54 protein-coding genes and 1 other RNA gene (2 of these 55 cut by a window edge) are annotated in these 55,541 nt (G+C 69.7%); 26 read left to right on the top strand and 29 right to left on the bottom strand.

What is annotated here, in order from left to right; translation table 11 throughout:
* Positions 1-659, bottom strand: the 5' portion of a protein-coding gene (gene dusA / locus MFF06_RS07645; RefSeq protein WP_283207253.1) for a tRNA dihydrouridine(20/20a) synthase DusA. 373 nt of this gene lie to the left of the window's left edge; 659 of the gene's 1,032 nt are visible here — the first part of the coding sequence; the start codon lies at positions 657-659; its stop codon lies off the left edge, out of view.
* A gap of 165 nt (positions 660-824) precedes the next feature.
* The gene (miaA, locus tag MFF06_RS07640; protein WP_238202584.1) at positions 825-1,745 is read right to left on the bottom strand and encodes a tRNA (adenosine(37)-N6)-dimethylallyltransferase MiaA; all 921 of its coding nucleotides are present in this window, start codon (positions 1,743-1,745) and stop codon (positions 825-827) included.
* Positions 1,746-1,752: 7 nt separating this feature from the next.
* Here miaA and serB point away from each other — a divergent pair, with 7 nt between their 5' ends.
* Positions 1,753-2,646 carry a phosphoserine phosphatase SerB gene (serB, locus tag MFF06_RS07635; RefSeq protein ID WP_238202582.1) on the top strand — a complete coding sequence of 298 codons (894 nt, stop codon included), beginning with the start codon at positions 1,753-1,755 and terminating at the stop codon, positions 2,644-2,646.
* Positions 2,647-2,829: 183 nt separating this feature from the next.
* Here the strand turns inward: serB and MFF06_RS07630 are convergent, their stop codons facing one another.
* The 6 genes from MFF06_RS07630 to MFF06_RS07605 form a co-directional block, all read right to left on the bottom strand.
* Positions 2,830-4,347, bottom strand: coding sequence for a DegQ family serine endoprotease (locus MFF06_RS07630; RefSeq protein WP_238202580.1), 1,518 nt, complete (start codon positions 4,345-4,347; stop codon positions 2,830-2,832).
* A 163-nt stretch (positions 4,348-4,510) separates the two neighbouring features.
* Positions 4,511-5,467 (bottom strand): protease modulator HflC, encoded by a 957-nt coding sequence (hflC, locus tag MFF06_RS07625; protein ID WP_238202578.1) that lies wholly within the window; start codon positions 5,465-5,467, stop codon positions 4,511-4,513.
* On the bottom strand, positions 5,464-6,639 hold the full coding sequence (hflK, locus tag MFF06_RS07620; RefSeq protein ID WP_238202576.1) for an FtsH protease activity modulator HflK: 1,176 nt from the start codon (positions 6,637-6,639) through the stop codon (positions 5,464-5,466). Before hflK ends, hflC begins: the two co-directional genes overlap by 4 nt.
* A 235-nt stretch (positions 6,640-6,874) precedes the next feature.
* The gene (locus tag MFF06_RS07615) at positions 6,875-7,369 is read right to left on the bottom strand and encodes a dihydrofolate reductase (RefSeq protein WP_238202574.1); all 495 of its coding nucleotides are present in this window, start codon (positions 7,367-7,369) and stop codon (positions 6,875-6,877) included.
* 4 nt (positions 7,370-7,373) lie between these two features.
* The gene (locus tag MFF06_RS07610; RefSeq protein WP_238202572.1) at positions 7,374-8,168 is read right to left on the bottom strand and encodes a thymidylate synthase; all 795 of its coding nucleotides are present in this window, start codon (positions 8,166-8,168) and stop codon (positions 7,374-7,376) included.
* A gap of 67 nt (positions 8,169-8,235) precedes the next feature.
* On the bottom strand, positions 8,236-9,066 hold the full coding sequence (locus MFF06_RS07605) for a CPBP family intramembrane glutamic endopeptidase (protein ID WP_238202570.1): 831 nt from the start codon (positions 9,064-9,066) through the stop codon (positions 8,236-8,238).
* Between MFF06_RS07605 and ssrA the strand changes: the two genes are divergently transcribed.
* Together ssrA and MFF06_RS07595 are read left to right on the top strand one after the other, a co-directional pair.
* Positions 9,058-9,440, top strand: a transfer-messenger RNA (tmRNA) gene (gene ssrA, locus MFF06_RS07600). The genes MFF06_RS07605 and ssrA overlap by 9 nt on opposite strands.
* Positions 9,441-9,503: 63 nt before the next feature.
* Complete coding sequence (locus MFF06_RS07595; protein ID WP_238202568.1) at positions 9,504-10,133, top strand: SspB family protein; 630 nt, start codon at positions 9,504-9,506, stop codon at positions 10,131-10,133.
* 162 nt (positions 10,134-10,295) lie between these two features.
* Here the strand turns inward: MFF06_RS07595 and MFF06_RS07590 are convergent, their stop codons facing one another.
* The gene (locus MFF06_RS07590; protein WP_283207256.1) at positions 10,296-11,621 is read right to left on the bottom strand and encodes a cytochrome P450; all 1,326 of its coding nucleotides are present in this window, start codon (positions 11,619-11,621) and stop codon (positions 10,296-10,298) included.
* A 281-nt stretch (positions 11,622-11,902) separates the two neighbouring features.
* On the opposite strand from MFF06_RS07590, the gene fumC reads away from it, so the two are divergent.
* From fumC to MFF06_RS07560, 6 genes are all read left to right on the top strand, one after another.
* Positions 11,903-13,312: a class II fumarate hydratase gene (gene fumC, locus MFF06_RS07585; protein ID WP_238202565.1), complete on the top strand. Its 1,410-nt coding sequence runs from the start codon at positions 11,903-11,905 to the stop codon at positions 13,310-13,312.
* Between the two features lie 131 nt (positions 13,313-13,443).
* The gene (locus MFF06_RS07580; RefSeq protein WP_238202564.1) at positions 13,444-13,641 is read left to right on the top strand and encodes a DUF4169 family protein; all 198 of its coding nucleotides are present in this window, start codon (positions 13,444-13,446) and stop codon (positions 13,639-13,641) included.
* Positions 13,642-13,653: 12 nt separating this feature from the next.
* The gene (locus MFF06_RS07575; RefSeq protein ID WP_283207252.1) at positions 13,654-13,881 is read left to right on the top strand and encodes a ribbon-helix-helix domain-containing protein; all 228 of its coding nucleotides are present in this window, start codon (positions 13,654-13,656) and stop codon (positions 13,879-13,881) included.
* 95 nt (positions 13,882-13,976) lie between these two features.
* Entirely contained in the window at positions 13,977-14,594 is a 618-nt protein-coding gene (locus MFF06_RS07570; protein ID WP_238202562.1) for a ParB-like protein, read from the top strand.
* Positions 14,595-14,688: 94 nt separating this feature from the next.
* Complete coding sequence (gene mepA / locus MFF06_RS07565; protein ID WP_238202560.1) at positions 14,689-15,612, top strand: penicillin-insensitive murein endopeptidase; 924 nt, start codon at positions 14,689-14,691, stop codon at positions 15,610-15,612.
* A 118-nt stretch (positions 15,613-15,730) separates the two neighbouring features.
* Entirely contained in the window at positions 15,731-16,603 is an 873-nt protein-coding gene (locus tag MFF06_RS07560; protein WP_238202558.1) for an SDR family oxidoreductase, read from the top strand.
* Between the two features lie 75 nt (positions 16,604-16,678).
* Here MFF06_RS07560 and MFF06_RS07555 read toward each other — a convergent pair whose 3' ends face one another.
* A complete protein-coding gene (locus MFF06_RS07555) occupies positions 16,679-17,458 on the bottom strand; it encodes a Crp/Fnr family transcriptional regulator (protein WP_238202555.1) in 780 nt (259 codons plus the stop codon).
* Between the two features lie 270 nt (positions 17,459-17,728).
* On the opposite strand from MFF06_RS07555, the gene dgcN reads away from it, so the two are divergent.
* The 3 genes from dgcN to MFF06_RS07540 are packed head-to-tail and all read left to right on the top strand — an operon-like array spanning position 17,729 to position 20,351.
* The gene (gene dgcN / locus MFF06_RS07550) at positions 17,729-18,742 is read left to right on the top strand and encodes an N-acetyltransferase DgcN (protein WP_238202553.1); all 1,014 of its coding nucleotides are present in this window, start codon (positions 17,729-17,731) and stop codon (positions 18,740-18,742) included.
* 14 nt (positions 18,743-18,756) lie between these two features.
* On the top strand, positions 18,757-19,740 hold the full coding sequence (gene dgcA / locus MFF06_RS07545) for an N-acetyl-D-Glu racemase DgcA (protein ID WP_238202551.1): 984 nt from the start codon (positions 18,757-18,759) through the stop codon (positions 19,738-19,740).
* Positions 19,731-20,351 (top strand): outer membrane protein, encoded by a 621-nt coding sequence (locus tag MFF06_RS07540; protein WP_238202550.1) that lies wholly within the window; start codon positions 19,731-19,733, stop codon positions 20,349-20,351. The genes dgcA and MFF06_RS07540 overlap by 10 nt, the downstream gene beginning before the upstream one ends.
* Before the next feature lie 60 nt (positions 20,352-20,411).
* Here the strand turns inward: MFF06_RS07540 and MFF06_RS07535 are convergent, their stop codons facing one another.
* Genes MFF06_RS07535 through MFF06_RS07525 form a run of 3 tightly spaced genes read right to left on the bottom strand, consistent with a single transcriptional unit; the run spans position 20,412 to position 23,441 of the window.
* Positions 20,412-20,759: a DUF1491 family protein gene (locus MFF06_RS07535; RefSeq protein WP_238202548.1), complete on the bottom strand. Its 348-nt coding sequence runs from the start codon at positions 20,757-20,759 to the stop codon at positions 20,412-20,414.
* Positions 20,760-20,811: 52 nt separating this feature from the next.
* A complete protein-coding gene (locus tag MFF06_RS07530) occupies positions 20,812-21,516 on the bottom strand; it encodes a peptidoglycan-binding domain-containing protein (RefSeq protein ID WP_238202547.1) in 705 nt (234 codons plus the stop codon).
* A gap of 23 nt (positions 21,517-21,539) precedes the next feature.
* On the bottom strand, positions 21,540-23,441 hold the full coding sequence (locus tag MFF06_RS07525; protein WP_238202545.1) for a sensor histidine kinase: 1,902 nt from the start codon (positions 23,439-23,441) through the stop codon (positions 21,540-21,542).
* A 293-nt stretch (positions 23,442-23,734) separates the two neighbouring features.
* Between MFF06_RS07525 and MFF06_RS07520 the strand changes: the two genes are divergently transcribed.
* Positions 23,735-24,055 (top strand): hypothetical protein, encoded by a 321-nt coding sequence (locus MFF06_RS07520; RefSeq protein WP_238202544.1) that lies wholly within the window; start codon positions 23,735-23,737, stop codon positions 24,053-24,055.
* Positions 24,056-24,084: 29 nt separating this feature from the next.
* On the opposite strand, the gene MFF06_RS07515 is transcribed toward MFF06_RS07520, so the two are convergent.
* Together MFF06_RS07515 and MFF06_RS07510 are read right to left on the bottom strand one after the other, a co-directional pair.
* Entirely contained in the window at positions 24,085-25,182 is a 1,098-nt protein-coding gene (locus MFF06_RS07515) for a hypothetical protein (protein ID WP_306421654.1), read from the bottom strand.
* A 170-nt stretch (positions 25,183-25,352) separates the two neighbouring features.
* Positions 25,353-25,817 carry a GNAT family N-acetyltransferase gene (locus tag MFF06_RS07510; RefSeq protein WP_238202540.1) on the bottom strand — a complete coding sequence of 155 codons (465 nt, stop codon included), beginning with the start codon at positions 25,815-25,817 and terminating at the stop codon, positions 25,353-25,355.
* Positions 25,818-25,920: 103 nt separating this feature from the next.
* Between MFF06_RS07510 and MFF06_RS07505 the strand changes: the two genes are divergently transcribed.
* Together MFF06_RS07505 and MFF06_RS07500 are read left to right on the top strand one after the other, a co-directional pair.
* Entirely contained in the window at positions 25,921-26,088 is a 168-nt protein-coding gene (locus tag MFF06_RS07505) for a hypothetical protein (RefSeq protein WP_238202538.1), read from the top strand.
* A gap of 63 nt (positions 26,089-26,151) precedes the next feature.
* Positions 26,152-26,445 carry a hypothetical protein gene (locus tag MFF06_RS07500; RefSeq protein WP_238202537.1) on the top strand — a complete coding sequence of 98 codons (294 nt, stop codon included), beginning with the start codon at positions 26,152-26,154 and terminating at the stop codon, positions 26,443-26,445.
* Positions 26,446-27,188: 743 nt separating this feature from the next.
* Here the strand turns inward: MFF06_RS07500 and MFF06_RS07495 are convergent.
* Positions 27,189-27,704, bottom strand: coding sequence for a Ros/MucR family transcriptional regulator (locus MFF06_RS07495; protein ID WP_238202535.1), 516 nt, complete (start codon positions 27,702-27,704; stop codon positions 27,189-27,191).
* A gap of 247 nt (positions 27,705-27,951) precedes the next feature.
* Between MFF06_RS07495 and MFF06_RS07490 the strand changes: the two genes are divergently transcribed.
* Together MFF06_RS07490 and MFF06_RS07485 are read left to right on the top strand one after the other, a co-directional pair.
* Entirely contained in the window at positions 27,952-28,494 is a 543-nt protein-coding gene (locus tag MFF06_RS07490) for a PaaI family thioesterase (protein ID WP_370876622.1), read from the top strand.
* Positions 28,495-28,687: 193 nt separating this feature from the next.
* On the top strand, positions 28,688-29,176 hold the full coding sequence (locus MFF06_RS07485) for a PAS domain-containing protein (RefSeq protein WP_283207251.1): 489 nt from the start codon (positions 28,688-28,690) through the stop codon (positions 29,174-29,176).
* Positions 29,177-29,183: 7 nt separating this feature from the next.
* On the opposite strand, the gene MFF06_RS07480 is transcribed toward MFF06_RS07485, so the two are convergent.
* Entirely contained in the window at positions 29,184-29,504 is a 321-nt protein-coding gene (locus tag MFF06_RS07480) for a PetM family of cytochrome b6f complex subunit 7 (RefSeq protein WP_238202530.1), read from the bottom strand.
* Positions 29,505-29,672: 168 nt separating this feature from the next.
* On the opposite strand from MFF06_RS07480, the gene MFF06_RS07475 reads away from it, so the two are divergent.
* Both MFF06_RS07475 and MFF06_RS07470 read left to right on the top strand, forming a co-directional pair.
* Entirely contained in the window at positions 29,673-30,341 is a 669-nt protein-coding gene (locus tag MFF06_RS07475) for an HAD family hydrolase (RefSeq protein ID WP_238202528.1), read from the top strand.
* A 631-nt stretch (positions 30,342-30,972) separates the two neighbouring features.
* Positions 30,973-31,269, top strand: coding sequence for a hypothetical protein (locus MFF06_RS07470; protein ID WP_238202526.1), 297 nt, complete (start codon positions 30,973-30,975; stop codon positions 31,267-31,269).
* Between the two features lie 372 nt (positions 31,270-31,641).
* On the opposite strand, the gene MFF06_RS07465 is transcribed toward MFF06_RS07470, so the two are convergent.
* The 3 genes from MFF06_RS07465 to argH form a co-directional block, all read right to left on the bottom strand.
* Positions 31,642-32,343 (bottom strand): invasion associated locus b family protein, encoded by a 702-nt coding sequence (locus tag MFF06_RS07465; RefSeq protein ID WP_238202524.1) that lies wholly within the window; start codon positions 32,341-32,343, stop codon positions 31,642-31,644.
* 153 nt (positions 32,344-32,496) lie between these two features.
* On the bottom strand, positions 32,497-32,769 hold the full coding sequence (locus tag MFF06_RS07460) for a hypothetical protein (RefSeq protein ID WP_238202522.1): 273 nt from the start codon (positions 32,767-32,769) through the stop codon (positions 32,497-32,499).
* A 113-nt stretch (positions 32,770-32,882) separates the two neighbouring features.
* Entirely contained in the window at positions 32,883-34,274 is a 1,392-nt protein-coding gene (gene argH, locus MFF06_RS07455; RefSeq protein WP_238202520.1) for an argininosuccinate lyase, read from the bottom strand.
* A 42-nt stretch (positions 34,275-34,316) separates the two neighbouring features.
* On the opposite strand from argH, the gene MFF06_RS07450 reads away from it, so the two are divergent.
* On the top strand, positions 34,317-34,958 hold the full coding sequence (locus tag MFF06_RS07450; RefSeq protein ID WP_238202518.1) for a TlpA family protein disulfide reductase: 642 nt from the start codon (positions 34,317-34,319) through the stop codon (positions 34,956-34,958).
* Positions 34,959-35,051: 93 nt separating this feature from the next.
* Here the strand turns inward: MFF06_RS07450 and MFF06_RS07445 are convergent, their stop codons facing one another.
* On the bottom strand, positions 35,052-35,750 hold the full coding sequence (locus MFF06_RS07445) for an invasion associated locus B family protein (RefSeq protein WP_238202517.1): 699 nt from the start codon (positions 35,748-35,750) through the stop codon (positions 35,052-35,054).
* A gap of 9 nt (positions 35,751-35,759) precedes the next feature.
* A complete protein-coding gene (locus tag MFF06_RS22870) occupies positions 35,760-41,198 on the bottom strand; it encodes a beta strand repeat-containing protein (protein WP_505744191.1) in 5,439 nt (1,812 codons plus the stop codon).
* 1,603 nt (positions 41,199-42,801) lie between these two features.
* Here MFF06_RS22870 and MFF06_RS07420 point away from each other — a divergent pair.
* Positions 42,802-44,559 (top strand): carbamoyltransferase family protein, encoded by a 1,758-nt coding sequence (locus MFF06_RS07420; protein WP_238203058.1) that lies wholly within the window; start codon positions 42,802-42,804, stop codon positions 44,557-44,559.
* 120 nt (positions 44,560-44,679) lie between these two features.
* On the opposite strand, the gene MFF06_RS07415 is transcribed toward MFF06_RS07420, so the two are convergent.
* The 4 genes from MFF06_RS07415 to MFF06_RS07400 form a co-directional block, all read right to left on the bottom strand.
* Complete coding sequence (locus MFF06_RS07415) at positions 44,680-45,021, bottom strand: hypothetical protein (protein WP_238202512.1); 342 nt, start codon at positions 45,019-45,021, stop codon at positions 44,680-44,682.
* Positions 45,022-45,248: 227 nt separating this feature from the next.
* Positions 45,249-45,932 carry a haloacid dehalogenase type II gene (locus MFF06_RS07410; protein ID WP_238202511.1) on the bottom strand — a complete coding sequence of 228 codons (684 nt, stop codon included), beginning with the start codon at positions 45,930-45,932 and terminating at the stop codon, positions 45,249-45,251.
* A gap of 73 nt (positions 45,933-46,005) precedes the next feature.
* Positions 46,006-47,532, bottom strand: coding sequence for a murein biosynthesis integral membrane protein MurJ (gene murJ / locus MFF06_RS07405; protein ID WP_238202509.1), 1,527 nt, complete (start codon positions 47,530-47,532; stop codon positions 46,006-46,008).
* Positions 47,533-47,848: 316 nt separating this feature from the next.
* The gene (locus MFF06_RS07400; protein WP_238202506.1) at positions 47,849-48,448 is read right to left on the bottom strand and encodes a superoxide dismutase; all 600 of its coding nucleotides are present in this window, start codon (positions 48,446-48,448) and stop codon (positions 47,849-47,851) included.
* A gap of 200 nt (positions 48,449-48,648) precedes the next feature.
* Between MFF06_RS07400 and MFF06_RS07395 the strand changes: the two genes are divergently transcribed.
* The 3 genes from MFF06_RS07395 (at position 48,649) to MFF06_RS07385 (ending at position 52,389) form a co-directional block, all read left to right on the top strand.
* A complete protein-coding gene (locus tag MFF06_RS07395) occupies positions 48,649-49,446 on the top strand; it encodes a hypothetical protein (protein ID WP_238202504.1) in 798 nt (265 codons plus the stop codon).
* Between the two features lie 298 nt (positions 49,447-49,744).
* Positions 49,745-51,160, top strand: a complete 1,416-nt coding sequence (locus MFF06_RS07390; protein WP_238202502.1) for a lipopolysaccharide biosynthesis protein — start codon at positions 49,745-49,747, stop codon at positions 51,158-51,160.
* Positions 51,157-52,389, top strand: a complete 1,233-nt coding sequence (locus MFF06_RS07385; protein ID WP_238202500.1) for a GNAT family N-acetyltransferase — start codon at positions 51,157-51,159, stop codon at positions 52,387-52,389. Before MFF06_RS07390 ends, MFF06_RS07385 begins: the two co-directional genes overlap by 4 nt.
* Positions 52,390-52,551: 162 nt before the next feature.
* Here the strand turns inward: MFF06_RS07385 and MFF06_RS07380 are convergent, their stop codons facing one another.
* On the bottom strand, positions 52,552-52,779 hold the full coding sequence (locus tag MFF06_RS07380; protein ID WP_238202499.1) for a hypothetical protein: 228 nt from the start codon (positions 52,777-52,779) through the stop codon (positions 52,552-52,554).
* Between the two features lie 87 nt (positions 52,780-52,866).
* Between MFF06_RS07380 and MFF06_RS07375 the strand changes: the two genes are divergently transcribed.
* Positions 52,867-53,085, top strand: a complete 219-nt coding sequence (locus MFF06_RS07375) for a hypothetical protein (RefSeq protein WP_238202498.1) — start codon at positions 52,867-52,869, stop codon at positions 53,083-53,085.
* On the opposite strand, the gene MFF06_RS07370 is transcribed toward MFF06_RS07375, so the two are convergent.
* Together MFF06_RS07370 and MFF06_RS07365 are read right to left on the bottom strand one after the other, a co-directional pair.
* Positions 53,061-54,488, bottom strand: a complete 1,428-nt coding sequence (locus MFF06_RS07370; protein ID WP_238202497.1) for a protein adenylyltransferase SelO — start codon at positions 54,486-54,488, stop codon at positions 53,061-53,063. The genes MFF06_RS07375 and MFF06_RS07370 overlap by 25 nt on opposite strands.
* 57 nt (positions 54,489-54,545) lie before the next feature.
* Positions 54,546-55,022, bottom strand: a complete 477-nt coding sequence (locus tag MFF06_RS07365) for a tRNA (cytidine(34)-2'-O)-methyltransferase (protein ID WP_238202496.1) — start codon at positions 55,020-55,022, stop codon at positions 54,546-54,548.
* Between the two features lie 198 nt (positions 55,023-55,220).
* Between MFF06_RS07365 and MFF06_RS07360 the strand changes: the two genes are divergently transcribed.
* A protein-coding gene (locus MFF06_RS07360) for a PRC-barrel domain-containing protein (RefSeq protein ID WP_238202495.1) crosses the window boundary here: on the top strand, positions 55,221-55,541 show its 5' portion. It continues 207 nt past the right edge of the window; 321 of the gene's 528 nt are visible here — the first part of the coding sequence; the start codon lies at positions 55,221-55,223; its stop codon lies off the right edge, out of view.

Genomic DNA, 55,541 nt, shown 5'->3' with positions numbered 1-55,541 from the left:
AATCCGCCGTTGACGGCCAGGGGCAGGGAGGGGCGGGCCGCCTTGAGCCGGGCCGCGCGGGCGTAATCGAGGGGCGGGATGTCCCGGTTCTCCTTCGGGGACAGGCCTTGGAGCCACGCCTTCCGGGCATGGACGACGAGGCCATCGACGCCCGCCGCCACGACCGCCTCCGCCAGGGCATCCAGCGCCGCCTCGGGATCCTGATCGTCCACGCCGATCCGGCATTTCACCGTCACCGGCACGCGCACCGCCGCCTTCATCGCCGCAACGCAGTCGCCCACGAGGGCGGGCTCGCGCATCAGGCAGGCGCCGAAGCGGCCCTCCTGCACCCGGTCGGACGGGCAGCCGACATTGAGGTTGATCTCGTCGTAGCCGAACTCCGCCGCGATCCGTGCGGCTTGCGCGAGGTCCGCCGGGTTCGACCCGCCGAGTTGTACCGCCACGGGATGCTCGACCGGCGAGAACCCGAGCAGCCGTTCCCGGTCGCCATGGATCACCGCGCCGGTCGTCACCATCTCGGTGTAGAGCCGCGCCCGTGCCGACAGGGCCCGGTGGAAGGCCCGGCAATGGCGGTCGGTCCAATCCATCATCGGCGCGACGGAGAAGCGCCACCCCGGGAGGGCGGCGGGTTCGGCCGGGAAGGGCGTAGAAGGGGTCACAGCGGTTCGCTTGGGGCGTCGTTGAGGGCTGAGCGGGTTGCATGCCCCGTATCAGAAAAGCAGCCAGGACGGCACCCAGGGATCGCGCGGTCATCGCGCGAGGGCGAAGAGCCCTCACGGGATCGGGACGCCCCCTGCGAAGCGCTTCCCTCCCTCAGCTCCGTTTCAGTCCGACAGCGCCGGATCGCCCGGATCGAGCCACCGCCACCCGTCCCCCATCTGGTGGCGGAACCACGTGACTTGCCGCTTGGCGTAGGCCCGCGTGTCGGCCTGCCCCTTGGCGACGGCCTCGTCGAGGCGCGACGCCCCGTCGAGATGGGCGATGAGGCCGGGCACGCCGTGGGCGCGCATCACCGGCAGCATCGGGTCGAGACGCCGCGCGCGGAGCGCCGCCACCTCCTCCAGCGCGCCGTCCGCGACCATCGCGCGGAAGCGCGCATCGATCCGCTCGCGCAGGAGCGCCCGGTCGGGGGCGAGAAACAGCTTCACGAGTCTCCGGCCCGCCAGCGGCCCCGGCACGGGGTCGCCGTAGAAGCTCGCGATGGGGCGGCCCGTGGCGGCGAAGATCTCCAGCGCCCGCATCACCCGCATCCGGTCGCTTGGGCGAAGCCGCGCGGCGCCCTCCGGGTCGAGGCGGGCGAGGTCCGCGTGGAGCGCCTCCGTCGGGCGGCCCTCGGCCTGACGGCGGACCTCCGCGCGGATCGGCTCGGGCACCGGGGGCAGTTCCGAAAAGCCCTGTTCCAGCGCCCGGAAGTAGAGGCCGGTGCCCCCGACGAAGACCGGCAGACGGCCGTCCAATTCGGCAAGCAGCGCCGTCGCGTCGCGGGTGAAATGGCCGAGGGAGTAGTTGGTCGCCCCGTCCACATGGCCGTAGAGCCGATGGGGTACGGCGGCCTCCTCGGCGGGCTCGGGCCGGGCGGTGAGCACCCGCAGGTCGGCGTAGACCTGCATCGAATCGGTGTTGACCACGACACCGTCATGCCCGCGGGCGATCCGGCTCGCCAGCGCCGACTTGCCCGAGGCGGTCGGGCCTGCGATGAGAACCGCCGCCGGGCGCTCCCCGGCTTCCCACAACGGCAAGGTCATCCTCCGCATGCTCGTCGCGGTCCTGATAGCAAACCCGGACCGCCCGGCCATCACCGATGCCGTCCTGGCCGAGGCCCGCCGGGTCCTCTCCAGCGAGCATCCCGCGCGCATCCTGCACCGGGAGGTGGCAGCCGAGGTTCTCGTGGAGGGCGGGGCCGCGCAGGAACGAGAGCTCGCGGAGCGTCTGAGGGCCGCCCTCGGCCCGGAACCCATCGACGTCGCCGTGCTTCCCGCCGACGCCCACCGACGCAAGCGCCTGTTTCTCGCCGACATGGATTCCACCATGATCGAGCAGGAATGCATCGACGAGCTGGCCGGCACCCTCGGCCTGAAGGACCACGTCGCGGCCATCACCGAGCGGGCGATGCGGGGCGAGATCGCCTTCGAGCCCGCCTTGCGCGAGCGGGTCGCGCTCCTCAAGGACATTCCGGTCGGTGTGGTGGACGGGCTGATCGCCGACACGCTGAGCCTCACCCCCGGTGGGCGAACCCTGGTGGGGACCATGGCCGCCCACGGCGCCCATACCTGTCTCGTCTCTGGCGGCTTCACCCTGTTCACCGGGCCGATCGCCGCGATGCTGGGCTTCGCCGAGCACCGCTCGAATCGCCTCGGCATTGCCGGGAACAAGCTCGACGGCACGGTCGAGGACCCGATCGTCGGCAAGGCCGAGAAGCGGGCGACGCTGATCGAGTTGCGGACGAAACTCGGGCTTCAGCCCGCCGAGACCCTGGCGGTCGGAGACGGCGCGAACGATCTCGACATGCTCGGCGAGGCCGGGCTCGGCGTCGCCTTCCGCGCGAAGCCCGCCGTCGCCGCCGCCGCCCGCGCACGGGTGGAGCACGGCGACCTCACCGCGCTCTTGTACCTGCAGGGCTTCTCGGCCGCGGAATTCGTGGGCTGAGGCATCCGCCTACCGGGCGGCCCGGTGGGCGTTTCGCAGTCACATCGTCCCTGCGAGCGAAGCGCGGCAATCCGGTGATTCGCTTGCCCGCGGATCACGTCCCGCAGCCCTCGATTGCTTCGCTGCCCTCGCAAGGACGGTCGAGGGCGGGAAGGGGCCGCAGCCCCTCCCCGCTCGGGGCTCTTAATCCAAACCCACCGCGACGAAGCGCACTTCGCCGTTGGCGTTCGCCACGAGCAGCAGGACCGACTTCCGCCCGTCCTTCTTGAGGGCATCGACGCGCTTCGACACCTCGGCAGGAGTCGAGACCGCCTCCTGGCCGACCTCGACGATGAACTCGCCCGGCTGGATGCGCTTGTCGGCCGCCGCGGAGTTCGGATCGACCTTCGTCACCACGACGCCCTTCTGGCCGTCCTTGATGTTGTAGCGCTTGCGCAGATCGTCGGTGACGCTCGACAGGTTGAGACCCAGCACCTGCCGGACGGCGGGCTCCGCGTCGGGCTGGCGCAGATTGGCCTGCTGCGGCTTGTCCGTGTCCTCCAGGCGGCCCAGCGTCACCGCCTTCGTGACCTCGGCGCCCTTGCGCACCACCACGACATCGACCTTCTGCCCGACCGGGGTGGAGGCCACGATGCGCGGCAGGTCGCTCGACGCCTTCACGGCCGAGCCGTTGAACTTGACGATGACGTCGCCGACCTCGATCCCGGCGGACTTGGCGGGGCCCTTCTCGTCCACGCCCGCCACCAGGGCGCCCTGAGCGCCGCCCTTCAGGCCGAGGGCCTCGGCAGTGGTGTCGTCCACGTTCTGGATGCGGACGCCGAGCCAGCCGCGGCGGACCTCGCCGAACTCGCGGAGCTGGTCGATCACCTGCTTGCTGGTGTTCGAGGGCACGGCGAAGCCGATGCCGACCGAACCGCCGGTGGGCGAGAGGATCGCCGTGTTGATGCCGATGACCTCGCCGTCCATGTTGAACAGCGGACCGCCGGAATTGCCCTTGTTGATGGCCGCGTCGGTCTGGATGTAGTTGTCGTAGGGCCCGGACTCGATGTTGCGGCCGCGGGCCGAGACGATTCCGGCCGAGACTGAGCCGCCGAGGCCGAACGGGTTGCCGATGGCGATCACCCAGTCGCCGGGGCGCATCTTGTCCGAATCGCCGAAGGGGACGGCCTTGAGCGGCCGCTCCGCCGTGGGCTTCACCCGCAGGACGGCGAGGTCGATTTTCGAATCCTTGCCGACGATCTCGGCCTTCAGCTTCGTCCCGTCATGCAGGATGACCTGGATGTCGTTCGCGTCGCCGATGACGTGGTTGTTCGTCACCACGATGCCCGACGCATCGATGATGAAGCCGGAGCCAAGAGAGTTCGACTTGCGCGAGCGCGGCGCTTCCTCGTTGCCGCCACCGCCACCGCCGCCGCGCCCACCGCGCTTGTTGAAGAACTCCTCGAACAGATCCTCGAAGGGCGTGCCCGGCGGGAGTTGCGGCATGGTGCGGCTGGAGCGCGCCTCGACGGTGGTCGAAGCGGAGATGTTCACGACCGCGTCGGTGACCTGCTCCGCGAGGTCTGCCAGCGAGGCCGGCCCCTTGGCGAAGGCCGGCGCGGGGACGGCGGAGCCAAGGACGGACAGGCCGAGGAAGGCGGCGGCGACGACCGGGCGCAGGCGCGCGAGCGGCCCCACGCGGGTGGCCTCGACGGGGTGCATGGACGACCTCTTCAAAAGCGTTTCCCTGGACCGGCCCATCGTTGGAGGGCGACCGGCGGTTGCCGTCAAAGGTAGCCCGCGAAAGCGAGCCGTCCACCGGGGAGGTTTTGCCGCAACCCGGAATACGGGCCGGCCTCCCCCCGGTGGCGTAGGGAGGGGCGCGCTAGCGCGCCCCTCCGGTGGTGGAGCCCGTCGTCGAAGCAGGATCCTGTTTCGCGCGGGCCGAGGACGGAGTGCCGCGCCCCTGGGGATCGCTGAAGAACCGGAAGAAGTCCGTATTCGGGCTGATCACCAGGCGGGTATCCGGCCCCTTCAGGCCGGTGTCGTAAGCCTGCATTGAGCGGTAGAAGGCGAAGAAGTCCGGATCCTTGGCGAAGGCTTCCGCCAGGATGCGGTTCTTGTCGGCGTCGCCCTGGCCGCGCAGCTGCTCGGACTTCTGCGTCGCCTCCGCGACGATCACGGTGACGTCGCGGTCCGCTCGGGCGCGGATAGACGCGGCGATCTGGTCGCCGTTGGCCCGGATGTCGGCGGCCTCGCGCTCGCGCTCGGTCTTCATCCGGCGGTAGACGGCGGCCGAGTTCTGGGCCGGCAGATCGACGCGGGTCATGCGCAGGTCGACGATCTCGATGCCGAGCGCCTTGGCCTGCCGGTTCACGTCCTCCTGGATGTTGTGCATCAGCTGGCCGCGCTCGGTCTTCACGATGGCGTCGCGGGTCGAGCGGGCGAGCACGCTGCGCAGGCTTGAATTGGTGAAGCTCTGCAAGCGTTGGTTGGCGAGATCCTTGTTGCCGACGGCCTGATAGAACCGGAGGGGATCGATGATCCGGTAACGGGCGAAGGCATCCACTTCCAGATTCTGCCGGTCGGCGGTGAGGATCGTCTGCACCGGCAGGTCGAGATCGAGCACGCGCTTGTCGAAGACGACGACCGTCTCCGCGAAGGGAATCTTGAAGTAGAGACCGGGCCTGTCCTCGGCCGTGGAGTTGAGGACCGCGCGGACGCGGCCGAATTGCAGGACCAGCGCCTGCTGCATCTGCCCGACGACGAAAACGGATGCGTAGAGGCCGATAGCGACGATCGCCGCGACGACGATCAGACCGGTGCGGAGAGCCTGCTTCATCGCGCGGCTCCCGTCTGGCTCTGGGCGCGGGCGCCGAACTCCGAGAGGGGCAGAACGGGCAACACGCCGGCGGCGGAGGAGCCCGCGCCGGGAGTCCCGTTCTGATCGATGATCACCTTGTTCACGGAGCCCAGAACCTTCTCCATCGTCTCCAGGAAGATCCGCTCGCGGCTGATGGCCGGCGCGACCTTGTAGGAGGCGTAGACCTCATCGAACCGCGCCGCCTGGCCGGTGGCGTCCGCCGTCGCCTTCGTCTTGTAGGCCTCGGCGGCCTGCACGATCTGCGAGGCCTTGCCCCGGGCCTGCGGCACTTCGCGGCTGGCGTAGGTCTTGGCCTCGTTCTGCACGGTGTCAGCGTCCTGCTGCGCGGCGTTCACGTCCACGAAGGCGGGGCGTACCTCCGGCGGCGGGTTCACGGAGACGAGCTGCACCACCTCGATGCGCACGCCCGCGCCGTACTCGTCCAGCGCCTTCTGGACCATCTCCTTCACCTCCTGGGCGATGCTCGCCTGCTCGTTGGTGAGGATCGCCTGGATGTTGCGGCGGCCGACCACCTCGCGCATCGCGCTCTCGGCGATGGCCTTGATGGTGCCCTCCGGGTTCTGGATGTTGAACACGAAGTCGGACGCCTTCAGCGGGTTCACCCGCCACTGCACCTCGAAGTCGAGATCGACGATATTCTCGTCGCCCGTGAGCATCAGGCTCTCGTCCGGCACGTCGCGGTTGCGCTGCTGGCCCGGCCCGGTGCGATAGCCGACCTGGATCGAGTTGACCTGGCCGACATTCGGCTTGACCACGCCGCCGATCGGGAAGGGAAAGTTGTAGCGCAGGCCCTCGCCCTTCGAGCCGACGTAGCGGCCGAAGATGGTCTCGATGCCCACTTGGTTCGGTGCGACGGTGTAGAAGCCCGTGGCGAGCCAGATCGCCACGGCGAGGCCCGCGATCACGACGGCGCCGCGTCCTCCGCCGAAGCCCGAGCCCGAGCCGCCCGATCCACCCGGACCACCGCCGCCGGGGATCAGGCCCCGCAGCTTGTCCTGTCCGCGTCGCAGCAGATCCTCCAGGTTCGGGGGGGTGTTGCCACCGCCGCCATTCCCCCAGGGCCCGCCCCCGTTGCCGTTGGGACGGCCCCAGGGACCCCCGCCACCGCCATTCTGATTGCTCCAAGGCATTCTGGCCGTCGTCTCCTGACCTGCCGTCCGGGCGTGCCCGAACGGGCGTCCCGGTTCCCCTGCCGAACGGTCGCGCGCGCCGGTTCAATCCCACCGCTCGCCGAAACCGCCATCGAATTCCGCGTGTGCGACGTCCTTCGCCGGTCCAGCCTCGGCACCTGCGGGCCGACCCCCCTCGCTGTCAAGGCTGGGAGGTGGGGCCGGGAGCCCCCGAGCGCAACCGCGACGGGCCGCCTCAGCGTAGGCGCTCCAAGTCAACGAATGCGTAGGGATAATCGTCGCGCGGGCCGGCCGGATGGGCCTCGCGCAGGACCTCGCGGAAGGCGCCCCGATCGAAGGAGGGGAAGCGCACGTCCCCCTCCGGCTCGGCCTCGACCTCGGTGAGATGGATGCGGTCGGCGAGCGGCAGCGCGAGGGCATAGATCTCGGCCCCACCGACCACCATCAGGCGGTCGCCCGTGGCGAGGGCGCGGGCGGCATCGAGATCGTGGACGGTCTCCGCCCCCTCGGCGCGGAAGGCGCGGTCGCGGGTGAGGACGAGGCTGCGCCTACCCGGCAGCGGGCGCCCGATGGAGTCCCAGGTCTTGCGGCCCATCAGAAGGGTGGTGCCCATGGTGAGCGCCTTGAAGCGCTTCAGGTCCCCGGAGATGTGCCACGCGAGCCCGTTGTCCCGGCCGATGACGCCGTTGCGCGCGACCGCGACGACGAGGGCGATGTCCGGCGCCGCCATGCGCTCAGACCGCCACGGGAGCGGAGATGGCCGGGTGCGGATCGTACCCCTCCACCGCGATGTCGTCGTACCGGAAGGCGAAGAGGTCGCGCACCGCCGGGTTTAGCCGCAGGTGCGGCAGCGGCCGGGGTGTGCGCTCCAGCAGGGTCCGGGTCTGGGCGAGGTGGTTGCGGTAGAGGTGCACGTCCCCGAAGCTGTGCACGAAGTCCCCCGGGGCGAGGCCGGAGACCTGCGCGACCATTTGCGTCAGCAGGGCGTAGCTGGCGATGTTGAACGGGACGCCGAGGAAGGCGTCGGCCGAGCGCTGGTACAGCTGGCAGGAGAGCCGCCCCTCCGCCACATAGAACTGGAAGAGGCAGTGGCAGGGCGCGAGCGCCATCCTGTCCAGATCGGCCGGGTTCCAGGCGGACACCACGAGCCGGCGCGAATCGGGGTTGCGGGCGATCTCGTCGAGCACCCACCGGATCTGATCGACGGTGCCGCCGCCGGGCTTCTCCCAGGAGCGCCACTGGCGCCCGTAGACGGGGCCGAGTTCTCCGTCCGCATCCGCCCATTCGTCCCAGATCGTCACGCCGTTCTCGCGCAGGTATCCGACGTTGGTGTCTCCCGCGAGAAACCACAGCAGTTCGTGGACGATGGAGCGCAGGTGCAGCCGCTTCGTCGTCACGAGGGGGAACCCCTCGCTCAGGTCGAACCGCATCTGGTGGCCGAAGACCGACAGGGTCCCGGTGCCGGTGCGATCCTCCTTGGCCACCCCCTCATCGAGGATCCGGCGGAGCAGGTTTTGGTATGCGTCCATTCCCTGAGCCTGCGGGAACGGGCTGCCGGGGGCAACCCCGCGCGGCGCCTGTCCACCGCCGGGGGCGTCAATGCGGCCAGAGGAGGTAAACGACCAGCGCGAGGTTGGACCACCCGTGGAGGGCGATGCACGGCCAAAGCCGCCCGGTCTTCCACCGCAGCAGGCCGAGGGCGACGGCGAGCGGGAGGAGGGAGACCGGCCGCGCGAGGCCGAAGGACGAGACGTGGGCCGCCGCGAAGACGACGGCCGTCACCGCCACCGCCCAGGCCGGGCCGAGGGCGCCCCTCGCCCGGTGATACATCTCGCCGCGCACGAGGAGTTCCTCGGCCAGCGGTGCCATCACGGTGAGGTAGATGAGCCACGCGATCACCGCCGTCCGGTCCATGAAGGGGGACAGCCTCATGCCCTTCCCGAAGCTCGCCCCGAACAGGTCCGCCGTGCCCGTGACCCAGGCGATGTGCAGGATCGGCCAGAACAGTAGGATCGTCAGAAGCAGGACGGGCCGCAGTCCGTTCGGCTTCTCCCGGTCGAGGGCGAGGCGGCGTCGCCAGCCCTTCGGCTCACGCCGTCGCGCCCACGCGATGACGAAGGCGGCGAGCAGGATCTGGCGCAGGGCATCGACCGCGAAGGCCCGGTGCGCCAGCTGAACCGGGCCCACGAAGGGCCGCCGGGCGGTCGGCAGGAACGGATCGATCCCGTACCAGAGGTCGAAACCCACCCGGACCACGACGATCGAGGCGACGCTCGCCGCCCCCAGGCAGGCCAGGCCGACCCACAGCATCCCGGCCAGTTGCAGCCACGCCCGGCCGCCCGCTCGAGGGCGCGATGGTGCGTCCGGCGCCACACTCTCCGGCTCACCCGAAAGCTCGGGCACGGTTAGCGCGTGATCGGGCTTCAAAACCGGGGCGATCCCCTCTATATTCCCCTTGCCGGTCGCAAGACCGGCTATGGCGATAAACGTTCTTCGAAATAAACCTATCGGACCCGGGGGCGGTACCCGGCGCCTCCACCCAAGCCCAGGACCGATGGCCGCAAGGCCGCGGACCACCCGACTGGGCTTCGGCGGGGGCGAAATAGGATCGACGAGGGCGTAAAGGTAGAGCTTTCGCTCGGCATGGTTCCGCCGTTATCGGGCCTTTGCAATAGTTGCCAACGACAACTTTGCTCCGGTGGCGGTGGCCGCGTAAGCGGTCCCCAATACCGACCTAAAGTCCTAGCGGGTAGCACCGCATAGGCGGGGTTCGGAGGCACCTGGCAACAGAAGCCTCCACTTTTGAATTTCATGGTCCCCGGCCCAACCCGGGTGGCGGACGGGTCGGGCAAAGCGAACGCAGAATGGCAGACGATCTGATTCGCTACGACCTCCTCGTGCAGGACGCCCTGCGCGGCGTTGTCCGCAAGGTGCTCACGGACGCCGCCCAGAACGGCTTGATGGGCGAGCACCACTTCTATGTCTCGTTCCGCACCGAGGCGCCGGGCGTGCGAATCTCGCAGGCGCTGCGCGAAAAGTACCCGCAGGACATGACCATCGTCCTGCAGCACCAATTCTGGGACCTGAACGTTACCGAGCACGCCTTCGAGGTCGGCCTCTCCTTCTCCGGTGTGCCGGAGCGGTTGCTGGTGCCCTTCGATGCTCTCTCCGGCTTCTTCGACCCCTCCGTGCAGTTCGGCCTGAAGTTCGACCTGGGTGACGGGGCGAACGAGGTTGGCGAACCGGATTTGGCGGCCGCCAAGAACGGCCCCCGCGGCGCGGGCTCCGAACCGGGCGAGGTCAAGCCGAAGACCGGCACCGGTCTCGCGACGATCGGCGGCAACACCGTCCCGACCGTGCTGCCGGCGCCCGCCGCCCAGGGCAAGGCGGACGGGAAGGGCGACGACAAGGCCGCCCGCCCCGCCGCCAAGAAGGATGGCGAAGAGGGCAGCGCCGAGGTCGTCAGCCTGGACGCGTTCCGCAAGAAGAGCTGACGGGACCGGCGGCGCGGACACCCCGTCGTCCGCGCGCATGCGGGGACGCGGTCCCGGAGAGCGGTCTACCGAAGGGCGTTGCGCCGGCCTCGGATTGCGTCCCGTCGCCCGCGGTGACGGGCAGGCGTCTTCCCGCCCGCATCAACCGCACGACGGCCGCACTCACCCCCTCGCCGTCGCATCCATGCGCAGCCCGTGTTCGGGCCGCAGGGTCACGCGGTGGAGCGGCATCACCGGCGGATGGTCCTCCGGCAGACGGAGGCGCACGGCGCGGACGATGTGGGCGAGGAGAATGGTCGCCTCCTGCACCGAGAAGCTCAGCCCGATGCACACCCGCGGACCGGCGCCGAAGGGCAGGTAGGTGAAGCGGGCGATGCGGTCGCGGTTCTCCGGCAGGAAGCGCTCGGGCATGAAGGCGTCGGGCTCGTCCCAGAGCAGGCGGTGCCGGTGCAGCACCCACGGGGCGATCAGCACCAGGGAGTTCCGGGGCACCTTGATCCGGCCGAATCGGTCCTCCCGGATCGCCTGGCGGCTGAGGAACGGGACCGGCGGGAACAGCCTCATCCCCTCCTCGACCACCGCGCGGGTGTAGGGCAGCGCGTCGGGTGTGAAATCCCCATCCCCGGCCGCATCGACCTCGGCCTCCACACGGCTCTGCGCGGCCCCGTCGCCGGAGAGGCAGTACAGCGCCCAGGTCAGGGCGTTCGCCGTGGTCTCGTGACCGGCGGCGATGAAGGTGACGATGTTGGCCCGCACCGCGAGATCCGAGAGGCCGTTGCCGGTCTCGGGATCCTGGGCCGCGATGAGGAGGGTCAGGAGATCCTGCGGGGCCTCGCCTTCCTGCATCAGCGCCCGGCGCCGGGTAATCAGGTCGTCCACCATCTCCGCGAAGAACCGGCCGGCGGGGCGGGCGCGCAACCGTCCGATGCGCGGCACGAAATCGGGCAGGCCGAACACGTCGAGGGGATCGATCGGTCCGACAGCCTCCAGGAAGCGGGTGATCGCGCGCCCGAGGGCGTCGGGATCGCCGGGCAACCCTTGCGTGAAGATCGTCCGCTCCAGCACGTCGAGGGTGGCCCGCGTCATCTCCAACGCCACATCGACCCGCACCCCGTCCCGCCGCCTCAGCCGCCGGGCGAGGCGCGCGCCGGCGGCATTCATCGCCGCCTCGAAGCTGCGGACGGTGCGCACGGAGAAGATCGGCGCGAGGGTGCGCCGCTGCAGGCGCCACTCGTCGCCCTCGGCGCTGAGGAGTCCGTTGCCGAGGCCCGGGGCGAGCACCCGGCGCTGGAGGTCGTCCTTGCGATAGGCGTCGGCCTTGTCGATCAGCACCTGGCGGATCAGGGAGGGCTCGCTCACCACGGTGATCCGCCCCATCGCCCCCTCTGCCGCCACGACGGGGAGGCGGAAATGGGCATCGGTCCAGGTGGTGATCGGGTTGCGGCGGGCGGCGCGCAGGAATTCGAACAGGCCGAGGGGCTGCGTCAGGGGCGGCGGAACAGGCGGCCGGAAGCGCTCCGCGACCGCGCCATCCTCCGGCTCCGGTGCAGCGTTCCCGGGTGCGCGAGTGCCCGATGATCGTGTCTGGGGGGCCGTCTGGGAGAGGGTCAGGCTCGTCGCTCCACAAGTCCGGTGGGTTTCGGCCCCGAGGGGCCATGAATGCCGTGGACAGAGCGGCCCGGATGTCGGGCGGCGCGGACCATGCGGCATCGCGCTCGCGCCGCATCCCCGTTAAGTAGGCACCGCACCGCACCAACGTAGAGGCCACGATGTCGCCCACCGAAACCGCGACCCGCACCGAATCGGACACCTTCGGCCCGATCGAGGTCCCGGCCCATCGCTACTGGGGTGCGCAGACGCAGCGCTCGATCCAGAACTTCAAGATCGGCACCGAGCACATGCCGGCGCCGCTGGTCCATGCGCTCGGCCTCGTGAAGCAGGCGGCGGCCCTCGTGAACAAGGATCTCGGCGTCCTCGAGCCGCAACTCGCCGATGCCATTGCCGCCGCCGCGTCCACCGTGGTGAAAGGCGAGCACGACGACGAGTTTCCCCTGGTGGTCTGGCAGACCGGTTCGGGCACCCAGTCCAACATGAACGCCAACGAGGTGATCGCGAGCCTCGCCAACGAGTCGCTCGGCGGCCAGCGGGGCGGCAAGAGCCCGATCCACCCCAACGACCACTGCAACCGGGGCCAGTCCTCCAACGACACCTTCCCCACCGCGATGCACATCGCCGTGGCGCGGGAGATCGACGGGCGGCTGATGCCGGCGCTGACGCACCTGCACTCGGCGCTGGATGCGAAGGCGAAGTCCTTCGAGGGCATCGTGAAGATCGGCCGCACCCACCTGCAGGACGCGACGCCGGTCTCCCTCGGCCAGGAATTTTCGGGCTACGCCGCCCAGGTGGCGCTCGGCGGCGCCCGCGTCGCCGCGACCCTGCCGGGCGTTCTCGCCCTGGCGCAGGGCGGCACGGCGGTGGGCACCGGTCTCAACGCCCACCCCGAATTCGCCGATCGCTTTGCCGCGAAGGTCGCGGAGCTGACCGGCCTGCCCTTCACCTCGGCGCAGAACAAATTCGAGGCGCTGGCCACCCACGACGCCCTGGTGTTCACGCAAGGCGCGCTCTCGGCGCTCGCCGCCGGCCTGTTCAAGATCGCCCAGGACATCCGGCTCCTCGGCTCGGGCCCGCGCTCGGGCCTCGGGGAGCTGTCCCTGCCGGAGAACGAGCCGGGCTCGTCGATCATGCCGGGCAAGGTCAACCCGACCCAGTGCGAGGCGCTGACCATGGTCTGCGCCCAAGTGATCGGCAACGGCACCACGGTGAGCTTCGCCGGCAGCCAAGGCAACTTCGAGCTCAACGTGTTCAAGCCGGTGATCGCCAACGCGGTGCTGCAATCGGTGCGGCTCCTCGCCGACGCGGCGGTGAGCTTCACCGACAACTGCGTCGTCGGCATCAAGGCCAACGAGGACAAGATCGCCGACCTGATGAGCCGCTCGCTCATGCTGGTGACGGCGCTGGCGCCCTCCATCGGCTACGACAAGGCGGCCACCATCGCCAAGACGGCGCACAAGAACGGCACGACCCTGAAGGAGGAGGCCCTTCGCCTCGGCTACGTCACCGAGGAGGAGTTCGAGCGCGTGGTGCGGCCGGAGACGATGCTGGCGCCGAGCGCGGAGTGACCGTCACCATCGTCGCGCGCGTGGGCGAAGCAAGCCGGGGATGCGCTCGGGTCGGACGCGGCCCGCTACCCTGGATTGCTTCGCTCCGCTCGCGATGGCGGGTAAGACACGCAGGAATGGAGGCGTGAGCGATGGGCGAGATCGTCAACCTGCGGCAGGTTCGCAAGGCCCGCGCCCGTGCGGAGGCCGAGACGAAGGCGGAGGAGAACCGCATCGCCTTCGGCCGCCCCAAGAAGGCGAAGACCCTCCAGCAGAAGCGCAAGGCGCTGGAGGAGACCCGCCATGAGGGCCATCGCCTGGAGCGGCCGGAGGACGGGGCCGGGGACTGAGGCGGCCGTCCCGTGGGCGGCATCGTCAAGCGCTCGGTGATGATCGCCGGGCATCGGACCAGCGTGTCGCTGGAGGATGCGTTCTGGCGGGCGCTCACCGATCTCGCCACGGCGGAGGGCCGCTCGGTGCAAGCGGTGGTGGGCGCCATCGACGCCGGACGGGGCGAGAGCAACCTGTCTTCCGCGATCCGCCTCTTCGTCCTCGACGCCGCGCGGCGGGGCCACCTCGGCAAATCGTGATCGTACAATCACAGGGGCTTTCCGGGCCGTGCGTGGCCTCCGATGGTGTCATGACCTAAGTCGCGGTCTCTCGACGCACCCGGAGAGGACGACCGATGGCCAACCGCGAACCGTTGCTGAAGTCGGTCCCGATCGCGGAGCTGCGCCCGACACAGATGACGGTAGGCCTGCGGGAGGTGCAGGAGAAGCGCCGCCGCTGGCGGGACTACGATCCCGAGAAGAAGCGCGCTTTCCTCGGCGCCCACATGATCCCGACCCTGCTCGGGCCGAAGAAGCACCACTACCTCATCGACCACCACCACCTGTCCCGCGCCCTGTTGGAAGAGGGAGTGGAGACCGTGCTGGTGACGGTGGTCGCGGACCTGCACAAGCTCGACAAGGACGCCTTCTGGACGGTGTGCGACCACAAGTCCTGGGTTCACCCCTACGACCACGACGGGGAGCGGCAGGATTTCGACGACATTCCGAAGGCGATCGCGGACCTGAAGGACGATCCGTTCCGCAGCCTCGCGGGCGAGCTGCGCCGGGCGGGCGGCTTCGCCAAGGACACGACGCCGTTCAGCGAGTTCCTCTGGGCCGACTTCCTGCGCCGGAACATCAAGGGGAAGCGCATTGAGGACGATTTCTCCGCCGCGATGGAGAAGGCGCTGGCGCTCGCGAAATCCAAGGATGCGGGATACCTGCCGGGCTGGTGCGGCCCCTCGAAGGGGTGAGGCCGGGTCCCGGAGCCGTCGTGCGGGGCCCGCCTGAAAATCGCCGCTCTCACCGGCCACGCTCCGGGCCCTGCCCTTTCGGACCCACGCCCGCATGACGCTCTCGCGCCTCGCCTGCCTCACGGCCCTCGCCGCGCTCGCCCTGCCGGGTGCGGCGTCAGCCCAGGACAGGGGAAGCGTCAACCCGAAACCGCTGCCGCCGCTCGAGAATCCCGACGCGCCCTCGACGCCGGCCAAGGCCCTCTTCGGCCGCGTGACCCGCGCCTCGTCCGGCCCGGCGCACATCTACGGCTTCTATGCCAAGGGCTGTTTCTCCGGCGGCGAGGCCCTGCCCCTCGACGGCCCGCATTGGCAGGTGATGCGGCCCTCACGCAACCGGATGTGGGGCACGCCCCAGCTCGTCGATTTCATCGAGCGCCTGTCCGAGAATGCGACGCGGGTGGGATGGCCCGGCCTGCTCGTCGGCGACATGGCCCAGCCCCGGGGCGGGCCGATGATCACGGGCCATGCCTCCCACCAGATCGGCATCGACGCCGACGTCTGGCTCACCCCGATGCCGGATCACCGGATGAGCCGGGCCGAGCGCGAGGAGACCTCCGCCACCGATATGGTCCGCCCGGACCGCCTCGACATCGACCCCGGCGTCTGGACACCCCAGCACCTTCAGCTCATCAAGCTCACCGCCGAGCAGCCCGAGGTGGAGCGCATCTTCGTCAACGCGGCGATCAAGAAGGCCCTGTGCCGGGAATCCGGCGGCGGTGGCCGCTGGCTGTCGAAGGTGCGCCCGATGTACGGGCACAACTATCACTACCATATCCGCCTAAGCTGCCCCGCCGGGCAGTCGGAGTGCCAATCGCAGGACCCGCCGCCCACCGGCGACGGTTGCGACGACCTGAGCTACTGGTTCTCGGACAAGGTGCTCCATCCGAAGCCCCCGAAGGTCGCGCCCAAGCCCAAGCCGCCGATGACCATGGCGGCCCTTCCCTCCGCCTGCCGGGCGGTGCTGAAGGCCCCGTAGCGGCGAGGCCGCGCGCGCTCCGCCGCCCTCGCGTCGGATCGCCACGGCGTGGCGGGCACCCGGGAACGCTCGATCCGAACACAGGTTGTGCGGGCATTCCCGTCAGCACGGACCTCCGATGACCGATCCGCTCCACAAGTATCCGCGCCCGCCCTTCGACGCCCAGCCGCAGAGCTTCCCCGGAAAGACCGGCAAGATGAGCCCCGATCCCGACCACGGGGAGGAGAGCTACAAGGGCTCCGGCAAGCTGAGCGGACAGGCGGCGCTGATCACCGGCGGCGATTCGGGCATCGGCCGGGCCGTGGCCATCGCCTATGCCCGCGAGGGCGCGGACGTCGCCATCTCGTACCTGCCCGATGAGCAGGCGGATGCGGAGGCCGTGGCCCAGTGGGTCGAGAAGGCGGGCCGCCGCGCCCTCCTTCTCCCCGGCGACCTGAAGCAATCTGCCTATGCCCGCGATAGCGTCGCCAAGACCGTCGAGACCTTCGGCCGCCTCGACGTCGTTGTGAACAACGGCGCGTTCCAGCAGCCGGCCAAAACCCTGGAGGAAATCGAGGACCAGATCTTCGAGGACCATTTCCGCACGAACGTGTTCGGATCGTTCTACGTGACGAAGGCGGCGTTGCCGCACCTGAAGCCCGGCGCCTCGGTGATCTTCACCTCCTCGGTGAACTCGAAGCACCCGATGCCGACGCTGCTCTCCTACAGCGCCACGAAGGGAGCACTGAGCAACATGGTGCTTAGCCTCTCCCAGTTGCTGGCCGAGAAGGGCATCCGGGTGAACGGCGTCCTGCCGGGACCGATCTGGACGCCGTTCATCCCCGCCGGCATGAGCGATGAGGCCGTGAAGACCTTCGGCAGCCAAGTGCCCTTCGGGCGCCCCGGCCAGCCGGCGGAACTCGCCTCGGCCTACGTGATGCTGGCCTCCGAGGAGAGCAGCTACACCTCCGGTGCGCTCATCACCGTCGCGGGCGCGATGCCGGTGTTCTGAGCAGACCCTGAACGGGTCCGGCGCGCGGACCGGCCCCCTCGCCGAACCGGCGACGGGGGCCTCGGCCCGTCGGCATCAGGGCAGACGGTCGGCCACGCCCGGTCGGTCGGGCCCCGAGGGCAGCGCGTGGCGGGAGGCCATGCGGCTCGCTCCCAGGTGAAGGTAGAGCGGATCGAACTTCGCGAGCTGGCACAGGCTCGCGGAGTCGAGGACCGTGAGGCGGCGGCCCTTCAGGGTCAGCAGGCTGGCCCCGCGGAGATCCTGCAGGGTCCGGTTGATGTGAACCGTCGTCTGCCCGAGGGCGTCGGCGAGGTCGGGTTGCGTCAGGGGCATCGGGCAACTGGTCTCGTCCGCAAGGGACACCGCCCTTAGCCGGGCATGCAACTCGCAGAACAGGTGGGCGAGGCGCTCCGCGCCGGAGCGTCGCCCGAGGCTCACCGTCCATTCCCGCTGGATCGCCGCGCCGGCGAGCGCCTCCCGGTGGAAGGCCAGGGAGAGGGTGGGGCTGCGCGCCATGATCTCGGCCATCGCCGAGCCGCCGATCCGCGCGACGCTCACCTGCGTGAGCGCGCCGATGGCATGATCCCGCCGGTCGAGGAGCGGAATGTGCGGATCGCAGCAATCGCCGGGGAGCAGCAGCGAGATGATCTGGCGGCGGCCGTCCTCGAACTGCCGGTACCGGCAGGCCCACCCGCTGAGGATGACGTTCACCGTCCGGGGGATCTCGCCCTCCTCGACGATATCGACCCGGGCCTCGACAAGCCGCGGCGGCTCAAGGACGTCGGCGATCAGACCTTCGTCCATTGCCGAGAGCCGGACGAAGTTGTTCAATTTCCGCGTGAGGGGGGTATCCATTCGGGTCCGCAGACAAGCCGGGGGGATCTTCATCGCCTATCCTCGGCCCCCATCCCCACCACTACACAGGTTAGGTTTTACTGGTACGCAGGCCATGTCTTGCCGATTTTGCCCGCCCTGCGCTCGGCGAACGACCGCCCCCCTCCGACGCCGCCCGGGAATGCGGTGGGCAACGGTTCCCGGGCGGTTCGGTGACCGGGACCGGGCCGGCCCGTGCCTTGCGAAGCGTGGCCTGCCGCGCGTAGATCGGCGAGAACGAGAGACCCGCCGATGCAGATCGCCACGCCCTATCTGATGTTCCTCGGCGACGTGCCGGATGCGCTGGCGGCCAAGACGGCCTACGGCATCAAGGACTGGCGGCCCGACTGGTGCATCGGCCAGATGCGCTTGCCGGGCTGCAATGCCGACCTCGGCATCCCCGACATGACCCTCGAAGAGGGTTTGGCCAAGGGCTGCCGCACCCTCGTCGTGGGCGTGGTCAACGCGGGCGGCGTCCTGCCGGACCATTGGATCGCGGAGATCGTGGCGGCGTTGGAGGCGGGCTACGACGTGGCGAGCGGCCTCCACGTGCGCCTCGGCGCCGTCCCCGCCATCGCCGAGGCCGCCGAGCGGCGCGGCCGCCAGCTTCACGACGTCCGGCACACCACCGAGACCTTCCCGACCGGCAAGGGCACGCGCCGTCCCGGCCGTCGCCTGCTGACGGTGGGGACCGACTGCTCGGTGGGCAAGAAGTACACGGTGCTGGCGCTGGAGAAGGGGATGCGCGAGCGCGGCCTCGACGCGGACTTCCGCGCCACCGGGCAGACCGGCGTGTTCATCTCGGGCCGCGGCGTCGCCATCGACGCGGTGGTGGCCGACTTCATCTCCGGCGCCGTCGAGACGGTGTCGCCCGCCGCCGCGCCGGACCACTGGGACCTGATCGAGGGACAGGGCTCGCTCTACCACCCGTCCTTCGCGGGCGTGAGCCTCGGGCTCCTGCACGGCGCCCAGGCCGACGCCTTCGTTGTCTGCCATGAGCCGACCCGCACCACCATGCGCGGCGTGCAACACCCGCTCCCGACCATCCGGCAGGTCATCGACCTCACGGTCCAGCTCGGGCGCCTGACGAACCCCGACATCCGCCCCGTCGGCATCGCCGTGAACACGCAGGCCCTCGGCGAGGACGAGGCGCGACGCCTCCTCGAAGGGCTTGCCGCCGAGTACGGCCTGCCCGCCACGGACCCGGTGCGCTTCGGCGTGGCGAGCCTCGTGGACCGGATCGTCGCCGACTTCCCGGCCACCTGAGATCGGGTCCCGCCATGCCCCGCGCCCTTTCCCTCACCGTGGAGCGCTTCCCGATCGCGGGTGCCTTCACGATCTCCCGGGGCAGCCGCACCGAGATCGCCGTCGTCGTCGCGACGATCCGGGACGGCGACGTGGTGGGCCGGGGCGAGTGCGTGCCCTACGCGCGCTACGGCGAGAGCATCGAGAGCGTCAGCGACCTCATCGAGGCCCAGTCCTGGGCCGTGGCGGCGGGGACCACCCGCGCCGAGTTGCGGGAGCGGATGCCGGCCGGCGCCGCGCGCAACGCCCTCGATTGCGCCCTGTTCGACCTCGAAGCCAAGGCGCAGGGGCGCCGCGCCTGGGAGGTCGCCGGGCTCCCCGCCCCCCGGCCCGCCACGACGGCCTACACGCTGAGCCTCGGCACGCCGGAGAGCATGGGCGAGGCGGCCCGCGCCGCCGCCGCGCGCCCGCTCCTGAAGGTGAAGCTCGGCGGCGACGGCGACCCCGAGCGGATCGCGGCGGTGCGCCAGGGCGCGCCGGACGCGCGGCTCATCGTCGATGCCAACGAGGCGTGGCGGCCCGACAACCTCGAAGCCAACCTCGCCGCCTGCCTCGCGGCGGGGGTGGCGCTCATCGAGCAGCCGCTCCCGGCGGGGGAGGATTCCCTCCTCGGGCAGATCACCCATCCCGTGCCGATCTGCGCCGACGAAAGCCTCCATGACCGGGCGGGCCTCGACAGGCTCGCCGGGCTCTACGAGGCGATCAACATCAAGCTCGACAAGACGGGCGGCCTCACCGAGGCGGTGATGCTCGCCCACGAGGCGCGGGCCAGGGGCCTGACGGTGATGATCGGCTGCATGCTCGGCACGTCGCTGGGCATGGCACCCGCCACCCTGCTGATGCACCATGCCGAGTTCGTGGACCTCGACGGTCCGCTTCTGCTCGCCCGCGACCGGGAGCCGCCGCTCCGCTACGAGGGCAGCACGATCTTTCCACCGGAGCCGGAGCTATGGGGTTGATCGTCTTCGCCCCGCGCGTCGTTCGCGCGGCCATCCTCGGCGTGCCCCTGCTGGCGGCGGCACCCGCCGCGGCGCAGGTCTTCCCCTTTTCCGTGGGGTTCGGCCCCCTGCCCTCCTTCGCATGGCCCCGCGAGGTCGAGGATGGCCAGGGCCGCTGGGCCGGATCCTACGCCCGGCTCTCGACCGGGTTCGAGGCGGTCTCCTCGAAGCGGTTCGGCGGCTATGCGGGGCCGACCATCGGATTCGAGGGCGGCCGCCTGTGGCAGGACGGCAATCTCGTCTACGGGTTCTCGGGTGCGATCGACGCGCTGATCCCCGCCTCGGGCGGGGGGATCCCCGGCTACAACCGGCTCTCCTATTCCCGCGACGTGGCCGCCGCCTTCGACGCAAAGGTCGGAACCCTGCTGACGCCCAACGTGCTGCTCTACGGCAAGGTCGGCGCCTACGCGGTCCACGAGACCCTGCGGGCCGGCCCGACGGCCACCTCGCTGCCCTTCTCGCAGGATCAGGTGGCGCTGCGCCCCGATGCCCGCGTCGGCGTCGAATGGGCCCTCACCGACCGGACGACCCTGTCTCTGGAGGCGGGCGTCGTCGGGAACCGGTTGCGGTAGCCCGGTCGCATCCCAAAGCGTCATTGCGGACGCAGCGAGGACGCCCCCCGCCGCTCCAGATCATTCCTTGGCCACATCCAGGCCGTGGCGCCCCTCGCGGTCGTCGATCTCGACGATCCAGAGGTCGGAATCGAAGCGGATTTCGCGGGCGAGCTTCTCCTCCACGTCGAGGGGCGTGGCGCCCGTGAGAAGGGCGGTGAAGCGCCGCTCGCCGAGATCCTCCGCCTCCGCCATGAGGGATTGCGGTGCCGGACCGTAGAGGTCGGCGGAGCCGTCGAGGCGGTCGATCTTCACGAAGATCGCCCCCGCCTCGGCCGCGCCCCGCCGCCGCAGGACGGCCGGGATGGCGCCGTCGTTCAGGCGGCGTAGATGGGCGGAAACCCAGAAATCGGAGCGCAGGCGCGGCATGTCCGTCACCTCGGTGATGGTCCCGCGCCCCGGAGGGAGGGCGCGGCCCTTGCTACCCCTTGGCCGCCCCGCTTTCCAGCGCCCGCAGGGTCCGCCCCGACGCCTCGCCGGTGACCGGCAGCTTGTGGTCGCGCTCGAACTTCTCGATGGCCGCCTTGGTCGCGGGCCCCATGGCGCCGTCGGCCTTCACCTTGCTGTAGCCGAGCTTGGCTAGGGCGCGCTGGGCGCGCAGGACGGCGGCATCCCCCGCGGGCGCGGCCTCGGCCTTTGCGGGGGCGGCGGGCTTCGCCTTCGGGTTGACCGAGGCGGTGGTGTCCTCGGCGCGGATCAACTCGGCGATCGGGTCGCGGGGCGTGGGCTTCGGCGCGGGAGCGGGCTTTGCCGCCTCCGCCTGGACGTCGCGCGGCGCCTCGGCCGACGCGGGGTTCTCGGCGGCGACGGGTGCGGCCGGAATGGCCTTGGCGGGCGCCCGGGCGGCCACTTTCGGCAGGATCGGCGCGGGATGGCGGCCCTGCTGGTACCCCAGGGCGTTCACGCAGATGAAACCGGCCGTGCCGAGGGCCACCACCGCCCCGAAGATCGCGCCCGGCCGCTCGCGGCACAGGCTCAGACCCCGGGACGCGCCGTGCGCCAGCAGCGGCATCACCACCGCCTTCCATCCTCCGCCCGAGATCGGCGCGGGACGCCGTCCCTTCACCGCCGGACGCCGGACGCGGCCATCGCCCCCGCCCACCGTGATCTCGCGATACCCTGCCATTGATCCTCCTTCCGGGACTGTGATCACCCGGCGCGCCGATACGGCGCGGATGCCGTGAGATCGGATGCGGCGACCGTGCCGGCCAGGGGCTCGGGGTCGAAGAGGCCGAGCGGCAGGCTCACCACCTTCGGCCGCTTCGGCGCGGCGCCGCGGATTGCCGTCGAGATCGGCGCCGGGCCGCCCGGCGCGTCTTCGGTACGGCCGGCGTAGGGCAGCGTCACGGTGACGACGGTGCCGAGGCCGGGGGCGCTCTCGATCCGGATCGCTCCGCCGTGCAGGCCGACGAGGCCCTGCACCACCGACAGGCCGAGGCCGGTGCCCTCGTGGCTGCGGGCGTAGCCGCCGCCACCCGCCTGGAAGAACGGGGTGCCGAGGCGCGGGAGATCCTCCGCGGAGATGCCCATGCCGGTATCGGTGACGGCGATGTCGAGCCCGTCCACCTCTTGCGAGAGGGCGACCGTCACGGTCCCCCCGGCGGCGGTGTACTTCAGGGCGTTCGAGATGAGGTTGATGAGCACTTGGCGGCAGGCACGGGGATCGGCCAGGATCTCCGCCGGCGCGGCAGCCTTCGCCCGCAGGGAGACCTGCCCCTGGCTCGCCTTGAGCGCCATGAGGTGGCAGCAGGACTGCACCAGCTCGGCGGCGTCCATCGCCTCCGGCTTGTAGTCGAAGTTGCCGCTCTGGATGCGGCTGATGTCGAGGAGCGTGTTCACCACGTCGAGGAGGTGGTGGCCCGACTGGTGGATCAGCCCGGCATATTCCCGCTGCTGGATGGCGCCGAGATGCACGCCGCCCTCCCCTGCCAGCACCTCGGAGAACCCAATGATGGCGTTGAGCGGCGTGCGCAGTTCGTGCGTGACGTTGGCGAGGAAGCGCCCCTTCACCGCGTCGGCGCGCTCGGCCACCAGCCGCGCCTCCTCCAACTCCTGCTTGTGGAGGTGGTGCTCGGTCATGTCGCGGGTCACGGCAACCACGCTCATGCCGTCGGTGGCGCCCTCGTCGCCGATCCGGTGGGCGCGCATCTCCACATGGATCAGGTGCGCCCCGTCGCTGCGGCGGGCGGCCGGATCGACGTGGAGGCGCAGGGCAACGGTGGCGGCACGCCCCGTGACCGCCACGGTGCTGATGGTGCTGAGGTAGGCGGGCCGGTCGGCCACGTGCACCCGCTGCAGCAGGCCGTGGGCCCTGAGGCTCGTGGCCTCGACGCCGACCAGCTTGGTCGAGGCGGCCGACGCCTCCACGACCCGGCCGTTGCTGTCGTGCCAGGTCACGAGGTCGTCGATGGCCGAGAGCAGCATCCGATCCCGCGCCTCGTTGCTGCGCAGGCGATCCCGCCATGCGCCCTCGTTGCGCAGGTGTTCCAGAGCCTGGGCGGCGACGTGGCCCAAGGCGGTGAGGGCGAAGACGGGCAAGGCGAGGTTGATCGGCAGGGCGATCACCGGGTCGGCGCCGAACCACAGGCTCGACAGCATCACGGTTCCGACACCCAGCGCCGCGAGGAAGGTCGCGGCCACGGTGGCGCGCCACGACCCCGAGACCAGGGCCTCCAGGGGGACGACGGCGAGCCAGACGGCGGCGGGCGAGGCCGGGCCACCGGTCATCGTCGCGAGGCACACGACGAGGCCGGTGAGCCCCGCCGAGGACACCGCGTGGGCGACCCAGAGCGAGCCGGTGCGCGACAGGATCACCGCCGCGAGCACCGGGAGCAGGAGGCTCGCCACGGCGGCGACCTCGATGGCGGAGGGAACGCCGCGCCACAGGAGATAGGGCGGGAGGGCGGCCATGGTGACGAGCCCCGTCGCCAGCCGCGAAACGAGGAAGCGCTCCTGGCGCTGCCGCATCGCCATGTCGTCGCTTGCCGAGCGATGCACGAGCCCGGCCAGACGCTCGTCGAACAGGTTTGTCAGGACTTTATTAATGGTCAAGACTCACACGCGCGGCGCAGTTTGCTTGTCAGGCAACCCTGTCGCCTCCGGTTCGACTTCGAACGACTTTCAGACGGTCTCAGAGCGCCCTTAAACGAGTGTTGCGTGGAGGCCGCGACCACTCGGGATGCTTTCCGCGAAGTAACCAGCCACCCGGCGAGATCGCGTTCACCATCGCGCCGGAAACCCGGGCACGGTTGACGGCTGCTTCACCCGATCCGCCGGATTGTCCCGAACGACCGGGCGCCTCGCCGCGCCCGCACCGTCCGGTGCGATCCCGAGAGGGGCGAGTGATGCTGTTTCTGTTGCGGGTCATGCTTGTCGTGGGCGGGCTGTCCTACCTCGCCCTGATGCGCGGCGGGGCCGACCCGGCGGCCGAGGCCCACAAGATCGCCGCCGCCGTGCCCCGCGCCGCCCTGCCGGCTGCCCTGCCGGCTGCCTTGGCGGCGGTGCCGCCCGAGACCCGCGAGCGGGTGGTGCGGGATGTCCTGGCCAAGGGCCTAATGGCGGAGCTGAGCCGCCGGGCCGGCGAGCCGGATCCGGCTCCCACCTCCGGGGACACGCTGCTGGCCGAGGATCGCGCGCCCGCGTGGCGCGGCGTGGAGCGGCGCTGAGGCGCCGAGACTTTTCGCGGCGACGGCGATCAGCCGCCCTCGCGCAGGGAGCGGATCGTGCGCGAGGGGGCCGGGGCGCGCTGCGCCGCGATCCGCTCGATGCCGGGGCGGGGCTTCGCCTCCGGCCCGTGATAGGGGACGTGCTCGCCGACCCGCTCCGGCAGGATCACGTCGAGGATCGCGCTGAGCAGATCGCGGGCGGCCGCCCGGCTCACGGCGCGAAAGAGGCCGACGAGGGCCGTGACCCGCTGCGTCGAGCGCGCCACCCCCTGATTGAGGGTGAGGAAGACGAAGACGGCCTCCTCCTCCTGCAGGCCCGCCGCCCGCATGGCGAGGGCGAGAAGATCGTAGCGCGCATCGGGTTCGGCGACGGTCGCGACGAAATCCGGCCGCAGGCCGAGGGCCGCCGACAGGGTCTGGATGAAGGCCGGGACGTTCCGCTTGCTCGACAGCGTCGCCAGGGTTGTACCGAGGCCGCGCGGCGCGGGCGGACACGGCCGGAGGGCGGCCGTCGCCTCGATCGCCCCTGCGATCACTTCCCGCCGGGCCGGGTCCGCGTGGAGGTAGAGGGGCGCGAGATCGGCGGCCGCAAGATCGGGCCGGGCGAGGAGCGCGCGGGCGAGTTCTCCGGAATGCCGGGCCCGGTCCGTCAGCCGCCGCAGGGGTGCGCCGCCGAGGGCGATGTCGAGGTTCTTCGCGAGGCTCAGATCGACCTCGGGCCGCCCGTCGCGGGAAAGATCCTCCAGCGCCTCGCGCTGCAGGGCGGGGAGCGAGGCGAGGATGCCGGTGAGTGTCTCGGGCACCATGGCCAGATCGGGCTGCGGCTCCTCCGCCGGGGTCGAGGCCGCCCGCTCGGCGAAGGCCCGGTTGCCGGCGAGCACGGCCGCCCGCACGGCGCCGCCGCGGGCCAGCAGGGCATCGAGGATGGCCGTCGGGGTTTCGCTGTGGGAACTGAGCTTTTCCGCGACGATCCGTGCCGTGTCCTCATCGACGGTGGGGATGAGGCCGCAGGCCAGGGAGGCGAAGGTCTCCCGCGCCGCCCGGTCGCGGTGGGGAGCCCGCAGGAACAGGTCGGTCTGCACGCGCAGGACGACAGGCTTGAGATCAAGCTGTTCGATCCTCGACAATTCGAGGAGCCCGGACAGATCCGGAAGAGTGTCTGTCGGTGGCATGAGGGGCCGGTTTACGCACAAGTACCGTTAGCCGAACCTAACCGCAGCGGCGTGAATCGACCTTTAAGCCCGGCGAAGCCCCACCTGCACCAGGGCGGGATTCCCTGTGGATGATTCGCGGGCGATCAATCGCCTGCCCCGGCCCGGCGCAGAAGCGGGCGGGCCAGGAAGGCGCCCTCCGGCACGAAGCCCGTGGCGGCGGCGAAGGCGGCCACGTCCAGCGGCGCGCCGGCGACGGGAAGAAGCAGGCGGTCGCAGCCGATCAGGCGGGCCGAGCGGGCGGCTGCCTTCACGAGCAGGCGCCCGATGCCCCTGCGCCGGGCATCGGGCACGACACCCAGGGTGGCGAGCAGCCCCGCCGGGTGGGCGGCGGCGAGATCGGCCACGCCCTGCAGGACGACGACGCCGCTGGGCGGTCCCCATTCCATGGCGACGAGCACCGTGCCCCCGAGCCGCGCGACCGCCTCCAGCCGGGCGGCGATGTCCTGCGGCCTCGCCGGAAGGCCGCTCATCTGCTCCAGCCATGCGGCGAGGCCGGGCGCATCGACAGTGGAGGCGGCGCGGATTTCCAGACCGTAGCGTTGGCCCATCGCGGCCCCTCTCCTGACACGATGCGCCCCTTCGCACGGCACTTCGGAACAGGTTGCCCCTTCCGGATTTGACCGCCCACGCACCGGACGGGGAGATGGTTGCATGGCGGGCGCATCGAAAGGCCGGACGCCGCACGAGTCCGGCGAGACGAAACCCTCCGACGACGAAGACGATGGCCCCCAGGATCGTTCCGGGGAGACCCTTGAGGACAAGAAGCGGCGGGACCAGCAGGTGGGGGACGTCGCCGACGACCTCGCCGATTTCGCCTGAGCACAGCCCGACGCTGCCGGACGGCGCCCCGTGATCCTACTTCACCCTTGGAGGACATCCGTCATGTCGAAGTCGATGAAGGCCGCCCCGACACTCACCCTTGCCGCCCTCGCCCTCGCGGCGATGCTGTCGCCGGCCGCAGCCCAGCCGGCCCCGCCCGAGGCCGTGCGCGCGGGCGAGGCTCCCGCCATCGTCAACCGTAACAACACGGGCGGCGAAGCGAACGTCGTGGTGCCGCGTGGAGCGACCGGCGCCGACACCTTCACCTCGAACTCGTCGGCCGGCGGCAATGCCAGCCGACCCGAACTCGCCGTTCCGAACGGCAGCACGGGCGGCGGCACGGGCGGGACGCGCTGACGGCTCGCGGGACACCGCTGTCGCAGCAATAAGCCTTGGATTACCGCCCCCCGTGGTCTTGGCGCGTGACGGCGAAAGATTTCCGGGGGCCGAGTTCGGAGTGTCCGGGAGGAACGACATCTTTTCCCCAGGCACCACCTTATTTGGGATCCTGGCCGGGAAAGTCGTTTCTCCCTTCGTCATTGCGAGCGTGAGCGGAGCAATCCAGGGATGCGCCACGGGCGGAAACGGCCCGCTGCCCTGGTTTGATTCGCTCACGCTCGCAATGACGGAGAGGGCTTCATCGGCCGCCAGGACCTTTCCGGCCAGGCACCGAGGTGCCGACGCACTTCGACGATCCCGAACACAGGATGCTCGCTAGATACGTCCTCCGCGGCGGCCATGCGCCACCCTTCAGAAGCTGGAAATGGCGGCAGCAAGCGGCTTTTCGGTCGGGCCGTGTGATGCCCCGCTCCCCGGCTTCGATCCGCTTCCTTCGCAGAGACGAAGCGGCGGCGATCCGAACCTGATCGGACCTGCTGACATCGAAAAAAAGCGCGAGCCGCGGGTCTGGTCCGCGGCTCGCGTCTTTTCCCATAGGCCGGGACAACCCTGCACCGTCTCCAAAAGCAACCGACGATGCGGCCTTCTGGTCGGCGACGTTTCCCCGGCGGGTCCAGCGGGCGCGTCGAGCAGCCCGCCGTCGTTTGATGAAAGACCTGTCGTGGTGCGCCGGCCCGTTCCGTCGGACCGGCGCGGCGGGATCAGGCGTTTTCCTTGGCCTTCCGGGCGCGGGGGGCGCGCTTCGGCTTCTCGGCGACCTCTTCCGCCGGGGCGACGGCTTCGCTGGCGGCGGCCGAGGAGGACTTGCGGCGCTGCTGGCCGAGGCCGAGGCTGCGGGCGAGCTCCGAACGCTGTGCCGAGTAGCTCGCCGCCGTCGAGGGGTAATCCCGCGGCAGGCCGTAACGCTCGCGGTACTGCTCGATGGTCAGGCCGTTGCGCGAGAGGTGACGCTTGAGGGTCTTGTAGGGCTTGCCGTCGATGAAAGAAATCAGCGCATCCGGCGTGATGGATTTCCTCACCTGCGCCGGGGTCGGCTTGTCCGCCACCTCGGGCGCGGACGGCGCGGGCATGGCGAGCTTCAGCAGCGCCTCGTGTACACCAGCCAAAAGCGCGGGCAATTCCCCGACCGGTACCGAATTATTCGAGACATAAGCGGACACGATATCTGAAGCTTGCTCGATCAAGCTCTCGTGGGGGACTGCTGCCGTATCGTCCATCGTCGATTCCCTCTCCTTGGGGTTTCAGTGACGGTTCTAACGTTTGCACGGCAAAATCAAGAGACTTGAGAAGACATTTTGCACTGTCCCATAAAATTCCGGCGTGATTATTCGCCGACCTTGCAATCTCCATCGTCCGGCGGCCGTTTTGAGGCTGCAATGGCGGTCGCAGCCGTGGCGTCGGGCAACGCGGTCAAGCGTGGATTTTTTCCGCCGGGCCGGAAAGCGAATTTGAAGCCGATAACTAGTGATTTTAACTTGCGTCGTCCGGTATGCCCTCAGGCATTCGCGGCGGCCTGCCGAACCGGTCACGGCCACACCGCGCCATGTCCCGGCGAGATGCAATCCGATGGATGACAGGGAAACGGACACGATCTTCGGGGCGCGGATCCCCTTCGTTCGCTATTGCGGCATCGAGGCGCTGGAGGCGGCCGAGGGGCGGACGCGGCTGCGCCTGCGGTTGCGGCCCGAACACGGGAACAACCTCGGCATCGCGCATGGCGGCATCCTCTGCACGCTGCTGGATGTCGCCCTCGGGACGGCGGCGCGCCTTACCGTCGGCGCGCCGGTGGTCACCCTCGACATGCAGACCCGTTTTCTCAATCCCGGCCGGGGGACCTTGACGGCGGAGGGTCGGGTGGTCCGGGCGGGTTCGTCGGTGCTGTTCTGCGAGGCGGAAATCCGCGACGAGGGCGGCGCCCTCGTGGCGAGCGCGACGGGCATCCTGAAGACGGTGGCGCCGCGGGCGGATGGGGCGAGCGCCGAGCAGGTCACCGAGACGGAGCGATAGGCGCGCCGGACCGGCGTCATCGACCCCGCAGGGTCCCCGCGCGCGGCGACGAAACCGCCGTTTCGACGGTTTCCGGGGAGGTGGCGGTCGAATTTCGTCTGCGACAGAGCCTTTGGGGCTGGACCCGCGAACGCATCTTCTAATTGTACCTCATCCGCGGCGGGTTGGCGCCGGGTCTCACGGGGACGCGATCTTGCAGAGCGATCAGGTCGGCGGCCGTCTCCTCGAGAATGTCGAGATCGAGTCCCGCAAGGGTGATCCCTTCGCCGCAGCCGTACGGGCGACGCGCATGCCGATGATCGTCACGGATCCCCGGCAGTTCGACAACCCGATCGTCTTCGCCAACGACGCCTTCCTGAAGCTCACGGGATACAGCCGCCTCGAGGTGAACGGCCGCAACTGTCGCTTCCTCCAAGGGCCGGACACGGATCCCGCCGCCATCGCACGGATCCGGCAGGCGGTTCGCGACGAAGTCGATGTGCGGGTCGATCTGTTGAACTACCGCAAGGACGGTTCGACCTTCCACAACGCGCTGTTCATGGGTCCGGTGCGCGATGCCACGGGGCAGGTGGTGTACTTCTTCGCGTCCCAACTCGACGTGTCGGAGCACCACGCCATGCAGGCGGAGATCGCGCGGTTGCAGGCCCGGCTCGCCGCGGTGGAAGGCCGGAGCGAGACCTGAAACCCGCTCAGGGGCGGGTCAGGAAGCCGATCGGCTCGCGACCGGGCTGGCCGAGCCAGAGCACGACCACCCCCAGCAGCAGGCCGACGAGCGAGGCGGGGGCGAGCGTCAGCGGCAACCCGAGGATGTGCCACAGCCAGGGAGCCACGCCCTCGACCTGGCTCTGCAGGGCGCCGGCCTTGTCCTTGAACAGCGCGGCGCCGACCTCGGCGACGGTGGTCACCCGCAGGCCATTGTTCGCGATGGACCGCGCCCCGTCGTAGACGAGGGCGACGAAACCCGCGGCCATCAGCAGGAGCCCGATCGAGCGGGCGAGGAAGCGGAGCATGACCGGCCATCACCGTCGCGCCGGGGCGGCGCGGCACTGGCCCTACGGGCTGCGGCGCGGCGGTGCAAGCGGCGGAACGCGGCGGTTGCCACCGGCCCGGTCGCGTGCGACCACCGCCGCGCCGCGGCAAGCGTGGCGGTTCAAGGCGGCGGAACGGGAGCGGCGGCGATGGCGGGACGGGCACCGGGTCTCGTCATCTTCGATTGCGACGGCGTGCTCGTGGACAGCGAGCCCCTCAGTCTCGCCTGCCTCACGGCGGGCCTGAACCGGATCGGCGTCGCCATCGATGTCGCGACCGTGCGCGACCGCTTCGCCGGCACCTCCATGGTCTCCATCATGGCGCACATCGCCCGCGATTACGGCATCGAGGCGCCGCCCGGCTTCGTCGATGCGGTCAAGGCCGAGACCCTCGAAACTTTCAACCGTGAGTTGAAGCCCGTGCGCGGAGTGGCCGAGGCGATCCGCGCCCTCGACGGGCCGATCTGCGTGGCATCCAGCAGCGACCCCGTCCGGCTCCGGCATTCGCTGACCTTGACCGGCCTGCTGCCCTTGTTCTCCGGCAACGTCTTCTCCTCCGCGCAGGTGGCGCGGGGGAAGCCTTTCCCCGACCTGTTCCTGTTCGCAGCGGACCGGATGGGCGTTGCGCCCGACGCATGTCTCGTGATCGAGGACAGTGTACCGGGCGTGACGGCGGCACGGGCGGCGGGGATGCGGGTCGCCGGATTCACCGGTGGCGGCCACTGGACGCACGACCTCGCCGGCACCGGCCTGAAGGCGGCCGGGGCAGCAACCGTCTTCTCGGACTTCACAAATTTGCGCGCGCTTCTCTCAGATTAGTTCAATGCCAAAGACCAAGAGCATCGCTCGCCAGTCTTCCGAAGCCGGTTTTCATCCCACCCGCGGCAAGAGAACGGAAAACTCTTCCGTTGACGCCTCCGGGCAACGGGGGCATCTTGTCGATGTCGCCGGTCAGCCGGCCACCGCGGTGATTTGATCAACGTCGCTTGCGCCGCGTCACCAAACGCTAAAGCACTGCGAGTGCCCTCGGCACTCGTGGTCCTTCAGTCTGGAGGACATCGTGATGGCTCCGCACGTCTCACCGCCCCGATCCACGGTTCACCCGGCAACCCGCGTGCCACGCATGCGGTCCCGAGCCTCGCGCTGTCGACGCTCAGGCATCGGTCCTTACGCTGGCGTCAGCCGCGTCTGACGTCAGCGACAAAGACGACGAACGAGGGCAGAGGCGCATGAACGGAGTGAGTGCGTCACGGCATTAGCTCGCGTCGCGACGAGCCGGGCGCCGGCCCGCTCCACGAACGCGGGCCTCACCGGGGGCTCCGACAGCCCGGCCCGATGCGGCCGGGTCATCCAGAGGCTCACCGCGTTCCACCGCCTTTCGGGGCAGTCACCAGCCCGTCATTGCAATCAGGCACGGCTCTTGCGCCGGTCCAGGGAGTCGCTTCGTCCGATGCCCACATCCCTCTCGCCTCTCACGCCCGTGACACACCTCTCCTCCACCCCTCTCCCCACCGAGGCCCCGGCCTCCCGCGACGAGGCTCCCGCCTTGGCCCGCGTCATCGAGATCGGCGAGGTCGCCGCCGGCATCGCCGTGCCGGAGGACCGCGGCGTGCGCTTCTTCTCCGCCTCCCGGGACTTCGACGGTCTCGACGGCGCGTTGTTCGGCAGTTCGGAGCAAGCGGCCCGGGCCGTCCGCGCCCTCAGGCGGCCGGGCTCCCGGCGGCTCTCGCAGCCGGTGGCGGTGTAGGGCGTAACCCGAGACTGCTGAATCGCACCCGCTCCGCCGTCATCGCGAGCGGAGCGACGCCGCTGGATTGCTTCGGTTCACGCACAATGACGAGGGAACGCGTGATCCGCATGTGACCGAGACCGCCCGGGAACCGTGGCCGATCGAGGTGAGCCCCTCCGTCGATTGCCTCCTGATCGTTTCGCGAGCGCAAGCCGCAGCAATCCAGGGGCGAGCACTATTCGGAGGCGCCCCGCTGCTTTCGGTTGACTCGCTTTGCTTGCAAAACAGCCGGGCGGGTAAGCACGACGCAATCCGCGTCATTGCGGGCGAAGCGAGGACGGAGGGGAACGGCATCCTTCCGGCCACGCACCCTTAAACTTGCGGACCGGGCTACTTGCTGCACTCGTCGCGGGCGCGCTTCATCGCCTCGGCGAAGCCGGCGAGGGCGTATTCGTCGCTTGTGGGATTGCCCCGGCTGGAGGTGGTCTTCACCACCAGCTTCGGGTTGCGCCCGCTCATCTCAGAGACGACGCGGCCCTCTTCCGACGGGTTCTGCAACCAGGCGTTGCTTTCCTTGACCACGAGCCCGTAGCGGGCGGTTCCCAGGTTGAGGCTCGGGTCGGTCGGCGCCGCCGGGGCACCGGGCTTGGATTGGGCGGCGGCGGGCTTGGGCGGGAAGCCCAGCATCACCGCGACCTCGTTCGGCACGTTCTCGGCCTTGCGGACGGTGACGAAGAGATACGCACTGTCGCGCTTCAGGGTCTTGGGCGAGCGCGTCTGCGGCTGGGCGATGGCGTAGCAGATCCGGTTGCGGCCATCGCCGTTCACGAACACGTTCCAGTCGCCGAAGATCGCAACCGGCACCGCCTGCTGCATTCCCGGCGGGGTGACGGGGGTCTGCTCAGCCTTGCGAGCGCGGGAGCGGGAGGAGCGGCTGCGCCGGGACGGAGCGGCCTCCGCCGCCGGGGCGGCGGCGTCCTGTGCCCGCGCCATGCCGCTGCCAAAGAGGCCGCCTGCCATCGGAGCAGGCAGCGCCACGCCGACGACGAGGGCAAGGACACTGACGGGGAGCAGGGAGGAAACGCGGACCATCTTCAATTCCTGCGACGCGAGCCGGGACGAGCTTCGCCGTGAAGACAGGATTAATGAAGGCCCCTTGGGACGACAGCAAGGCAGGCGGGCCTCTGCGCCGTGGAGAGTACCGCCCCGCGGCGGGCCATCCACGGCGAAGAGCGTCAGCCCGCCTCAGACGGCCCGGATTTCGGCGGCGATCACCGCCGGCGTGAGAACCGGCGCCGGGGCAGCCACAACGGTCACGGGGATGACCTCGGACGGGATGGCGTTGGCAGGAACTGCGGACGGAGCGGCCGTCTTTCGCGGCGGGTCGTTGTAGGGCGTGTTGTACCCCTTCCGCACCGCCGCCCAGAACGCGTCGCGGGACAGGTCGGTGCCCACCAGGGCGGCATCGACCATTGCCGTGGCGTGCGCTGCGAGATCGGGGACCTCGTCAGGCTTCATCCAACTTTCGATTGCCATGCTCGCTGTCACTCCGGCCGCGCAGTCCGCCCTAACGCAATCTACCTAGCTAGACAGTGAACGCACGATCCCGCCGCCGGTTGCGGCGCATCATTTCACCGTGATTCACCTTCCAGTTTCGCCATCCAGGCTTGCGCCTGGGCTCGGACGTTGTCCGGGGCGGTACCGCCGTAGCTGGTGCGGCTCGCCACCGAGTTCTCGACGCCCAGCACGGCATAGACGGCATCGGTGATGGCGGGCTCGGCCTCGCGCATCTCCTCCAGGGAGAGGGCCTCCAGCCCGACGCCCCTGGCGGCGGCGACGCCCACGAGGCGGCCGGTGACGTGGTGGGCCTGCCGGAAGGGCATCCCCAGTTCCCGCACGAGCCAGTCCGCAAGGTCGGTGGCGGTGCTGTAGCCGGAGCCGGCGGCGCGGGCGAGCACCTCCGGCACCGGTTCGAGGTCGCGGATCATGCCGGTCATCGCTGCGAGGCAGAGGGAGAGGGCCTGGAGGGCGTCGAAGGTGCCTTCCTTGTCCTCCTGCATGTCCTTCGAATAGGCGAGCGGCAGGCCCTTCATGACGATCAGCAGGCCGGTGAGCGCGCCGACGATCCGCCCGGCCTTCGCCCGCACCAGCTCGGCGGCGTCGGGGTTGCGCTTCTGCGGCATGATCGAGGAGCCGGTCGTGTAGCCGTCGGAGAGCTTCACGAAGCCGAACTGGGCCGAGGTCCACACCACCAGCTCCTCCGCGAAGCGCGACAGGTGCACGGCGCAGATCGAGGCGGCGGCCAACGATTCGAGGGCGAAGTCCCGGTCCGCGACGGAGTCGAGGGAATTCGCCGTCGGCCGGTCGAAGCCGAGCGCGGAGGCCGTGGCGTGACGGTCGATGGGGAAGGAGGTGCCCGCGAGCGCCGCCGCCCCGAGGGGGCACTCGTTGAGCCGCGCCCGCGCATCCCGGAAGCGGCCCCGATCGCGGGCCAGCATCTCGACATAGGCGAGGCAATGGTGCCCGAAGGTCACCGGCTGGGCCGATTGCAGGTGGGTGAAGCCCGGCATCACCGTCCCCGCATGGGCCAGCGCCTTCTCGGCCAACGCCCGCTGCAGGTCGGCCGCCTGGGCATCGAGGGAATCCAAGGTGTCGCGCACCCAGAGCTTCATGTCGGTGGCGACCTGATCGTTGCGCGAGCGGGCCGTGTGCAGGCGCCCGGCATTGGGGCCGACGATCTCGGTGAGGCGGCTCTCGACGGACATGTGGATGTCCTCGAGTTCCCGCTTGAACACGAAGGTCCCGGCCTCGATCTCGTCGCGGACGCCCTTGAGCCCGGCCTCGATCGCCGCCACATCCTCCGCCGGCAGGATTCCCGCCTTGCCCAGCATCGCGACATGCGCCAGCGAGCCGCGGATGTCCTGGGGGGCGAGGCGCTTGTCGAACCCGATGGAGGCGTTGATCTCCTCCATGATCTCGGCGGGGCCGCTCGCGAAGCGCCCGCCCCACATCCGGTTGCTCATGTCGATCCTTCCGCCGCGCACCGTTTCACCGAGGCAATCCTGATGCCCATTCGCACCGGTCTCATCGCGGGAATGGGAATCGCCGCCCTCGGCCTTGCTGGGTTCGCCCTATACGGGAGCGGTCTCGTCGGCGGCAACGGGGGTCTTGCCTCCGGGCCCTGTGCCGGGTCGGCCCCCGCCGTCGCCCGCATCGCCGCCGCAGCGAAGGGAGAGGTCGCCGGGATGACCGCCCTGCCCCGCGCCAAGCCTGCCCCCGACATCGCCTTCAAGGGACCCGACGGGGGTGAGACGAGCCTCGCCGCCCTCAAGGGCCGTGTCGTGCTCATGAACCTGTGGGCGACGTGGTGCGCCCCGTGCAAGGCGGAGATGCCGGCCCTCGACCGGCTTCAGGGCGCCCTCGGCGGCCCGGACTTTTCGGTGGTGGCGATCAACGTCGATACCCGCAACCTCGACAAGCCCGCCGAGTGGCTGAAGCAGGCGGGCATCCAGCACCTGCCCTTCTACGCCGACCCCGGCGGGCGTGTGCTGCCCATCGTCCAGCGCGATGCGGACTCGGCGGGCCTGCCGACCACGCTGCTGATCGACGGCGCAGGTTGCACCCTGGGCGTGATGAAGGGACCGGCGGACTGGTCCAGCCCGGCGGGTTTGGCACTCATCCGCGCGGCCGTGGGCCGGGGATCGTGAGACCGGCGGCGGGCGGCGGCGGTACCCGCGCGGCGTCGCCGGGCTAGATCTTGTCGGCCGCAGTCGAAGGTGACCTGTGCCACGGTCTTTGGGTCAGATGGCGGCGAGCGCCGTCGCCAGACCTTCCAGGGGCGCACGGAAAGTGACCGTGTTGGCGCGCGCACCGGCGACATAGGAAATGTCGATCGTCATCGCCTTGTCGATGGCGGCGCGAAGGCGCTGACCGAGGGCTTGATAGGCGAGACACATCGCGGGAGTGCAGCCCTGGATCGAGACGAGAATGGGCGGACCGCCATCGGGAAGGGTCAGGCAGATGCTGCCACGCTCTCCGATCGATGAGGGAGCGCGCAGGATGAAGAGCGGCTTCCCATCCTGTGCGGCAGCCAGGGACCAGCTGAACGCCGTCGAGCCGTCCGGCCCGAGGATGGTCTGCGCGATATTGCAGACCTTCTGCTTCTTCGCGAGGTTTTCGTCGCAGATCAGCGTCCAGTTCGGGAAGGGCTGGAAAGCACGGCGATACTTCCCGATCGGCACGCCGGCGGGCACCGTGACGTCGGCGAGCTTCACGGTATAGCCCGGCGCGGTGGCATGAGCCTCGCCTTGCTCAGGCGACGACGAGGGTTGGGGCGTCGGCGCCGGTCTGCCCGGAGATGTCTCCGGCACGACCGGCGCCGACGTCTTCGTTCCTTCCGCATGAGGTGCGGAGCCGCCGGAGAGCAATGCAAGGGCGAAACACGCACCGGTGATCCAGGGCGATGCGGAGGCGACGCGTGTTCCGAGCCATGCGTGCATGAGAGAGCCTCAGTTCAAGGTGAAGCTGACGCCCGTACCGAAGCCCCACTGGCCACCGCCCGTCGTGGCGGAGAAGCTGGCGCGCAGGGACTGGTCTTCGCTCATGTAGCCGAGGCCCATGGCGAAGGCGCCCTGGCCGCGCCACGCGCCGCCGCCGATTGCAGCCGAAAGCTTGCCGGGCCGATCATCGTAGCGGAGCGATGCGGCGGCCAGACCGATCGCCGCCGCTTGCCGTGCCTCCCTGCGGGCGGACGCGACCGAGCTCGACAATACGCTGAACTTGCTATCGGTGTAGGCATTGGCTTCGGACAGTGTCTGCGCCGCCTTGGTATCGGTGTAAGTGTTCGCACTCGATATCGCGTAGGCAATTCGATTATCGGTATAACTGTTGGCTGAAATTGAGGCTGCCTGCGTGTAGCTCTTGAATTGCTTCATGTTGACCGCATCGGTATCGGCCGTACCAGCGGCGACGTTGGTAATGACCACCGGAGCATTGGGATCGCCACCCTGCAGGGTGATGCTGTTCGTCTTATTACCGGCCGCATTGGTGTCGTATTGTACACTGTTTTTAGCCGTCGTCCCGATTGTCGAGACCTGCGTTCCGAGGTTCGAGACCTGTTGATTGGTTGCGTAGAGCTGCGATCCGTTGATCGCGTCGGTCGAGGTGGCTGTCACCCTGCCGCCCGCGATGTTGGTGATGGTCCGTTCCGCACCGGACGAGCCGAACGACACGGTGGACGTGGCCGTGCCGGCGACGTTGTAAGTGGTGCCGTTGACCACCATCGTGCTGGTCTGGACGGCCGCCTGTGTCGTCGAACCCGAGCCGAGCGCGACGTCACCGGCATTGTTGGCCACGGCATTGGCGCCGATGGCCGTGCTGCCGTCGCCGACGGACCGCGCATTGGTGCCGCTCGCGATGGAATTGGCCCCCGTCGCCACCGCCGCGGGTCCGGCAGCGAGACTGTTCGCGCCGATGGCTTGACTGTCGGCCAGCGACGAATTGGTGTGGGAGTATTTGACGCCGCCGCCATTGCTGATCGTGCTGACCTGCGTCGTCAGGCTCGTCAAACTATTGTCGACCGCGCCCATGGCCGAGCCGACACTGCTGTAGCTGTTGCCCTGGACCGTATAAGTCGGCGCACTGATCGTCCCGTCAGGATTGACCGCGGCTCCGCCTCCGATGGCGTTGGCGATGCTCTTGCTGGTGGCGTAGAGCTGCGACCCGTTGATGGCATCGACCGAGGTCGAGGAAACGGTACCGATGGCGACGTTGGTGATTTTCTGTGCCACGCCCGAACCATGGCTCGCGTCGAACGCGCCGAGGGTCGAGTTCCAGAGCAAGGCGTCGGTCTGCAGGGACGTGACGTTCTGGCTGACCGCGTAGAGCTGCCCGCCTGTCACCGCATCGCTGGAGGTTGCGTTGACCGTTCCGTTCGCGAGGTTGGTCAGCTTCTGGGTCGCGCCCGGACTGGCGGCGGTACCACCCGAGGCGGTGAGCACCGTGACGTTGGTTGCACTGCCGCTGCGTTGGATGGTGCCGACCGACCCGCTGGTCACGCTGGTCGACAGGGCGGTGAGGTTCTGATTGGTCGTATAGAGCTGCGAGCCATTCACAGCGTCGGTCGATGTGGAGCTGAGCGTGGCCGCCGCAACGTTGGTGATCTTCTGCGCGGAGCCCGACCCGTGGCTGGCGTCGTAGGCGCCGAGCGCCGAGTTCCACTGCAGCGCGTCCTGCCGGAGCGAAGATACGCCCGTCGAGAGCGAGGACACCGCGCTACCCGTCGAACTGATGCCCGTGGAGAGCGATGTCGTGGTGCTGGCCGTCGTCACGCCGATCGCCGTGGACAGCGAGGCGACGGAGCTGTTGGTATTGTAGAGCTGCGAGCCGTTCACCGCATCCGTCGATGTCGCGCTGAGCGTGGCCGCCGCGACGTTGGTGATCTTCTGAGCGGAGCCCGACCCGTGGCTGGCGTCATAGGCGCCGAGCCCTGAGTTCCACTGCAGCGCGTCCTTCTGCAACGAGGATACGCCGGTCGAGAGGGAGGCCACGCCGGACGTGAGCATGGACACGCCCGACGAGAGGGAGGCCACACCGGATGTGAGCGTGGACACGCCCGACGAGAGGGAGACCACACCGGATGTGAGCGTGGACACGCCGGATGAGAGCGACGTCACCGCAACCGCCGTCGAGCTGACGCCCGTCGACAGCGACGATACTGCGCTGGCCGTCGTGCTGGCCCCCGTCGAGAGTGACGACACCGTGCTCGCCGTCGAGCTGACGCCCGTCGACAGCGACGACACCGCGCTGGTTGTCGAACTGACACCCGTCGACAGCGACGTTACAGCGCTTGCCGTCGAACTGACACCCGTCGACAGCGAGGATGTCGTGCTCGCCGTCGTGCTGCCGAGCGCCGTGGAGAGCGAAGCGACCGAGCTGTTGGTCGCGTAGAGCTGCGAGCCGTTCACCGCGTCGGTCGAATTCGCGCCGACGGTGCCCGCCGCAACATTGGTGATCTTCTGCGGGTTGCCCGTCCCGTGGCTGGCATCATAGGCGCCGAGCCCTGAGTTCCATTGCAACGCGTCCTGCTGCAACGAGGACACGCCGGTCGAGAGGGAAGCCACGCCGGACGTGAGCGTGGAGACGCCCGTCGAGAGCGACGACACCGCAATCGCCGTTGAGCTGGCCCCCGTCGACAGCGAGGACACCGCGCTCGTCGTCGTGCTGGCCCCCGTCGAGAGCGACGACACAGCGCTTGCCGTCGAGCTCACTCCCGTCGAGAGCGACGACACCGCGCTCGTTGTCGTGCTGGCCCCCGTCGACAGCGAGGACACCACGCTCGCCGTCGAGCTCACGCCCGTCGACAGCGATGACACCGCGCTCGCCGTCGTGCTGGCCCCCGTCGAGAGTGACGACACCGTGCTCGCCGTCGTGCTGGCCCCCGTCGAGAGCGACGACACCGCGCTCGCCGTCGAGCTGGCCCCGGTCGAGAGCGACGACACCGCGCTTGCCGTCGAGCTGACCCCCGTCGAGAGCGACGACACCGCGCTTGCCGTCGTGCTGGCCCCCGTCGAGAGTGACGACACCGTGCTCGCCGTCGAGCTGACGCCCGTCGAGAGCGACGATACCGTGCTCGCCGTCAAGCTGGCTCCCGTCGACAGCGACGACACCGTGCTCGCCGTCGAGCTGACCCCCGTCGAGAGCGACGACACAGCGCTTGCCGTCGAACTGACACCCGTCGAGAGCGACGATGTCGTGCTGGCCGTCGTGCTGCCGAGCGCCGTGGAGAGCGAAGCGACCGAGCTGTTGGTCGCGTAGAGCTGCGAGCCGTTCACCGCGTCGGTCGAATTCGCGCCGACGGTGCCCGCCGCAACATTGGTGATCTTCTGCGGGTTGCCCGTCCCGTGGCTGGCATCATAGGCGCCGAGCCCTGAGTTCCATTGCAACGCGTCCTGCTGCAACGAGGACACGCCGGTCGAGAGGGAAGCTACGCCGGACGTGAGCGTGGAGACGCCCGTCGAGAGCGACGACACCGCAATCGCCGTTGAGCTGGCCCCCGTCGACAGCGAGGACACCGCGCTCGTCGTCGTGCTGGCCCCCGTCGAGAGCGACGACGCAGCGCTTGCCGTCGAGCTCACTCCCGTCGAGAGCGACGACACCGCGCTCGCCGTCGTGCTGGCCCCCGTCGACAGCGAGGTCACCGCGCTCGCCGTCGAGCTGGCCCCCGTCGAGAGTGACGACACCGTGCTCGCCGTCGAGCTGACGCCCGTCGACAGCGACGACACAGCGCTCGCCGTCGAGCTGGCCCCGGTCGAGAGCGACGACACCGCGCTCGCCGTCGAGCTGGCCCCGGTCGAGAGCGACGACACCGTGCTCGCCGTCGAGCTGACCCCCGTCGAGAGCGACGACACCGTGCTCGCCGTCGAACTGACACCCGTCGAGAGCGACGAAGTCGTGCTGGCCGTCGTGTTGCCGAGTGCCGTGGAAAGCGACGCGACCGAGCTGTTGGTGGCGTAGAGCTGCGAGCCGTTCACCGCGTCGGTCGAATTCGCGCCGACGGTGCCCGCCGCAACGTTGGTGATCTTCTGCGGGTTGCCCGTCCCGTGGCTGGCATCATAGGCGCCGGCGGTCGAATTCCACTGCAACGCGTCCTGCCGCAACGAGGACACGCCGGTCGAGACCGAGGCGATGCCGCTGGCGTTGGAGCTGATGCCCGTCGAGAGCGAGCTGGTGGCGCTCCCCTGGGTCGAGATCACGGAATAGAGCTGGCTGCCGTTGATCGCGTCCGTGGAGGTGTTCGTCACCTGCCCGGCCGCGACGTTCTGGATCTGCCGCTCGCTGCCCGCGCTGCCCACCGAGACGACGCCGACCGGGCTTGTGCCGGCGAAGCCGCCATAGGTCTGGCCATTGATGACCACCTGGGACGTCGCCGTCGCCGCAGAGGTGGTCGCCCCGTCGCCGAGGGCGACGCTGCGGGCGACGGAAGCAATAGCACCCGCACCAATCGCAATCGAGTTTGTTGATGATGCATTCGCATTTACACCGAGAGCGACCGCCTGAACGCCCGCCGTCGTTGCACTGGCACCGATCGCAGTCGAAGCCCCACCTATCGCATTCGCCGTCAACCCTACGGCAGTCGCGTTTTGTCCGATGGCATTCGCTGCATTGCCGACTGCGGTAGCGCCCAGTATCTGAGCCTTTGCTTGATAGCCTACCGCAACAGCATTGCCGTCAGAACTCGAAAAAGCTCCGATCGCTGTCGAGAAACTGTTTGTTGCTGATGAATCAGAGCCAAGTGCGATGCTTTTATTACCATTAGCAATAGCCCTACTTCCAAAGGCATGGGCATCGACTCCGTTAGCATTGCTTTGACGCCCGAAAGCAATTGAACCCGATGCGTTGGCGTTTGATTGATATCCGATAGCGATCCCGAAATCTCCGACAGCATTTGCCTGGGCGCCGACTGCGGACGAGTAACTGCCTGACGCAAGAGCGCCGATGCCAAAAGCGGAACTCCACGTCCCTGCCGCCCCACTATTGATGCCGACAGCGGTTGCCCCCTCTCCGCCTGCGGATACACTGTTTCCAACAGCGACAGAGCCGAACCCAGCTGAATTGTTCGTGGTGGTAGAATTACCAATTTTTATAGAGCTATTTCCTGCAACGTCTTGTATAATTATGCGACCACTGTTCACATAAAGCTGGCCGCCAAGGCTTAAGCTGTCTGCATATGTTCCGTTGCCAAAGCCATTTGGAGTGAAAAACAGCGCATGATTGACCTGGGTTGCACGAAAAATTGGATCACATTTGTTATCGCTTGTTGAATGTACTATTTGACTAGTAGAACTTCCTACAACATCCTGAATATATGTACATTCTGTATCCCCGTTTCCGCCATTATTGACATAAAGTTGTGCTTCACCGGGCTGAATGAGCGAAAGCCAAGCCATGATTGCGACGGAGGATGTGCCCATCCCTCCGGACGTCGCGGTCACCGCCCCCGCGCCGAGCGCGCCCAGCCGCGACCGCCGGCCGATGCCCAGGCACCGCGAGGACAACCGCAGCGCCGCCATGATGCGTCGGCGCAGGCCGTCGGTCAGTTCGCCACGCAGGCCCACGGCGTTCCCCGCATGGGAGAAGCGGCGGCGGCGAGTGATATCGCGGTCGTCGTGGTGCGTGGTCATGGTAGCCCCAAGTGGTTGTCGCGCCGTTTGTCCATGCGCGGAAATTTTTCTTGGACGTGGTCGTTTGTCGTGTCCGGCGGCACCCCCGCCGCCGGTGGGTCATTGTGTTGGGCGGCGAAGCGCCCCGTGCTCCGCCGCGCTCGCCTCATCGAGGCGAGCCGTCATCAAGCCCCTGCCTGCGCATCGCCTTGTCCCGACCTGCGCCGAGGCGCCCGCCTGGACCGGTGCCCGTGCCCTGGCACCCCCTCCGGAACGCCTCCTGCGCCGCCCTGACGAGCGCAGCGAAGCCATCCCGGGGGCCGCCCCGTTCGAGAGCTCCGCTGCCCTGGATCGCCTTGCTACACCCCCACCGACGAGACGGCGCAGCGCTCCCAACCCGAACCGGAAATCGCCCCAGCGCGGCTTCCGGCCCTTGCAGAAGATTCGATCACCGGTTCGATCTTCCGCTTCATACCTGCCGAATGATTCTGTAGTTTTGAGATGGACCCATAGATATCGTAATTTTTTACTTTTATATATGTAAATTAGATACACATTTACCCATCAGTACATCGGATATATTGTCGTTCTTGTATTTTCCAGCCACACACATATCGCGAGTCAGAGATATGGGCAGGCTGTTTGTACCATCGAATTTCTTGCTCAGTCCATACCATATACCGGCTTCTATATGATTTTTTTGCGTATTCTACTGGAGGTAGTCGAGTATAAATGAGAAGTTGCGCACCTATTCCAGACCATTACATCGTAGGTTGTCACGATCCGAAGCGAGCCCGGTGGACGTGCGGAGCAGGCGGCCGAGGGCGACGGAGTGAGCCTTGGGCGAGGTGGCGGGCGGGCACTGAAGCCGTGGCCGGTCGCGACGCGCGACAGCCGTCAACGGGACTTCGGTCGTCCCTGTGCGTGCTAGCGCTCAGACACACTCAGGTCGTTCATGCGCGTCAGCACTATCTTTCTATTTTTGCATCGATTTTTTCAAACACGGCTGACTCCTTGTCTGGATCGCTGCATCCGAGCGTTTTCGGGAAAGCCTAAATCATACGCCGCCGCAGTCTTTGCGAGCGTCAGCGAAGCAATCCCGGACGGCCGGCCCTGACCGAACGTGGCGGATCGCTGGATGGCTTCGCTTCGCTCGCAACGACGGTCGAGAAAGCGAGCCGGATCAAACCCAAAACGTTCGAAGCGACGCCATCCGGGGTTGCTCACCGGCGGAGGTGTCCCGCTGCCCGGGAGTGCGTTGGATGGCGCTCACAGCGACGGCGGCGCCTGCGCCGGGACCGCCGGCGCGGGCTTCCCGTCCGTAACAGGCCCAGGGTTGTATCGATGGCCGGCGTTGATCGCGGTGCGCGCGCGGGCTAACCCGCCGCGGATGCGCTTCTACCTCGGTCTCGCCACGACCTTTCACGATCCGGCCCTGGCCCTGGTCGGCCCGGACGGCACGCTGCTCTTCGCGGAGGCGACCGAGCGATTCCTGCAATACAAGAGGGCTCCGAACTGCGAGCCGGATGCCCCGGCGCTGATCGGCCCGCTGCTGCGTGCCCATGTGCCGTTGGGCTCGGAGATCGTGGTCGCCACGAGCTGGGGGCCTCAGTTCAGCGATTTCCTCCGCGGGCAGGACGCCGCCGGGACCTTCGCCTTCGATGGGCTCGCGGCGCAGACGACCGACCTCAACGCCTCCTTCGTGCCGGAGCAGGCCGAGCGGGTCTTCATCGCCGACCTCCACCATGCGCAGGCGCGAGCCGGGCTCGGCACGCTCCTCGCCCTCACGCAGGACGTGCGCACGGGCGGCGCGGCGCCGAGGGCGACCGTGACGGCGCGGCGGCGGTACCCGCACCACCTTTGCCACGCCGCCTACGGTCTGTGGGGCAGCCCCTTCGCGGACGCCACGGCCCTGATCGTGGACGGGATGGGCGAGACCGGCGCCGCGGCGATCTACCGCCTCGCGGACGGGCGGATCGAGGAGGTGAAGCGCCACCGCGGGCGCGGCTCGCTGGGCTTCCTCTACGGCCTCGTCACCGATCTCGCCGGGTTCGACCAAGTGAAGGGCGAGGAGTGGAAGATCATGGGCCTCGCCCCCTACGGACGGCCCGATCCGGCGATCGCCGCCATCCTCTCCCGCCTGTGCCGGATCGAGGGCGCGCGGGTGCGGTTCGCGGACGCGGAGACGATCCGCGGCGTCGCGGCCGAGCTGCTGGCCCGGCGGCCCGCCGACGCCCTGGAGCGGGGATGGGCCGACCTCGCCCGCTGCGGGCAGGACCTGTTCGGACGCCTGATGGACGCCCTCGTCGCACAGGCCCATGCCCTCGCCCCTTCCGACAACCTCGTCATCGCGGGGGGCTGCGGGCTCAACTCGTCGTATAACGGGCGCGTTCTCGGGCGCTCGCCCTTCACGCGGCTGCACGTGCCCTCGGCTCCCGCCGACGACGGCAACGCCATTGGGGCGGCCTGGCTCGCGTTCCAGGAGGACCATCCCGAGTGGACGGGCCCGGCGCCCGGACTACGCCCGCTCACGCCCTACCTCGGCTCCCGCGTCACGACGGGGGCCATGGAGCGCTTGGCCGAGCACGAGCCCCGCTGCCGCCGCCTCGGCCATGCGGGCGTGACGCGGGAGGCGGCGCGGATCCTCGCCGAGGGCGGCCTCGTGGGCTGGGTGCAGGGGCGGGCCGAATTCGGCCCGCGCTCCCTCGGCAACCGCTCGATCCTGGCCGATCCGCGCCCGGCGGATGCCAAGGACGCGCTGAACGCCAAGGTGAAATACCGGGAGGCCTTCCGGCCCTTCGCCCCCTCGATCCTCGCGGAGGCCGGGCCCGACTGGTTCGAGGACTTCTCCGATAGCCCCTACATGGAGCGCACGCTGGTGTGGCGCGAGGAGAAGCGCGGCGAGGTTCCCGCCGTGGTGCACGAGGACGGCACCGGCCGCCTCCAGACCGTCACGCGGGACCGCAACCCGGCCTATGCCGCGCTGATCGAGGCGTTCCGGGATCTCACCGGCGTGCCGGTGCTGCTGAACACCAGCTTCAACGTGATGGGCAAGCCGATCCTCCACACGGCGGAGGACGCGATCCTGATGTTCTACACCACCGGGCTGGATGCCCTGGTGGTGGAGGACTGGATCGTCGAGAAATGACGCGCCTTCCGCCCTCGCGGGCGACGCGAAGCGATCGAGGGGCGCGCCAGATCACGAGGCGACGCGCCGCCCGCGATTGCTTCGCCGCCGCTCGCACCGGCGGTCGTGTGTGTGGGGTTTCTACTCGCAGACCTGGACGCGCCTGAAGGTGAAGCTTTCGTCGTCGAGCCACTCCTTGCGGCGCTCGTAGTGGCAGATCGGGCCGCGGCGCTCGCGGACGATCACCGTCTCGGGCTCCTCCACGTAGACGCGGCGCGGGCGGTACTCCGGCGGCGGCGGCGGCGGAGGCTGGTTATTCATGCCGTTGACGAGGGCGCTGCCGACCACGCCGCCGACCACGCCGGCGGCGAGGCCGCCGATGATCGCGCCGTTCTGCCCATCGCGGGCCGAGGCGGGAGCGCAGGCGAGGCCGAAGGCCAAGGCTGCGGCGCCGAGTAGGGTGAAGGATGGCTTGAGGGACACGCGAAGACTCTCCCGCTCGTGTGGGGAGATCAGAAAGGGAGAAGCCTTAATTTTTCGTCCCAACCGAGCTGCGGCCGATTGCGTCGAGCCAGACCCGCCCATGATCCCGGTCGTCATTGCGAGCGGAGCGAAGCAATCCAGGAAGGCGCACCGTTCGGAGATGTCCCGCTGCCCTGGATTGCTTCGCTTCGCTCGCAAAGACGAAGAGGCCAGGCGAGGAAGCCGCCTCAGCCCAGGAGCCCGTCGAGGTTCGGGATCATCGCGACCGGGGGAAGGTCGGCGTACTCGTCCGGCAGGCCCTTCCGGTTGATCCAGACCGGCCGGAAGCCGAAGGCGGAGGCGCCCGCGATGTCCCAGCGGTTCGAGGAGCAAAACACCACCTCGCCGGTCGCAACCCCGAGGCGGTCGTGTACGATGCGGTAGGCGTCGGGATGGGTCTTGAAGACGCCCGCGTCATCGACCGAGAGAACCGCGTCGAGGTGCGGGCCCAGGCCCGCCGAGGCCACGGCCCGGTCCACCATCGCACGGTCGGCATTGGTGAGGATGGCGGTGCGCAGGCCCTGCCGCCGCAGGGCGTCGAGGACGCGCGGCACCTCATCGTAGGCGTCGAGATCGCGGTAGGCATCGAGGAGCGCGCCCCGCAGGGATGCATCGACGGAGGGGTGGCGGGCCAGCGCGTGGTCGAGGGCGTGCTCCGTCAGCGTCCAGAAGGGCCGGTAGCGCCCGGCGAGCGACAGCACCCAGCTGTATTCGAGCTGCTTGGTCCGCCACAGGTCGGACAGGGCGTCGGCCTCCGGGCCAATGGCGTCGGCATGGCGCCGGACGGCGGCGTTCACGTCGAACAACGTGCCGTAGGCATCGAAGACCACGGCTTGGGCGCCGCCGAGCAGGCCGGCATCGGATTCGGGCATGGAGCACTCCTGACCCAGGGAAGTGGCGCGCCGATCCGTTGGGTCGAGGCCCGCGCGGCCAGGCTCGTCGCCGTCAGGCCCGCCGAAGCCGCAGGCCGAACAGGTGCAGCAGGCCGAGGAGCAACCCGCCATAGACGCCGGCCCCCGCGATTCCGAGCAGCGCCAGCACCGCGATCTCCCGCCCGTGCGACAGGGCGGGCACCAGCGCCTCGGCCACGGGCTGGCCGAACACGGCGACCCCGGCGAGGGCGCAGCAGGCCAGCACCACCCCGAGCACCGTCAGGCCGAGCGCCCGCCGCGGCTCCGACCAGCCCCGGCGCGTCGCCAGGACCACGAGGATCACGAGGTTGACCCACTGGCTCACCGCCGTGGCGAGGGCGAGGCCGGTGACGCCGTAGGATCCCGTCAACCAGAGCTTGAGCGCGACGTTGACGGCAATGGCCGTGAGGGAGGCGTAGAGCGGCGTCTTGGTGTCCTGGCGGGCATAGAAGCTCGCCACGGCGCTGCGGACCAGCACCACCGCCGGCAGGGCGAGGCCGTAGGCGGCGAGTACCCCGGCGGCGCGGGCGGCATCCTCCGCGCTGAAGGCGCCGCGCTGGAACAGGGCGGCCATGATCAGGCCGGGGATCGTCAGGAAGGCGACGGTGAACGGCGCCGAGAGGGCGAGGGAGAAGCCCGCCGCCCGGTTCTGCGCGGCATGGGCGCCGGCGGCGTCCCCGGCGGCGATGCGGCGGCTCATCTCCGGCAGCAGCACGGTGCCCGCGGCGATGGCGATCACGCCGAAAGGCAGCTGATACAACCGGTCGGCGTAGTAGAGGGCCGAGACGGCGCCGGTCGGCAGCCAGCTCGCGATGATCGTGTCGGCGAAGGCCGCGATCTGGAAGCCCGCCGAGCCCACCACCGCCGGGCCGAGCACCCGGAAGAACTTCCGCAGCGCCGGATCGGACCGGGGCACGGCGACGGTCGGCATCACCCCCGCCCGGCGGCAGCCCCACCACAGCAGGCCGAATTGCAGCACGCCCGACACCGCCACGCCCCAGGCGGCGGCATAGGCCGCGTTGGGGAACAGGAAACTCACGGCCAGCGCCGCCAGCATCGACAGGTTGAGGAGGACGGGCGCCCCCGCCGCCACCGCGAAGCGGCGGTGGGCGTTGAGGATGCCCGACAGCAGCGTCACCAGGGTCATGAACAGGAGATAGGGGAAGGTGATGCGCGTGAGCGCCACCGCGAGCGTGAAGCGCTCCCCGCCCTCCTCGAAGCCCGGCGCCAGCGCCTGGACCACCCACGGCATCAGCGGCAGGGCCACGTTCAGCAGCACCAGCTGCACGATCAGCATCAGGGTAAAGACGCGGTCGGCGAAAAGCCGGGCGGCCCCCGTCGCGCCCGCCTCCTCCAGCGAGGCGTAGGAGGGCACGAAGGCGGTGTTGAAGGCCCCCTCGCCGAAGATTGCGCGGAAATGGTTCGGCAGGCGGAAGGCCACGACGAAGGCGTCCGCCACCGGACCCGCACCCATCACGGCCGCCATCACCACGTCCCGGGCGAAGCCGGTGACGCGGGAGACGAGGGTCCACCCGCCGACGGAGAGGATGGAGCGGATCATGGTTGGGACGGAGGACGCACGCCCTCCCCGCCACGAGGAGCGGACGAGACGCCATCCGGGACGGCGATACGCCCCGGAGCGAAGCCAATCCCTGGCTCGCTTCCCTGCGCTCGCAGAGAAGGCGTGGGTGGTGGCACTGCTAGTGTCACGCCGCCTTCCCCTTCTCCCCTTCGCGAACGGAGGGAAGAATCCGGGCACGTCCGTGTCCGTTTACGATCGACGGTTGGAATAGCCGCGCCCTCAGACCCGCCGGGTTCGACCCGGCGGGCGCATCAAGAGCGGGTTTCGCCGCTCATCTCAAGGGGCGGAGCGCCACTCAGCGGGTCGCCTCGCCGTACATCTTCTCCACGTGCTCCCAGTTCACGAGGTTCTCGATGAAGGCCTTGAGGTAGTCGGGGCGGCGGTTGCGGTAGTCGATGTAGTAGGAGTGCTCCCACACATCGACGCCGAGGATCGGCTTGGCGCCGTGGACCAGCGGGTTCTCGCCGTTCGGTGTCTTCATGATGGCGAGCTTGCCGTCCTTGACGGCGAGCCAAGCCCAGCCGGAGCCGAACTGCGTGACGCCGGCCTGGATGAAGTCGGCCTTGAACTTCTCAGCCCCGCCGAGATCCTCGTCGATCTTCTTGGCCAGGGCGCCGGGGATGGCACCACCACCGTTAGGCTTCATCCACTGCCAGAAGTGTATGTGGTTGTAATGCTGGCCTGCGTTGTTGAAGAGGGCTTGATTCGTGTTATAGGCCGCCTTCACGATCTCTTCGACGCTTTTGCCGGCGAGATCGGTTCCTTCGAGAAGCTTGTTGCCGGTATCCACATAAGCTTTGTGGTGCTTGTCGTGGTGAAACTCCAGGGTTTCCTTCGACATGTAGGGCCCCAGCGCATCGTAGGCGTAGGGCAGTTCCGGCAGGGTGAACGTCATCGTCTCTCTCCGTGCGGCCGTGGGAGGCGCGGACGCCTCGCCCGGCGGGATGCTCGCGGGTTGACGTGCGGTACGTAAGTCGGCCTTACGCGGTCGGCAACGCCGCATGGCGGGTGCGAACAGGTTTTGCAAAACGCCGGCCGCACCGTATCGTGCGGGCGGAAAATCGGGGCTCCAAGGGCCCCAGCTAAGAGAAGACCATGATCGTTGCGCTCCTGGCGCTTGCCGCAGCCATGATGATCGCCGGCGTCACAGCCGTCGTCGAAGGATTTCCCTACGTTCGCCTCGAAAGCGGCATGGCCATGGTCTATGGCGGCGCGGTCGTCGGCTCCTCGGGCGCGCTCCTCCTCGGTTTCGCCGCCGTGGTGTCTGCCCTCAGGCGGGTCGAGCGGGCGGTGGGCATCGCCCGTCCGTCGCTGAACGACGACGGCCCGGTCGCCGTCGGGCCGCTGTCCAACGCCGCGCCGATGCGCGACCCGATCGCCGACGAGCTCCGGCTGATGGAGGCGTCGGCCGTGGAGCCCTCGCCGGTCGACCGGCCGCGGATCGAGCCGCCCCTCGTCGCGCCCGCCCAGATCACGCCGACCGCCGTGACGCCGCCGGCCCGCGAGGCCCAGCCGGTCGCGCCCACCCCTTCGGACTTGGAACTGCTCGGCCTGTCCGCGCCGGAGCCCGCCGAGGTACGACCCGCCTCCCGGAAGGCGCCGCAGGTCAACGTCCGCCCACCGACCATCACGACGAAGCCCGCCCCCGTCGAGGAGATCCGCACCGACGGCAAGGCCCCGGCCGCCGACCCCTTCGACGAACTCGTGGCCCCGGACAAGCCGGAGCGGACGCCCGTCGGCCGCTACAGTTCGGAGGGCAACACCTACGTCATGTTCGACGACGGCTCGATCGAGGCCGACACGCCCAAGGGCCGCTATACCTTCGCCTCCCTCGACGAGTTGAAGGCCTTCGTGGACAACGGCGGCGAGCGCGGCGCACGCGGCGCCGCCTGACTGCGCCGGACAAGTCTCCACGTTGCGCAGGGACTGGCGCAGGCAACCGTGGATAGGTCCCGCCCCGCCCGTAGCGGAGCCCGGCCGGGTTCCCATTGCTTAAGGGATTGCGGGTAACGCTGTCACGCATCTGTGAATGCGGCCCGGATTTGCGTGCGGGCGGCATGTGCCTGCAGCGGGGTCCCGTGACCGACATCCTGCCCCACCGCGACGCCTCCGGCGGGGCGTGCCGCGCCCCGGTCAAGGAGATGCGCCGGGCCCCCTCGTGCGGGCATCGCCGCGCCGGGTGCCGCCTGCCATGATGACACGTCACAGCCTGATCTATGTCGGGTCGCGGGCCGTCGCGGCGGCGCTGAACATGGCCTCCGTGGCCGTGTTCACGCGCCTCGCACCGACCGAGACCTACGGCGCCTACCTCTATGTGCTGTCGTGGTCCCTCGTGCTGTACGGCGCGACCTGCCAGTGGCCGCGCTTCGCGTTCTTCGCCCTCTACGACGAGGCCAAGGACTCGATGCAGGTGGCGACCATGGTGCGGATGCTCGCGGGCTCCGTCCTCCTCGCGGGCGTCGGCGCGGCTCTCTGCGCAGCGGCGGGGCTGATCTCGCACCAAGCGGCCTTCGTCATCCTCTGCCTCACCTTCAGCACCACGGTGTTCGAGGGCTCGAACGAGGTCGCGCGCACCCACCTCAAGGCGGGCATCGTGGCGGCGGCGACGCTCAGCCGGTCCGTGCTGATCATCGGCCTGGGCAGTGCCGCCCTGTACTGGACCGGCGATCCCCTGGACCTCGCCCTCGCCATCGCCGCGGCGAACACCTTCGCCGCCCTCCCCACGGCGCTCTCCGTCGTGCCGATGCTCGGGGGCCGGGCGAGCCTGAAGGAGGCGAAGCGCCTGCTCGATTACGGCTGGCCGCTGATCCTGTCCTTCGGGGTCGGGGCTCTGGCCCAGAGCCTGGACCGGCTGATCATCGCGGAGACCGTCGGCAAGGCGGGTCTGGGCGCCTACGGCGCCATCGCCGACTTCCTGCGGCAGAGCTTCATCGTGTTCGGCGAGGCGCTGGCCCTGTCGCTCATCTCCATCGCCAAGCGCCAGGCGCGGCTCGGCGGCATGGGCGCGGCCGAGGGCGTGCTCTGCGACACGGCCCGCGCGATGACGACGATCGCGGCCTTCGGCGCGGTGTTCTTCCTCACCTTCGACGACCTCGTCGTGACGATCCTGCTCGGGCCCGGCTACCGCGAAGAGGCGCGCAACCTCGCACCGGTCCTCATCCTGGCGAGCATCCTGATGATGTTCCGCGCCTACTATTTCGGGCAGGTCATCTTCTTCACCAAGACCAGCGGTTTGGAGGCGGCGGCCGCCGCCACGACCCTCGTGGGCGTGGCGGTGCTGTCCGTGCTGCTGATCCCGCGCTTCGGCGCCCTCGGGGCGGCGATCGCCTTCGCCGGGGGGCAGGCGGCGGCTTGCCTCGTGCTGATCGTCGGCGCCCACCGGTCCGGGACGGCCTTCCCCGTGCCCCTCGCCGACATGGCCGGCATCGTCGCGGCGGCGCTCGCCGTCGGGCTGGTGATCAACGGGATCGGGCTCCTGCCCGGCGGGATGCGCCCCCCAGCACAGGCGCTGAGCGTCGTGCTGCTCGGGACGGCGTTCGTCGCCGTCGCGTGGCGGATCGACATGCTCGGCATGGCCGGGGCGATCCGTCGCCGGCTCGCCGCATGACCGCGCATGAGGCCGATCCCGCGCAGGGCGAGCCGTCCGCCAGGACCGCCGCGACGACATCCCTGACGGTGCCCCTGGGCGGGGGTCTCGTGGCGGCCCTTCGCCCCCTCGATCCGGCGGCGCCCTGGCGCGGGGCCTGGGAGAGCCTCGGCGCGAGGGCGGCCATCGCCAACCCCTTCTACGAGGCCGGCTACGCCCTCGCGGCGCGGGACTCCTTCGGTGAGGGCGTGCGCCTCCTCCTCGTGGCAGACCGCCCGCCGGAGGAACCCGGCGCCAGACTTTTGGCGGCGTGGCCGCACCGGCGGCTCCGGCGCCGCTGGGGCCTGCCCCTGCCGGTGCTGATGGGCTGGACCCACGGCTACGCCCCCCAGGGTGCGCCGCTCCTGGCGCGCGACGACGCGCGGGCGGCGCTGGCCGCCCTTCTGGACGCCCCCAGGGCGCTCGGGGAGCCCCCCCGCCTGATCTTTCCCAACAGCCCGGTCGCGGATCTCGGCCCCCTCCTCGACGACACGGCGGGGCGCCGGGCGGCCTTCTGGGCGCACGACCGGGGGATGCTTGCCCCGGGCGAGGACGATGGGGCGGCGCGGGAGCGCTACCTCGATCACCTGTCGGGCAACCGCAAGCGGCGCCTCCGCCGGGCGCGCCGCCGCCTCGAGGCGGACGGGCCGGTGACCTTCGACATCCTGGCCTCGGCGGCGGAGATGCCGGCCGCCCTCGACGCGCACATCGCCCTCGAGGCGTCGAGTTGGAAGGGCCGGCTCGGCACCGCCCTCGCCCAGCAGCCGCTGGAGGCCGCCTTCCTCCGCAGGGCGGTGGCGGCGCTCGCCGCCGAGGGCCGGATCCGGATCGCGCGCCTGCACCGGGACAACCGGCTCGTGGCCTCCATCATCCTGCCCCTGGCGGGCCGGGAGGCCTGCGTCCTCAAAGTCGCGCACGACGAGACCGACCCCGCCGCCGCGCCGGGCGTGCAACTGGTCTACCGCCTGACGGAGGCCGTGCTGGCAGGCTCGGAGATCGCGCGGATCGACTCCTGCGCCCCGCCGGGCTTCGCCCTCGCGACGCTGTTCTGGCAGGAGCGACGCCCCATCGCCCACCTCCTCGTCGAGGCCGGGCAGGATCCGCTCTTCCCCCTCGCCCAGCGGCTGGAGGGCGCGCGGGATTGGGTCGCCCGCCGACGCGTCGCCCTGAGGGCCCGCCGGCCGGAAGCGGCGCCGGCCCCGGAGAAGTGAGAGCGGCCGTGCCGCCCCGGTCCGGGCTGCGCGCGCACCACCGGCCGTCAGTGCGGGCTCGGCGAGGCGATCCTGGACCGCAACCCGCATCCCTCTCCGGCTTCGCGGGTCATTCGTTGACGGGCGGCCGCCACGCGCAGGGTCGTCCTTGCGCACAAGTCCTCAGTCGCCCTCCTCGAACCGCGTGCGGTGAAACACTTCGCGGCCGGCGCCGTCGATCACCCGGACGGCCTGAGCCGGCTCCTCGCGGCGCTGGGGGACGCGGGCGCGGGCGAAGACGCGCAGGGCGCGCTCCTGCGCGGCCTCGAGGCTCCCCGCGCGGATGGACTGGCGGATCACGATCTCCTCACCGTCAGGACCGAGCACCTCGATATGGAAAGTCTCGCGCAATCTGTCCCACCTAACCTATATAGCGACGCAGGGCGGCAGGGCCTGTTCACATCGAGCGAGCCTGCCGAAGCGTCATAGGGAATACGCGTGGATCCCCTCAAGGCCCTGGCCGCGACCGTCTTTTGCCTCGTTCTCTTCGTGCTGGTGCTGCGGCTGACCCGGCGGCTGATGGAAATGGCCATCTCCGCCGGCCACGCGGAGGAACGCCGCCGCCTTGAGCAGGAGGCGCTCCTCGACGCGGAAACCCGGACGTCCGCGGACGGAGACCAGCCGCCGGCCGGTCACACGCTCGGCGCAGTCCCGTAGGCGTCGGCCATCGTCTCGATCGCCGCGAGCTTGGCCGCGAAGGCCGACCAATCGTCGCGCTCCGCAATGGGCGCCCACAGGGCCTCCACCTCCTCGATCAGCAGCGTGCAGGGCTCGCCCGCGAAGTAGGGGTGATCGAGGCGCGCATCCTCCGCCGGGGACAGCCCTTCGAGCGCGGCCCGGACGGGGGCGAAGGCGTCCGAGGCATAGATGCTCGCGCTCGGGCTCGCTTCGGCCCGCGCGGCGCCGGCGAGGCCGCCGTACCAATCGAAGAAGAACCGCTCGAAGGGCGCCCGGCTGTCTCCGAGGAATGTCCAGGACGCCGCCACGAGGCGATCCGTCGCCGGGCCGTCGGCGGGCGCGAGGCCGAGGCGCCGGAACAGCGCCTCCGCGAACGCCTGCTGCAGGGCCGGGCCGAAGCCCGAAAGGGCCGCCTCCAGCCGCTCCTTCGGAGCGAGCGTCAGCAGGCAATCCGCAAGGCGGCAGAGGTTCCAGAACAGCGCCTCGGGCTGTCGGCCGAAGCTGTAGAGCCCGCTCTGGTCGAAATAGGCCGCCGTGAAATGCGGGTCGAAGACCGGCAGGAACCGCCACGGCCCGTAATCGAAGCTTTCCCCGGTGACGTTGATGTTGTCGGTGTTGAGCACCCCGTGGACGAAGCCCGCCGCCGCCCATTGCGCGCCCATCCGCGCCACGCGGACCGTCACGTCCTCCATGAAGGCGACGGCGCGATCCTCCGGCGCATCGCGCCACAGCTCCGGCCGGTGCGTCCGGATCGTGTGATCGAGGAGCCGGGCGATGTTGCCCGGCTCGTCCAGGGCGAGGAATCGCTGGAAGGTGCCGATGCGGAGATGGCCGTGGGACAGGCGCACCAGCACGGAGGAGCGCGTCGGCGACGGCTCGTCGCCGCGGATCAGGCTTTCGCCGGTCTCGATCAGGCTGAAGGACTTCGAGGTGTAGACCCCCTGGGCTTCGAGGAGCGCGGTCGCCAGCACCTCGCGCACGCCGCCCTTAAGGGTCAGGCGGCCGTCGGCGGTGCGCGACCACGGCGTGGTGCCGCTGCCCTTGGTGCCGAGATCGAGGAGCCGCCCGTCTGCGAGATCGTGCAGCTGCGCGAAGAGGAAGCCGCGCCCGTCCCCCAGTTCCGGGTTGTACGAGCGGAACTGGTGGCCGTGGTAGCGGAGCGCCAGGGGCTCCTCGAAGCTGCCCGGCAGCGGCTCGAACCGGCCGAAATGGGCGATCCACGCCTCGTCGGTCAGGCCGCCGAGGCCGACCCGCTCCGCCCAGCGCTGGTTGCGGTAGCGCAGGATCGTCGCCGGAAATCGGGCGGGCGCCACGACGTCGAAGAAGTCGGGACCCAGCTCGGCGTGGCGGCGGGAGGGCTGCGGCGTGGCGGTGTTCGGCAAGGGTTCGCTCGGACAGGTGGCGTGGACATGCCGCCGCGCGGGGCGGCGTCTCTCGGGTCAAGCCCGCAGGACGGTTTCCGTTGCGCCGCTCACCTGCCGCAGGACCTCCCCGAGGATCATGGCGGCGGAGACGGCGACGTTGAGGGAGCGGAGGCCCGCCCGCATTGGCACGACGACGCGGGCATCGGCCGCCCCGTGGACCGCCACCGGCACGCCGGCCGATTCCCGGCCGACCATCAGGCAATCGCCGGGGCGGAAGGCGAAGTCCGTATACGGCACGGCGCCCTTGGTGGTGGCGAGGACGAGGCGGGCACCCGCCCCCCTCCGCCATTCCTCGAAGGCCGCGAAGGAGCGGTGGCGGGTGATGGCCACATGGTCGAGATAGTCGAGGCCCGACCGGCGCAGGTGCCGGTCCGAGACGTCGAACCCCGCCGGCTCCACGATTTCCACCGGCACGCCGAGGCAGGCGGCCATCCGCATCATCGTCCCGGCATTCTGCGGGATGTCGGGCTGGTAGAGGACGAGGCGGGGCATGGGCGGGACCGGGCGGCGGGGTCGGGGGGCGGTTCGGCGGCACCGAGGGCGGACCATGGGGCCGTTTGAGGCGGGAGCGCCCAACAGCCGGCAAAGCGCAACGATTTCAAGATGTGCCGTGGAACCGGGCGGCGCCGCGCCGCCTTGAGCGGGCGCCGCCGTCGTCCACGGCAGCCCCGACCGGAAGGCCCTCTGCCCATGCGCATCCCGTTCACGACCTTCGCCCTGGCCGCCGCCCTCGCAGCCTCCGCCCTCACCCCGGCCGTCGCGCAGACGCAGGATCCGGCCCCCGCCTCCACCCCGGCCCCGGATGCCAATGCCGGCGCCGTCCCCGCCAAGCCCGCGACGCTGGCGGACGACCTGCGTCCGAAATTCGTCGCCCAGACGCCGCAGGACATGGTGGCGAGCAAGCTCGTCGGCCTCAGCATCACCAACGGCGCGGGCGACACGATCGGCCAGGTGGCCGACATGGTGTTGGACGAGAAGCAGCAGGTGAAGGCCTGGATCGTCGGCGTCGGC

Origin of the sequence: Methylobacterium aerolatum, assembly GCF_022179085.1 — a bacterium.
Lineage (GTDB): Bacteria > Pseudomonadota > Alphaproteobacteria > Rhizobiales > Beijerinckiaceae > Methylobacterium > Methylobacterium aerolatum.
The sequence above is the reverse complement of the archived record's forward strand: the minus strand, read 5'-3'. Positions and strand labels throughout refer to the sequence as shown.

Coding starts and splice junctions, on each gene's coding strand:
- miaA (WP_238202584.1), bottom strand. CDS start 1,745: ATGACCTTGCCGTTGTGGGAAGCCGGGGAGCGCCCGGCGGCGGTTCTC.
- serB (WP_238202582.1), top strand. CDS start 1,753: ATGCTCGTCGCGGTCCTGATAGCAAACCCGGACCGCCCGGCCATCACC.
- MFF06_RS07630 (WP_238202580.1), bottom strand. CDS start 4,347: ATGCACCCCGTCGAGGCCACCCGCGTGGGGCCGCTCGCGCGCCTGCGC.
- hflC (WP_238202578.1), bottom strand. CDS start 5,467: ATGAAGCAGGCTCTCCGCACCGGTCTGATCGTCGTCGCGGCGATCGTC.
- hflK (WP_238202576.1), bottom strand. CDS start 6,639: ATGCCTTGGAGCAATCAGAATGGCGGTGGCGGGGGTCCCTGGGGCCGT.
- MFF06_RS07615 (WP_238202574.1), bottom strand. CDS start 7,369: ATGGCGGCGCCGGACATCGCCCTCGTCGTCGCGGTCGCGCGCAACGGC.
- MFF06_RS07610 (WP_238202572.1), bottom strand. CDS start 8,168: ATGGACGCATACCAAAACCTGCTCCGCCGGATCCTCGATGAGGGGGTG.
- MFF06_RS07595 (WP_238202568.1), top strand. CDS start 9,504: ATGGCAGACGATCTGATTCGCTACGACCTCCTCGTGCAGGACGCCCTG.
- fumC (WP_238202565.1), top strand. CDS start 11,903: ATGTCGCCCACCGAAACCGCGACCCGCACCGAATCGGACACCTTCGGC.
- MFF06_RS07580 (WP_238202564.1), top strand. CDS start 13,444: ATGGGCGAGATCGTCAACCTGCGGCAGGTTCGCAAGGCCCGCGCCCGT.
- MFF06_RS07570 (WP_238202562.1), top strand. CDS start 13,977: ATGGCCAACCGCGAACCGTTGCTGAAGTCGGTCCCGATCGCGGAGCTG.
- mepA (WP_238202560.1), top strand. CDS start 14,689: ATGACGCTCTCGCGCCTCGCCTGCCTCACGGCCCTCGCCGCGCTCGCC.
- MFF06_RS07560 (WP_238202558.1), top strand. CDS start 15,731: ATGACCGATCCGCTCCACAAGTATCCGCGCCCGCCCTTCGACGCCCAG.
- MFF06_RS07555 (WP_238202555.1), bottom strand. CDS start 17,458: ATGGATACCCCCCTCACGCGGAAATTGAACAACTTCGTCCGGCTCTCG.
- dgcN (WP_238202553.1), top strand. CDS start 17,729: ATGCAGATCGCCACGCCCTATCTGATGTTCCTCGGCGACGTGCCGGAT.
- dgcA (WP_238202551.1), top strand. CDS start 18,757: ATGCCCCGCGCCCTTTCCCTCACCGTGGAGCGCTTCCCGATCGCGGGT.
- MFF06_RS07540 (WP_238202550.1), top strand. CDS start 19,731: ATGGGGTTGATCGTCTTCGCCCCGCGCGTCGTTCGCGCGGCCATCCTC.
- MFF06_RS07535 (WP_238202548.1), bottom strand. CDS start 20,759: ATGCCGCGCCTGCGCTCCGATTTCTGGGTTTCCGCCCATCTACGCCGC.
- MFF06_RS07530 (WP_238202547.1), bottom strand. CDS start 21,516: ATGGCAGGGTATCGCGAGATCACGGTGGGCGGGGGCGATGGCCGCGTC.
- MFF06_RS07520 (WP_238202544.1), top strand. CDS start 23,735: ATGCTGTTTCTGTTGCGGGTCATGCTTGTCGTGGGCGGGCTGTCCTAC.
- MFF06_RS07510 (WP_238202540.1), bottom strand. CDS start 25,817: ATGGGCCAACGCTACGGTCTGGAAATCCGCGCCGCCTCCACTGTCGAT.
- MFF06_RS07505 (WP_238202538.1), top strand. CDS start 25,921: ATGGCGGGCGCATCGAAAGGCCGGACGCCGCACGAGTCCGGCGAGACG.
- MFF06_RS07500 (WP_238202537.1), top strand. CDS start 26,152: ATGTCGAAGTCGATGAAGGCCGCCCCGACACTCACCCTTGCCGCCCTC.
- MFF06_RS07495 (WP_238202535.1), bottom strand. CDS start 27,704: ATGGACGATACGGCAGCAGTCCCCCACGAGAGCTTGATCGAGCAAGCT.
- MFF06_RS07480 (WP_238202530.1), bottom strand. CDS start 29,504: ATGCTCCGCTTCCTCGCCCGCTCGATCGGGCTCCTGCTGATGGCCGCG.
- MFF06_RS07475 (WP_238202528.1), top strand. CDS start 29,673: ATGGCGGGACGGGCACCGGGTCTCGTCATCTTCGATTGCGACGGCGTG.
- MFF06_RS07470 (WP_238202526.1), top strand. CDS start 30,973: ATGCCCACATCCCTCTCGCCTCTCACGCCCGTGACACACCTCTCCTCC.
- MFF06_RS07465 (WP_238202524.1), bottom strand. CDS start 32,343: ATGGTCCGCGTTTCCTCCCTGCTCCCCGTCAGTGTCCTTGCCCTCGTC.
- MFF06_RS07460 (WP_238202522.1), bottom strand. CDS start 32,769: ATGAAGCCTGACGAGGTCCCCGATCTCGCAGCGCACGCCACGGCAATG.
- argH (WP_238202520.1), bottom strand. CDS start 34,274: ATGAGCAACCGGATGTGGGGCGGGCGCTTCGCGAGCGGCCCCGCCGAG.
- MFF06_RS07450 (WP_238202518.1), top strand. CDS start 34,317: ATGCCCATTCGCACCGGTCTCATCGCGGGAATGGGAATCGCCGCCCTC.
- MFF06_RS07445 (WP_238202517.1), bottom strand. CDS start 35,750: ATGCACGCATGGCTCGGAACACGCGTCGCCTCCGCATCGCCCTGGATC.
- MFF06_RS22870 (WP_505744191.1), bottom strand. CDS start 41,198: ATGGCTTGGCTTTCGCTCATTCAGCCCGGTGAAGCACAACTTTATGTC.
- MFF06_RS07420 (WP_238203058.1), top strand. CDS start 42,802: ATGCGCTTCTACCTCGGTCTCGCCACGACCTTTCACGATCCGGCCCTG.
- MFF06_RS07410 (WP_238202511.1), bottom strand. CDS start 45,932: ATGCCCGAATCCGATGCCGGCCTGCTCGGCGGCGCCCAAGCCGTGGTC.
- murJ (WP_238202509.1), bottom strand. CDS start 47,532: ATGATCCGCTCCATCCTCTCCGTCGGCGGGTGGACCCTCGTCTCCCGC.
- MFF06_RS07400 (WP_238202506.1), bottom strand. CDS start 48,448: ATGACGTTCACCCTGCCGGAACTGCCCTACGCCTACGATGCGCTGGGG.
- MFF06_RS07395 (WP_238202504.1), top strand. CDS start 48,649: ATGATCGTTGCGCTCCTGGCGCTTGCCGCAGCCATGATGATCGCCGGC.
- MFF06_RS07390 (WP_238202502.1), top strand. CDS start 49,745: ATGATGACACGTCACAGCCTGATCTATGTCGGGTCGCGGGCCGTCGCG.
- MFF06_RS07385 (WP_238202500.1), top strand. CDS start 51,157: ATGACCGCGCATGAGGCCGATCCCGCGCAGGGCGAGCCGTCCGCCAGG.
- MFF06_RS07365 (WP_238202496.1), bottom strand. CDS start 55,022: ATGCCCCGCCTCGTCCTCTACCAGCCCGACATCCCGCAGAATGCCGGG.